56 protein-coding genes and 1 riboswitch (2 of these 57 running past the window's edge) are annotated in these 57135 nt (G+C 54.8%); of the genes, 42 read left to right on the top strand and 14 right to left on the bottom strand.

What is annotated here, in order from left to right; genetic code table 11:
* The 4 genes from MKZ15_RS21640 to MKZ15_RS21625 form a co-directional block, all read left to right on the top strand.
* A protein-coding gene (locus tag MKZ15_RS21640; protein ID WP_213622227.1) for a molybdopterin oxidoreductase family protein crosses the window boundary here: on the top strand, positions 1-195 show its 3' end. 1875 nt of this gene lie to the left of the window's left edge; 195 of the gene's 2070 nt are visible here — the last part of the coding sequence; the start codon falls outside the window, past its left edge; the stop codon is at positions 193-195.
* 119 nt (positions 196-314) lie between these two features.
* Positions 315-1538 (top strand): MFS transporter, encoded by a 1224-nt coding sequence (locus tag MKZ15_RS21635; RefSeq protein WP_155607626.1) that lies wholly within the window; start codon positions 315-317, stop codon positions 1536-1538.
* Positions 1539-1586: 48 nt separating this feature from the next.
* Positions 1587-2078 carry a GNAT family N-acetyltransferase gene (locus tag MKZ15_RS21630; RefSeq protein ID WP_339818059.1) on the top strand — a complete coding sequence of 164 codons (492 nt, stop codon included), beginning with the start codon at positions 1587-1589 and terminating at the stop codon, positions 2076-2078.
* A gap of 97 nt (positions 2079-2175) precedes the next feature.
* Positions 2176-3927 (top strand): glutamine--tRNA ligase/YqeY domain fusion protein, encoded by a 1752-nt coding sequence (locus MKZ15_RS21625; RefSeq protein WP_339818057.1) that lies wholly within the window; start codon positions 2176-2178, stop codon positions 3925-3927.
* Between the two features lie 93 nt (positions 3928-4020).
* Here MKZ15_RS21625 and MKZ15_RS21620 read toward each other — a convergent pair whose 3' ends face one another.
* Complete coding sequence (locus tag MKZ15_RS21620; protein ID WP_339818055.1) at positions 4021-4998, bottom strand: LacI family DNA-binding transcriptional regulator; 978 nt, start codon at positions 4996-4998, stop codon at positions 4021-4023.
* Between the two features lie 187 nt (positions 4999-5185).
* Positions 5186-6403 carry an MFS transporter gene (locus MKZ15_RS21615; RefSeq protein ID WP_213622224.1) on the bottom strand — a complete coding sequence of 406 codons (1218 nt, stop codon included), beginning with the start codon at positions 6401-6403 and terminating at the stop codon, positions 5186-5188.
* 132 nt (positions 6404-6535) lie between these two features.
* Here MKZ15_RS21615 and MKZ15_RS21610 point away from each other — a divergent pair, with 132 nt between their 5' ends.
* Entirely contained in the window at positions 6536-7207 is a 672-nt protein-coding gene (locus MKZ15_RS21610; RefSeq protein ID WP_339818050.1) for a molybdenum cofactor guanylyltransferase, read from the top strand.
* Here the strand turns inward: MKZ15_RS21610 and moaA are convergent.
* Entirely contained in the window at positions 7204-8211 is a 1008-nt protein-coding gene (gene moaA, locus MKZ15_RS21605; RefSeq protein WP_339818049.1) for a GTP 3',8-cyclase MoaA, read from the bottom strand. The genes MKZ15_RS21610 and moaA overlap by 4 nt on opposite strands.
* Positions 8212-8717: 506 nt before the next feature.
* Here moaA and MKZ15_RS21600 point away from each other — a divergent pair.
* Positions 8718-9413, top strand: a complete 696-nt coding sequence (locus tag MKZ15_RS21600; protein WP_339818047.1) for a molecular chaperone TorD family protein — start codon at positions 8718-8720, stop codon at positions 9411-9413.
* A gap of 273 nt (positions 9414-9686) precedes the next feature.
* On the opposite strand, the gene MKZ15_RS21595 is transcribed toward MKZ15_RS21600, so the two are convergent.
* Both MKZ15_RS21595 and MKZ15_RS21590 read right to left on the bottom strand, forming a co-directional pair.
* Complete coding sequence (locus MKZ15_RS21595; RefSeq protein ID WP_193417096.1) at positions 9687-12902, bottom strand: efflux RND transporter permease subunit; 3216 nt, start codon at positions 12900-12902, stop codon at positions 9687-9689.
* A gap of 42 nt (positions 12903-12944) precedes the next feature.
* Positions 12945-13853 (bottom strand): TetR/AcrR family transcriptional regulator, encoded by a 909-nt coding sequence (locus tag MKZ15_RS21590; protein WP_155607634.1) that lies wholly within the window; start codon positions 13851-13853, stop codon positions 12945-12947.
* Positions 13854-14044: 191 nt separating this feature from the next.
* Here MKZ15_RS21590 and cls point away from each other — a divergent pair, with 191 nt between their 5' ends.
* The 9 genes from cls to MKZ15_RS21545 all read left to right on the top strand — a co-directional run bounded on the left by cls (position 14045) and on the right by MKZ15_RS21545 (position 22982).
* Positions 14045-15553 carry a cardiolipin synthase gene (cls, locus tag MKZ15_RS21585; RefSeq protein ID WP_193417097.1) on the top strand — a complete coding sequence of 503 codons (1509 nt, stop codon included), beginning with the start codon at positions 14045-14047 and terminating at the stop codon, positions 15551-15553.
* 74 nt (positions 15554-15627) lie between these two features.
* A complete protein-coding gene (gene fni / locus MKZ15_RS21580) occupies positions 15628-16656 on the top strand; it encodes a type 2 isopentenyl-diphosphate Delta-isomerase (RefSeq protein WP_339818044.1) in 1029 nt (342 codons plus the stop codon).
* A 396-nt stretch (positions 16657-17052) separates the two neighbouring features.
* Positions 17053-17613 (top strand): ECF-type riboflavin transporter substrate-binding protein, encoded by a 561-nt coding sequence (locus MKZ15_RS21575; protein WP_155607637.1) that lies wholly within the window; start codon positions 17053-17055, stop codon positions 17611-17613.
* Between the two features lie 15 nt (positions 17614-17628).
* On the top strand, positions 17629-19377 hold the full coding sequence (locus MKZ15_RS21570; RefSeq protein ID WP_339818042.1) for a DUF3744 domain-containing protein: 1749 nt from the start codon (positions 17629-17631) through the stop codon (positions 19375-19377).
* Positions 19374-20204 (top strand): energy-coupling factor transporter transmembrane component T, encoded by an 831-nt coding sequence (locus MKZ15_RS21565; protein ID WP_339818040.1) that lies wholly within the window; start codon positions 19374-19376, stop codon positions 20202-20204. The genes MKZ15_RS21570 and MKZ15_RS21565 overlap by 4 nt, the downstream gene beginning before the upstream one ends.
* Positions 20205-20255: 51 nt before the next feature.
* Positions 20256-20738 (top strand): GNAT family N-acetyltransferase, encoded by a 483-nt coding sequence (locus tag MKZ15_RS21560; RefSeq protein ID WP_339818038.1) that lies wholly within the window; start codon positions 20256-20258, stop codon positions 20736-20738.
* Positions 20739-20848: 110 nt separating this feature from the next.
* Complete coding sequence (gene ychF / locus MKZ15_RS21555; protein ID WP_155607641.1) at positions 20849-21949, top strand: redox-regulated ATPase YchF; 1101 nt, start codon at positions 20849-20851, stop codon at positions 21947-21949.
* A gap of 245 nt (positions 21950-22194) precedes the next feature.
* Positions 22195-22545 (top strand): TM2 domain-containing protein, encoded by a 351-nt coding sequence (locus tag MKZ15_RS21550; protein ID WP_155607642.1) that lies wholly within the window; start codon positions 22195-22197, stop codon positions 22543-22545.
* Between the two features lie 2 nt (positions 22546-22547).
* Complete coding sequence (locus MKZ15_RS21545) at positions 22548-22982, top strand: TM2 domain-containing protein (protein WP_193417102.1); 435 nt, start codon at positions 22548-22550, stop codon at positions 22980-22982.
* Positions 22983-23017: 35 nt separating this feature from the next.
* Here the strand turns inward: MKZ15_RS21545 and MKZ15_RS21540 are convergent, their stop codons facing one another.
* From MKZ15_RS21540 to MKZ15_RS21515, 6 genes are all read right to left on the bottom strand, one after another.
* Positions 23018-24325, bottom strand: a complete 1308-nt coding sequence (locus tag MKZ15_RS21540; protein ID WP_339818033.1) for an MFS transporter — start codon at positions 24323-24325, stop codon at positions 23018-23020.
* A gap of 110 nt (positions 24326-24435) precedes the next feature.
* The gene (locus MKZ15_RS21535) at positions 24436-25176 is read right to left on the bottom strand and encodes an isochorismatase family protein (RefSeq protein WP_155607645.1); all 741 of its coding nucleotides are present in this window, start codon (positions 25174-25176) and stop codon (positions 24436-24438) included.
* Between the two features lie 28 nt (positions 25177-25204).
* On the bottom strand, positions 25205-26266 hold the full coding sequence (locus MKZ15_RS21530; protein WP_339818030.1) for an ABC transporter substrate-binding protein: 1062 nt from the start codon (positions 26264-26266) through the stop codon (positions 25205-25207).
* A gap of 51 nt (positions 26267-26317) precedes the next feature.
* Positions 26318-27181, bottom strand: a complete 864-nt coding sequence (locus tag MKZ15_RS21525) for an ABC transporter permease (protein ID WP_193417104.1) — start codon at positions 27179-27181, stop codon at positions 26318-26320.
* Between the two features lie 31 nt (positions 27182-27212).
* The gene (locus tag MKZ15_RS21520) at positions 27213-28010 is read right to left on the bottom strand and encodes an ABC transporter ATP-binding protein (RefSeq protein ID WP_213622215.1); all 798 of its coding nucleotides are present in this window, start codon (positions 28008-28010) and stop codon (positions 27213-27215) included.
* Positions 28011-28142: 132 nt separating this feature from the next.
* Positions 28143-29063: a LysR family transcriptional regulator gene (locus MKZ15_RS21515; RefSeq protein WP_193417106.1), complete on the bottom strand. Its 921-nt coding sequence runs from the start codon at positions 29061-29063 to the stop codon at positions 28143-28145.
* Positions 29064-29267: 204 nt separating this feature from the next.
* On the opposite strand from MKZ15_RS21515, the gene prfA reads away from it, so the two are divergent.
* The 11 genes from prfA to glyA all read left to right on the top strand — a co-directional run bounded on the left by prfA (position 29268) and on the right by glyA (position 40430).
* A complete protein-coding gene (gene prfA / locus MKZ15_RS21510) occupies positions 29268-30335 on the top strand; it encodes a peptide chain release factor 1 (protein WP_155607650.1) in 1068 nt (355 codons plus the stop codon).
* Positions 30336-30360: 25 nt separating this feature from the next.
* Complete coding sequence (gene prmC, locus MKZ15_RS21505; RefSeq protein WP_339822545.1) at positions 30361-31230, top strand: peptide chain release factor N(5)-glutamine methyltransferase; 870 nt, start codon at positions 30361-30363, stop codon at positions 31228-31230.
* Positions 31231-31347: 117 nt separating this feature from the next.
* The gene (locus MKZ15_RS21500; protein ID WP_155607651.1) at positions 31348-31623 is read left to right on the top strand and encodes a hypothetical protein; all 276 of its coding nucleotides are present in this window, start codon (positions 31348-31350) and stop codon (positions 31621-31623) included.
* Between the two features lie 243 nt (positions 31624-31866).
* Positions 31867-33087 (top strand): FtsW/RodA/SpoVE family cell cycle protein, encoded by a 1221-nt coding sequence (locus MKZ15_RS21495; RefSeq protein WP_339818024.1) that lies wholly within the window; start codon positions 31867-31869, stop codon positions 33085-33087.
* A 369-nt stretch (positions 33088-33456) separates the two neighbouring features.
* Positions 33457-34143 (top strand): stage II sporulation protein R, encoded by a 687-nt coding sequence (gene spoIIR, locus MKZ15_RS21490; RefSeq protein WP_339818022.1) that lies wholly within the window; start codon positions 33457-33459, stop codon positions 34141-34143.
* Positions 34144-34279: 136 nt separating this feature from the next.
* The gene (locus MKZ15_RS21485) at positions 34280-35518 is read left to right on the top strand and encodes an L-threonylcarbamoyladenylate synthase (RefSeq protein ID WP_339818020.1); all 1239 of its coding nucleotides are present in this window, start codon (positions 34280-34282) and stop codon (positions 35516-35518) included.
* Positions 35519-35537: 19 nt separating this feature from the next.
* Positions 35538-36404: a DUF72 domain-containing protein gene (locus MKZ15_RS21480; RefSeq protein ID WP_339818019.1), complete on the top strand. Its 867-nt coding sequence runs from the start codon at positions 35538-35540 to the stop codon at positions 36402-36404.
* Between the two features lie 655 nt (positions 36405-37059).
* Positions 37060-37620, top strand: a complete 561-nt coding sequence (locus tag MKZ15_RS21475) for a manganese efflux pump MntP family protein (RefSeq protein WP_155607655.1) — start codon at positions 37060-37062, stop codon at positions 37618-37620.
* 73 nt (positions 37621-37693) lie between these two features.
* Positions 37694-38278 carry a low molecular weight protein arginine phosphatase gene (locus MKZ15_RS21470; protein ID WP_339818016.1) on the top strand — a complete coding sequence of 195 codons (585 nt, stop codon included), beginning with the start codon at positions 37694-37696 and terminating at the stop codon, positions 38276-38278.
* A 49-nt stretch (positions 38279-38327) separates the two neighbouring features.
* Positions 38328-38410, top strand: a riboswitch (ZMP/ZTP riboswitch).
* Positions 38411-38563: 153 nt separating this feature from the next.
* Complete coding sequence (locus tag MKZ15_RS21465) at positions 38564-39148, top strand: TIGR01440 family protein (protein ID WP_155607657.1); 585 nt, start codon at positions 38564-38566, stop codon at positions 39146-39148.
* 34 nt (positions 39149-39182) lie between these two features.
* Entirely contained in the window at positions 39183-40430 is a 1248-nt protein-coding gene (gene glyA, locus MKZ15_RS21460) for a serine hydroxymethyltransferase (RefSeq protein WP_155607658.1), read from the top strand.
* 62 nt (positions 40431-40492) lie between these two features.
* On the opposite strand, the gene MKZ15_RS21455 is transcribed toward glyA, so the two are convergent.
* From MKZ15_RS21455 to MKZ15_RS21445, 3 genes are read right to left on the bottom strand one after another with little or no spacing between them, the layout of a single operon-like run.
* On the bottom strand, positions 40493-41266 hold the full coding sequence (locus MKZ15_RS21455; protein ID WP_339818012.1) for a methyltransferase domain-containing protein: 774 nt from the start codon (positions 41264-41266) through the stop codon (positions 40493-40495).
* Positions 41263-42180 carry an NAD(P)/FAD-dependent oxidoreductase gene (locus MKZ15_RS21450; protein ID WP_193417112.1) on the bottom strand — a complete coding sequence of 306 codons (918 nt, stop codon included), beginning with the start codon at positions 42178-42180 and terminating at the stop codon, positions 41263-41265. Before MKZ15_RS21450 ends, MKZ15_RS21455 begins: the two co-directional genes overlap by 4 nt.
* A 58-nt stretch (positions 42181-42238) precedes the next feature.
* Complete coding sequence (locus tag MKZ15_RS21445; protein WP_339818009.1) at positions 42239-42730, bottom strand: Rrf2 family transcriptional regulator; 492 nt, start codon at positions 42728-42730, stop codon at positions 42239-42241.
* A 276-nt stretch (positions 42731-43006) separates the two neighbouring features.
* Here MKZ15_RS21445 and upp point away from each other — a divergent pair, with 276 nt between their 5' ends.
* The 16 genes from upp to spoIID form a co-directional block, all read left to right on the top strand.
* Entirely contained in the window at positions 43007-43636 is a 630-nt protein-coding gene (gene upp, locus MKZ15_RS21440) for a uracil phosphoribosyltransferase (RefSeq protein WP_155607662.1), read from the top strand.
* A gap of 502 nt (positions 43637-44138) precedes the next feature.
* Positions 44139-45293 carry a UDP-N-acetylglucosamine 2-epimerase (non-hydrolyzing) gene (gene wecB, locus MKZ15_RS21435; protein ID WP_280516399.1) on the top strand — a complete coding sequence of 385 codons (1155 nt, stop codon included), beginning with the start codon at positions 44139-44141 and terminating at the stop codon, positions 45291-45293.
* 181 nt (positions 45294-45474) lie between these two features.
* The gene (locus MKZ15_RS21430) at positions 45475-45720 is read left to right on the top strand and encodes an AtpZ/AtpI family protein (RefSeq protein ID WP_155607695.1); all 246 of its coding nucleotides are present in this window, start codon (positions 45475-45477) and stop codon (positions 45718-45720) included.
* Positions 45713-46093 (top strand): ATP synthase subunit I, encoded by a 381-nt coding sequence (locus MKZ15_RS21425; RefSeq protein ID WP_339818002.1) that lies wholly within the window; start codon positions 45713-45715, stop codon positions 46091-46093. Before MKZ15_RS21430 ends, MKZ15_RS21425 begins: the two co-directional genes overlap by 8 nt.
* Before the next feature lie 31 nt (positions 46094-46124).
* Entirely contained in the window at positions 46125-46946 is an 822-nt protein-coding gene (gene atpB, locus MKZ15_RS21420; protein WP_155607664.1) for a F0F1 ATP synthase subunit A, read from the top strand.
* Positions 46947-47067: 121 nt separating this feature from the next.
* Positions 47068-47292, top strand: a complete 225-nt coding sequence (gene atpE, locus MKZ15_RS21415; RefSeq protein ID WP_009223739.1) for a F0F1 ATP synthase subunit C — start codon at positions 47068-47070, stop codon at positions 47290-47292.
* 113 nt (positions 47293-47405) lie between these two features.
* Positions 47406-47894 (top strand): F0F1 ATP synthase subunit B, encoded by a 489-nt coding sequence (atpF, locus tag MKZ15_RS21410; RefSeq protein ID WP_155607665.1) that lies wholly within the window; start codon positions 47406-47408, stop codon positions 47892-47894.
* Entirely contained in the window at positions 47891-48439 is a 549-nt protein-coding gene (locus MKZ15_RS21405) for a F0F1 ATP synthase subunit delta (protein ID WP_155607666.1), read from the top strand. The genes atpF and MKZ15_RS21405 overlap by 4 nt, the downstream gene beginning before the upstream one ends.
* Before the next feature lie 15 nt (positions 48440-48454).
* A complete protein-coding gene (gene atpA / locus MKZ15_RS21400; protein ID WP_155607667.1) occupies positions 48455-49969 on the top strand; it encodes a F0F1 ATP synthase subunit alpha in 1515 nt (504 codons plus the stop codon).
* A 307-nt stretch (positions 49970-50276) separates the two neighbouring features.
* Positions 50277-51140 carry an ATP synthase F1 subunit gamma gene (gene atpG, locus MKZ15_RS21395; RefSeq protein ID WP_155607668.1) on the top strand — a complete coding sequence of 288 codons (864 nt, stop codon included), beginning with the start codon at positions 50277-50279 and terminating at the stop codon, positions 51138-51140.
* Between the two features lie 34 nt (positions 51141-51174).
* Positions 51175-52566, top strand: a complete 1392-nt coding sequence (atpD, locus tag MKZ15_RS21390) for a F0F1 ATP synthase subunit beta (protein WP_155607669.1) — start codon at positions 51175-51177, stop codon at positions 52564-52566.
* A 59-nt stretch (positions 52567-52625) separates the two neighbouring features.
* Entirely contained in the window at positions 52626-53045 is a 420-nt protein-coding gene (locus MKZ15_RS21385) for a F0F1 ATP synthase subunit epsilon (protein WP_193417117.1), read from the top strand.
* A 277-nt stretch (positions 53046-53322) separates the two neighbouring features.
* On the top strand, positions 53323-53574 hold the full coding sequence (locus MKZ15_RS21380) for a DUF1146 family protein (protein ID WP_155607671.1): 252 nt from the start codon (positions 53323-53325) through the stop codon (positions 53572-53574).
* A gap of 244 nt (positions 53575-53818) precedes the next feature.
* A complete protein-coding gene (gene murA, locus MKZ15_RS21375; RefSeq protein ID WP_193417118.1) occupies positions 53819-55162 on the top strand; it encodes a UDP-N-acetylglucosamine 1-carboxyvinyltransferase in 1344 nt (447 codons plus the stop codon).
* Between the two features lie 162 nt (positions 55163-55324).
* Complete coding sequence (locus MKZ15_RS21370; RefSeq protein ID WP_155607673.1) at positions 55325-55699, top strand: helix-turn-helix domain-containing protein; 375 nt, start codon at positions 55325-55327, stop codon at positions 55697-55699.
* 862 nt (positions 55700-56561) lie between these two features.
* A protein-coding gene (gene spoIID / locus MKZ15_RS21365) for a stage II sporulation protein D (protein WP_339817991.1) crosses the window boundary here: on the top strand, positions 56562-57135 show its 5' portion. 596 nt of this gene lie beyond the right edge of the window; the window shows 574 of its 1170 coding nt (coding positions 1-574); its start codon is at positions 56562-56564; its stop codon lies off the right edge, out of view.

Genomic DNA, 57135 nt, shown 5'->3' with positions numbered 1-57135 from the left:
GACCGTGGCAGCTACGACGTCAAGGCGTCCGTGACCGACAAAATGCTGCCGGGTACGGTCGTCAGCCAAGGGCTATGGTGGCAGCGGGAGGGGGGTGCGCGCACACGCGCTAATGCCTTAACTCCGGGCCGTTTGGCCGATATGGGCGGCGGGGCGGTATTTTTTTCCACCGTTGTTGATGTAAAGCGGCGATAGATGTACTTGCCTGGCCTACACTTTTAGGCGATACTATTGTAATCTGGTAGCAGGAGAGCCCTGTCGGCTCTCCTTTTTTGTACATACGCTGATGTCTTGCAGCAAAGGGGGAGAAAACAATGAGATGGCTGCAGTCCTATCCGCGGGAAGTAAAGGTGTTTCTGGTCGCTAGCTTGATTAGCTCGGCCGGCGGTTCGTTGATGTGGCCTTTGGTCACGATGTTTGTGTTCAAGGTGCTAGGTCGGACCGTGACGGATGCCGGTCTGGTCATTCTGGTTATGTCGGTTGGCGGGATCGCCGGTCAGTTGCTAGGCGGGGCCCTGTATCACCGACTAGGCGTGAAGCGACTCATCGTGGGTGGACTAGCTATGAACGCCTTGTTCCTGCTGCTGCTGCCTTACGGGAGCGGTAACTGGCATTTGTTCATGCTGCTGATGCTGCTCGTTGGTTTCTTCAACGCGACATCGATGCCGGCAATCCAGGCGTTTATTGGCTTTCGTTTCGCGGAGCGACGTGGAGAGCTGTTTAATGTCATCTATGTGGCAAATAATATTGGCGTGGCGTTGGGGACGGCGATCAGCGGGTTTTTGGCGCAGATTTCGTATGACCTCAGCTTTATTTTGAATGGAGTGACTTCGGCTGCATTTGCGTTGTTTTTCTGGTTTTATTTGAACAAGGTTCAAAAAAGCCAAGGCGAGCTGCACGTGCAGAAACGCAAGAAATCGGTGGATGGGCAAAGCGTCTGGTCGCTGCTGCGTATCTACCCCGTCTACCTGTTTATGGGCGTCGGATCGTTCTTTCTCTGGCTCGGGAATTGTATCTGGAATAACGGCGTATCGCCGTTTACGATCTCTCAAGGGATGCCGGAATGGAATTATAGCATTCTTTGGACTTTGAATGGATTGTTGATTTTTGTGGGGCAACCGTTTATTTTGTGGGTGAAACGCACGTTCGCCGGCTCTCCGCAAGCACAAATGACGGCCAGCGCGTTATTCTACATGCTCGGCTACGCAACGATATTGGGCTTCCATACGTATCCGAGCATGGTGGCTGCGATGGTGCTGACCACCTTCGGGGAGATGCTGATCTCGCCGGCCATTCCGTCGTTTATCTCCGATCGGACAGGGAAAGCAGCCCCCTTCTACCTCGGTTTGGTCGGCGGGATGGGTGCGGCGGGCCGGGTTGTCGGCCCTTATGCGATGGGCTTGCTGTTCGACTGGAACGGATTGGTTCCGGTTGCTTGGTTGGCGGTAGGCATTGCGGTGCTGTCGGTCGTCTCGTTCCTGGTACATGCCGCCATGAACCGGGATGACCGTCCGGAGCCATCCGGACTGACGACCTGACAACTAGCTAGAGCTTACGATCTTAATTATGACGAAGGGATGGATACCATGAATCCTCGTGACATCCAGACGCGTCTCTCCGAAATGCGCGACGCGGCAGCTTTGATGGAAATCGACAACTTGGTTTGGGATCGCCAAAATACCCCCGCGGAAAAAATGGAGTGGGAGTCGCGGGAGAAATACCTGCAAAGCAGCCCGCCGGGTAACCAGATCGTGGCCGTTATCGGCGAAGAGATTGGCGGCTACATCGGCTTCAAGCCGCCGACTCCGCTGCCGAGCAACGCCCATGTACTCGAGCTGAACATCGCCATTCACCCGGCGTACCAGCGGAAGGGCATCGGACGCGTGTTGATGGACGCCCTGGTGCAACTGGCGGCAGAACGGGGCGTTCGCAAGCTGTCGTTGCGCGTACTGGCGAGCAACCCCGGCGCCGTCGCCTTCTATGAAAGCTGCGGATTCGTGGAGCAGGGACGGTTGGTCGAAGAATTTTGGCTGGATGGCCAATATGTCGACGATATTTTCATGTGGCGAAAGGTTTAGCGGATGAAGTTCTAAGGCATTGAACTATTCGAAAGATATCGGTATATTTAGAAGAAGAAAAATCGGGGAAGAACTCGAATGGAAAGGTTGATTACCCGTGGAGAACAACTTTACCCCTCCCAATTTCATTAAAAACATCATTTCGGAAGATTTAAAATCCGGCAAGGTAAATACCGTCATCACGCGGTTCCCTCCGGAACCGAACGGCTATCTACATATCGGGCATGCCAAAGCGATCTGGATCAACTTCGCGCTGGCGGACGAGTTTGGCGGACGCACCAACCTGCGATTCGACGACACCAACCCGGTGAAAGAAGACGTAGAGTATGTCAATTCGATCAAGGAAGACGTCAAATGGCTGGGCTTCGATTGGGAAGAACTGCATTTTGCGTCGGATTATTTTGAGGAGATGTACAAACGCGCGGTGCTGCTGATCAAAAAGGGCAAAGCCTACGTGGATGATCTCAGCGCCGACCAAATCCGCGAGCTGCGCGGGACGCTGACCGAGCCGGGTAAAAACAGCCCATACCGCGACCGCTCTATCGAGGAGAACCTCGACCTGTTCGAACGGATGCGCGCCGGCGAATTCAAGGACGGGGAGAAGGTGCTGCGCGCCAAAATCGACATGGCCTCGCCGAACATCAATCTGCGAGACCCTGTCATCTACCGCATCGTGCATGCGTCTCATCATAACACCGGCGATAAATGGTGCATTTATCCGATGTACACATTTGCCCATCCACTGGAAGACGCCATCGAGGGCGTGACCCACTCCTTGTGCTCCACTGAGTTCGAGGATCAACGCCCGTTCTACGACTGGACGATTGCGGAAACCGAAATGCCGAACGTTTCCCATCAATACGAATTCGGACGGCTGAATTTAACGCAGACGGTGACCAGTAAGCGGAAGCTGAAAAAGCTCGTTGACGAAGGCATCGTTGACGGTTGGGACGACCCTCGCATGCCGACGATTTCCGGGCTGCGCCGCCGCGGGTATACGCCGGAAGCGATCAAGGCGTTCATTTTTGAAACGGGGATTTCCAAGAACTTCGGTAACATCGATCCGAAAATGCTGGAGCATTTCATTCGCGAGGACTTGAAGATGAAAGCTCCACGCACGATGGCCGTGCTGGACCCGCTGAAGGTGGTCATCACCAATTATCCGGAAGGGCAAGTCGAATGGCTTGAGGCGGAAAATAACAGCGAAAACCCGGACATGGGCAGCCGCCAAATTCCGTTCTCACGTGAAATTTACATCGAGCGTGATGATTTTATGGAAAATCCGCCAAGTAAGTATTTCCGCTTGTTCCCGGGGAACGAAGTCCGTCTTAAAAATGCCTACTTCGTGAAATGCAATGAGGTGATCAAGGATTCGGACGGCAACGTGGTGGAGATCCACTGCACGTATGATCCGGAAACGAAGAGCGGCACCGGCTTTACCGGCCGTAAGGTCAAGGGCACGATCCATTGGGTGGAAGTGACTCAGGCGGTACCTGCCGAATTCCGGTTGTACGAGCCGCTGATTCTGGAAGAGGAAGCAGAGGAAACGGCAAACGTGGCGCTGGAAGAAACGGTTGAGGGTCTGGTAGACGATGCCCCTACGGAAGCAGGGGACGCAGTTGTTGAGACCGCTGAGGAGAAAACGTTCCTCGATCTCATCAATCCGAACTCGCTGACGATTGCTCACGGCTTCGTGGAGCCGAACATGAAGGATGCGAAGCCGCAGGATAAATTCCAATTTTTCCGGCATGGGTATTTTAACGTTGATACGAAATACGCTAAGCCCGGACACCCGGTGTTTAACTTGATCGTTTCGTTGAAAAGCTCGTTCCAGCTGCCGAAAGCGTAAGTCGGCATTGACAGCCCTAACGGCAGTGCCCGCGTGCGTGCCTGTGTAACCTAAAAGGAGCCTTGCAGCTATCTGCAGGCTCCTTTCTTTGATTTATACCGAGCTGCGCTCAATAAACCGGAAGCCAAGCTCTTCGGAGACGGGCTTGCCCCCGCCGGAGGTGATTTGCGTATGAACGATGGAAAAAGCACGCTCCCCGATCTCCGACAACCGATTATCGATCGTCGTAATCTCGAGCAAGCCGGAGATTGGTTGGTTATCAAAACCGATGACGGCGAAATCGTCTGGCACTTCCAGCCCGCGCAGGCGTGCGGTGAGGATGAAGCCGGCGGCAACCTGGTCGCCGGTAATGAGCAGGGCGTCCGGACGCTCCTCCATCGCGAGCAGCCGGTCCACCAAGGCGGCGCCGTCTTCCCAATCGATGCAGCCGTCCAGCACCCAGTCCTCCCGGGCCTGACCGCCCAAGGCCGTGAGCGTGTCGGTATAGGCCTGCAGGCGGCTGCGGCTGCTAGGGCTGTTGCGGCGGCTGATCGTAAACGCGATGCGGCGCCGCCCCTGCTCCCACAAATAGCGGATCGCGGTTTGAAAGCTAGCGTAATGATCGATATACACCGAGGAGAGGTTGCGGCCGCTCACACGCTCGCATAACGCGATCGGACCGTAGTTGGCATACGTCTCGATCTCGCTGAGCGAAAGCGCCCGTGAACAGATGATCAACCCGTCCATCTGCTTGTTGCGCAGCATCTCCAGTACCTTGCGTTCCTCATTCGGACGGTAGTCGGTCTGGCAAAGCATCAGCTGATAGTTGCATTTCAGGGCTTGTTGGGCCATCCCCTCCATGATCCGGGCAAAGTAGTAATGGTTGATGTTCGGCAGGATCACGCCGATGGTTTGCGTGATGCCTTTGATCAAATGTACAGCATTCATATTCCGTGAATAGTTAAGCCGGCGAACGGCATCCTCGACCGCCGCCCGTTTGTCCGCGCTGACGTAGGGATGTCCGTTCATAACGCGGGATACGGTGGTGACCGATACACCGGCGGCTTCAGCGATCTGTTTGATGTTCGGCAAGGCAAACCGCTCCTTCCCCGAGAGAGGTGAAAAAATATCTTGCTATGGAATGCATTTCATATTTTACACTGGAGATGCAGCAAAGAAAACAATGCCCTCAACCGGCGTTACCTCGTAAGCGAACGAGGGCGTTACGGTATCAGGCATTGTTTTCTTTCGTTTTACGGAGCGGAGAAGCCGTCCCTCCTTAATGCTCATCGCGTCCGATCTTCGGCGAATATCCGTGATGTCGGACTTGGTACCAGATCGCGGCGAATCCAAGCGCTCCGATCAGCGTTAATGCGACGCCAGAGCGGTACATGACGACCGAACCGAAATTCTGAAACAGCCAGCCGCCCCAGAACCCCGCAATCACGCCGGCAAGGCCGCTGGCGGCAAATGCATACACCGCTTGTCCTGCCGATCGCAGCGGGCGTGGCAGCAAAAGGGTGATCAACTTGGTGCCGACGTAGAAGAATCCGCCAAACGTCACGGAGTGCAGCAGTTGAATCAACAGGATTTGGATCGGATGCGTCGCCTCGGACATCAGATCCCAGCGGACGGCGAACAGCAAGCTGACGATGGTGATACAAGCGAGCAAATAAGACAATTTGCGCTTCAAGAAACGATCCAGCAGGATAAACGCCAACAATTCAAAAACCGTCGACAAGAACACGGCGCCGCCGACCGCAAGCTTCGACCCGCCGAGATCCGTCATGAATAGCGGCATGAAAATACTGTTCATCGCGTTCGGAATCGCCACCAGCATGCTGAACACGACAAAAGCGAGCAGGTACTTGTTCTGCAGCGCCCGCCGAATTTCTTGGCCACTAAGCCAAGGTGTCTGAGACGTTTGCCGAATGGAGGGAAGCAGCAGCGTAGCGCCGATCGCCAGCATCAAGGTGACACTAAACAGCAGGGAGATCCCGTGATGGCCAATAGAGTCGATGATCGGTCCGGCGGCCAGCGCGATAAAGGTCCACCCGAGCGAGCCCCAAATGCGATAGATTCCGAATTGGTTTTCGGTCCCCGCGGTATATCCGAGGATCAGGGTATTGCTTTGAGAGAGCAGCGGGCTTAGGAAGAAATATAATAGAATCATCGTTAAATACAGCATCGTAAAAGTGTTGACCTTAAACATCAGGTGGCCCATGATGAGCAAGCCCAGCATCATGGTCAACAGAACAGCGCGAGGATTCTGCCTCTGATCGCCCAGATACCTCCAGAACGGGTGAGCCAGCAGCGAGATTAACGGTCCGATTGCCATGAGGCTTCCGATTTCGAGCTTGTCCATGCCGATGTCCTGCAAATATAATTGAAAAAAGGCAGCAAAAATGACCATGGTTCCGTAAATGAAAAAGTTAAGCAGCCCTAGCGGCAACAACGAAAAGGACGAATGTCGTCTTTTGTCCTGCAAACGCGCCATTCCTTTCTGTCCGGGTCCAAGTGGTCACAACAGGAAGCTTGTGACTATGCTCCCAATGTAACACACAGGTGAAAGGGGATACAAACCAAGTTTTTTTGGATTTACCATAATTTATGCATCGGGGGAAAATGGATGAACACGACTGCGATCATTTTAGCCGGAGGACGATCAAGCCGCATGGGCAGCGATAAGGCGCTTATTGAACTTGGCGGGTTGACGGTGCTGGAACGTCTGATCCGAGAGCTGGAGCCGGTAGCTTCGCGAATCGTGATTGCGGCAGGCAACGAGGCGGCCTATGGTCGGTTCGGCAAAGAAGTCGTGACCGACGATTATCCGGGGGCCGGGCCACTGGCCGGGCTGCATGCGGGGCTGGAGAGCTCAGCCTCACTCTGGAACCTCGCGGTGGCTTGTGATACGCCGTTTGCGAACCGCGGCTTGTTCCGCGCCTTGCTGGAACGCGCGGAGGCGGCGGAGGCCCTGGCTAGTGGCCGGGCAGGTTCATCGGAGGCCGCCTCGGCAAGCCTTGCTGCGACGGAGGCAATCCTCGCCCGCACGGAGGGGCGGGCGCATCCGCTGCTGGCGGCCTACCGGCGTAGCGTGCTTCCGGGTCTGGAAGCACGGCTTCGCGCAGGCCGCCTCAAAATGACGGCTTGGACGGAAACGCTGCACACCGAATACATCGAAGGGGAGGCCCTCGCGTCAGCGACGGGCCGCCCCCTGGAGTGGTGCGCGTTTAATATGAACAAGCCAGAAGATTACGAGCAGGCCCGTATCCGGCTGGAAACGGGCCTGCTGCCGGACTAACCGCCGATCTGTGACATCCGGCGGGTCGTCGGGGTGTGGCTCTGCTGTTTATGCTCCAGCGCCAACGCCATTTCATGGTTTTTCGGCTTAGCGCCCAGCGCCTTCAGGAACAAGGAGCGGATGCCATCGCGGTCGCCAGCCGTCGCAAATGGGCGAACGTGGAGCTCATCCGACCAATACAAGCAGGCTTTGATATGTCCGTCGGCAGTCAAGCGCAGCCGGTTACAGTTGTCGCAGAAATGCTCGCTGACCGGATGAATTAACCCGAACGTACCGGCCGCACCAGCGATCCGGCGGCTTTCCGCCGGCCCGTTGCCGCGAGGGCCTTCGACCGCCTCCACCTCCCATCCCGATTCCTGGCACACGTCTTCCACGGCCGTCAGGGGCAAGTAGGTTTGGCGCCAGGTCTCGCTGGCACTGCCGATCGGCATGTATTCGATAAAGCGCACATGCAGCGGTCGGTCAATGGTTAGCGCGAGAAAATCGCGGATCTCGTCCTCATTGACTCCTTTCATTAGGACCACGTTCAGCTTGATTGGCTCGAAGCCAACCTCGACGGCGGCCTGGATTCCTTCCAGCACCTTCTCCACCTCACCGCCGCGAGTAATCATGGCAAAACGGTCCTGTCGCAGCGAATCCAAGCTGATGTTCACCCGCTTCAATCCCGCTTGCTTCAGCAACTCCGCTTTTTTGGCCAGGAACATCCCGTTCGTAGTCAATGCAATATCTTCAATGCCCGGAATGGCCGAGAGCATAGCGACAAGTTGTTCCAAATCCTTACGCACCAGCGGTTCTCCGCCGGTTAGCCGAATCTTACGGAGGCCCATCGGAGCAAGAGCCGATACCGTCTCGGCAATTTCTTCGTAGCTCATGATTTCTTCATGCGGTTGAAAAACCATTCCCTCGGCAGGCATGCAGTAGACGCAGCGCAAATTACAACGGTCGGTGACCGAAATGCGCAGGTAATCGTGCTTTCGCCCAAAAGGGTCAAGCAGTTGCTCCATGTGTACGCCTCCTTTCTTTCCTAAGTGCTTCAAATTTTATATATATTCAACCAGGTAGTCAATGCGTTGACACACACTGTTCAAGTATATTCTGTGGCGGACGATGATACAATGGAAGTAGAGTAAAGTGTAAAAAAGATCACATAAAAGCGCTTACATTGTAAGGTATAATTCATGTAAGCGATACGTGATCCCCCTTAATCATGTGTCGGTATATGCATTCGAGATGATTTCCGACAACTTTTAAGGAAGTCATCTTTTTTTTGGTCTATAGGATCGGAAGCTGACTTTTGAACAACCACTTTAATTAAGGTTCGAAAAGTCAGGTTATGAGCACCGAGAAGGTTGGATGAAGCTAGGGAGTGAGTAGCGGAGCGTAGCTGGAGGTTACGTGAGCAACGGAAGGACCGGCTGAATTCAAGATTCGACGTCGATTCTACTTCTTCGTAATAACCTCGTGATCGGAAGCTGACTTTTGAACAACCTATACAGGGAGATGAATTCAGATGGCTATGCTGTTCAAACCTTTGGTCTACACACAGGAGCAGGTTCAGTGGCTTGAAACTCGGGGGATGGTTTATCAGTTGTTGATGGACTTTCTGAGTCGTCCGCCGCGGATGTCTTTGATTGCTCAGTGGCGTCGCAAGGTGGAACAGAACCCGAAGGCGGCAGTTAGCCAGGGCGGACAGAGGCTCAAGGCCTATCTGGAGAGCATCCCCGAAGAGGATTTTCGCAGCGTTTGCCATCAAGAAGCGAGGGAATTCGAGCGCTTGTTTACGGGCCGTGAGGCGGTGATCCCATCATGCGAGAGCTTGTTTCGCAGTCGCCTAGAAGGGTCAAGTGCTTTGGCTTGCAGCGCCGAAGTCCGCAAGGTGTACATGGAGAACGCGGTTGTATTCAATAAATTGAACGGGGAACGCGACGATCATATCGCGCTGGAGCTGGAATTTATGGCGGTGCTGGCCGAAGGAATGCTGGCCAAAGCCAATCTGCAGCAAAGCTGCCTGGCGCTGGCGGACGCACAAATCCACTTCCTGGAAATGCATTTGCTGAAGTGGGCACAGCCGTTTGCCAAAGAAGTGCTGAAAGCCACGAATAGCCTGCTCTTTACCGGACTGGCCGAAATGATGGATGAATTCCTGGTTAACGATCTTCAGCAGCTTCGCGCTTGGCGGGAAAGCCAGTCGCCGGCCATGGGATAGATGGAATAAGGCAACGCAAAAGGACCTCAACTTCCGCAGCAATGCGGGGTTGAGGTCCTTTTTTGATAGCCGGTATGATCTCTAACGCGGACCACGGGGCTTATTTGAGCCAATCTCCCCGTGTTGCGATTCTAACGCTTGGGACAGAGCTTATTATCCAATTTAGCGGCCGAATTCCGCTGTTTTGACCAGAATAGAGTTGCGTCGTTACAATCGGGGCGGTTTGAAAAGACGGCGCAGGATATACTACCCTGCGCCGTCTTTTTGCTGTTATTACTCCGCTTCTTTGGCCGACAAATCGCGACGGCGGAATTTCATCAAGAATTCGTACACGATCGGCACGATGACCAGCGTGAGCAGCGTCGAGCTGATCAGGCCGCCGATGACGGTGATGCCGAGCCCGCGCGAGATGATCCCTGCGCTGTGCTCCCAGCCGAAGACCAGCGGCAGCAGTGCGCCGATCGTTGCCAAGGCGGTCATCAGAATCGGACGAAGCCGCGTCGTTCCCGCTTCCAGCAATGCTTCGCGGGTCGATAAACCTTCGCGCTCCTTATGGATAACGCGGTCGATCAGCACGATCGCGTTGGTGACGACGATACCGATCAACATGAGCACGCCCATCAAGGCCGAGACGTTTAGCGTCTCTCCGCCGATCAGGAGACCTACCATGGCTCCGATGACAATGAACGGCAGGGAGAACAGAATCGTAAACGGAGCCAGACCGCCGCCGAACGTGACGACGAGGACAAAGTAAACGATGGCGATGGCTGCCAGCATGGCGATGCCCAGTTGGCCAAACGTATCGTTAATCTGTTCGGTTACGCCGCCGAATTTCACGGTTACGCCGTCCGGCAGATCCAGCTTATCGATTTTCTCCTGCAGGCTGGACGAGGCTTTTTGCACGTCGGTGGACGTGATTTTTGCACTGACTTCAACGACCATCTTCCCGTCGATCCGCATGATGGAATCCGGGGAAGTGCCCTTTTCAACCTTTGCAACGTCCTTGATTGGGACTTGAATGCCCAGCGGCGAAGCCAAGGTTTCGTTCTCAATATCGGTGATGCTGTTATAAGTTTGGCTGTCCGTTTCGATATACACGTTGTATTTCTTGCCGTCGATCGCAACCTCTGTCAGGACCGGACGCTCGCGAACCGGGCTCAGCTTCATGGCCAATTGGCCCGGCGTCAAGCCCAGGGAGCTCAGCTTCTCTTGGTCCGCAACCAAGGTGTACTGCTCATAGGTTTTCGAGAGGCTGGTATCGCCTTTTTCGAAGTTCTTCGTATCTTCTTTGATCAAAGCAAGGATTTGGTCCGATACCGGCTTGATTTGCTCCAGCTCATCTCCAAATACGTTGACACTAAGCGAACCGCCGCCCAAACCACCGGTCATGAGTTCGGACATATCGCTCCATTCACCTTTCGGAAGCTCGGTTCGCAGACCTTCGATCAACTGTTCCTTCACATCACTGAAATGATCGGTATCCGGATCATAGGCGATGTAGAACAAGGCCGAATTGGAGGAGCCCATTCCCAGTGGATTGTCGCCGCCAACGGAATACTGCATCTTGTCGACGCCAGGTTGATCCAAAATGTATTTCTCAACAATCAGCATATCCTTCTCCACATCTTCCAGTTGGGTTCCCGGTTCTGGGGAGTAGGTCGCCATTACATATTTATCCTCTTGCTCAGGCAGGAAGCTGACGCCAACCAGCGGATACAGGAACAAGCTGCCAACCAGTAAGACGACCGCAAGCCCGAAGGTAATCAGCTTATGCGACAGCGACCATTCCAGAATACGTCGATAACCGCGGGCAATGCCTCTTGGCTTCTCGTCATGGTGGTGTGACTTACCGAGACCCTTGCGGAACAGCGTATGCGCCAGCGCAGGCACGAGGGTGATAGCAACCAGCAACGAGGCCAGCAGCGAGAAGACCATCGTATAGGCAAACGGCTTGAACAATTCCCCGACCATCCCGCTGACAAAAGCGAGCGGCAGGAACACGGCAATCGTGACGATTGTCGAAGACATAATCGGGACGAACATCTCCCGCGTTGCTTCAATGACCAGCTTGCTGCCCTTCAGCTTCTCGCCGGTCAAGGACAAACGGCGGTAAATGTTCTCGATCACGACGATCGAGTCGTCGACGACGCGGCCGATGGCAACGGTCATAGCGCCTAACGTCATCATGTTCAGCGTAATATCCATCTGCTTCAGGGCCAGAATGGCAATAAGCAGGGACAATGGAATCGAGATAATAGAAATAATGGTGGAACGGATGTTACGAAGGAAGATCAGGATGATCAACACCGCAAATAAGGCGCCAAACAGCGCTTTGGACAACATCGTGTTCACCGAGTCGGTGATCGGCTGACCTTGGTCGAGCAGGACCGTAAAGTTGATATGCTCGTATTGTTTGCCTAGATCTTTAGCTGCATCCTTGACCTGGTTGACAACGTCAACGGTATTGGCATCGTTGGACTTGACGATCTGAATGCCAATCGATTCCTCCCCATTGGTCCGGGAGATCGATTCGGCTTTGCCGATCGTTTCGATGTCGGCGATATCGCCAAGTTTGACGGTCGGGATGCCGGCCGGAACAGCGCCCATGGTTCCGCTAGCGTCAGCACCGGCAGCAGCGCCAGTAGAAGCGCCAGCAGCACCCGCTGCAGCACCTGTGCTGCCTGCAGGCATACCTGCCCCAGCTGCAGCTCCTCCAGCGGCCCCAGCTGTACCTGCTGAACTTGGGATGACCGGAATGGCCAAGTTTTCCAAGTCTTCTACGGTCGTGATGTTGCCGTCAACGACAACGGCTTTCTGGGATTGCTCCAGGCTGAACAATCCAAGCGGAACGCGGAGCGCGGAGCCCTGTACGATCCCCTTCACGGTATCTTCCGTCAGGCCCAGCTCTTTCAGCTTGGCCTGGTCGAACTTCAGGCTGACTTCACGAACGAATTGGCCGGCGATTTGTACTGAAGCGACGCCGTCCAGATCCTCAAGTGCAGGTTTGATGTCGTTCTCCGTAATCCGGGTCAAATCCTCGAGACTGCCGGATTCTTTATCCGATAAACTGAGGGAAACGACCGGCATGGAACTCAAACTGAACCGGGTAATTTGCGGCTTCTGCGCGCCTTCGGGAAGCTGCACATCGTTCAGCGCTTCGCGAACGGCTGCGGTGGCATTGTCTAGGTTCATGCCATATTCGAATTCAATGATCAGCGAGGCGGCGTTCTCCATCGAAGTGGAGGTGACTGTCTTTACGCCGTCGACATTATGCAGCCGCGTCTCCAGCGGCTTGGTGATCTCCTCAACCACGCCCTCCGGTGCGGCCCCAGGATATACGGCTGTTACACTAAGGTAAGGCACGTCGATGTTCGGAATGGTTTCCTGCTTCATGGTCAGACCGCTGTACAAACCCACGGCGGTAACGATCACCGTGAGCAGCCAGATCGCGAACTTATTGCGCAAGGAAAATTGAATGATACTCTTCATAAGCGGGTTTCTGCTCCTCTCTTTCTATGGGTGAACAATGATTTACGAGTACTGGATATAAACCTGATGCAGCTGCTCCAGTTCTGCCGAACGAGGGGCTAGCTCTGGGATCGCAGCCAAATTGGCCAGCATTCCTTTGATGATGGCGCGGCGCGGGCGAAGCTCCAAGACTTCATGCTCGAGAATCTGCAGGGCTTCCAGCGCTTCCTGCTGCCTGTCCGGGTCGGCGATGGCGTCGCCAATCGCATCGCGGATTGCCTTGATCGTAACCAAAGGATGCTGCTGCAAATCCAAACTGCCCGGAGCGCCTTCGGACATGAGCCGCAGCGTCTCTTCGGAGATTAGCGGGACCGGGCGATTGTTCAACTGATGCTGCGCCGAGAGGTCGAGCAACTCCATGAGGTGCTCGGCCATCCGTTCCGGTGAAGCGGAAACATGGGGCTCGAACAGCAAACGGACATAAATGCCGACCATGCCATAAGCGATCGTTAACAGATCGCCCGTGTACGGCTCGATCTTCGGCCCGTAGACCGCTTCCAGCTTGTTCTTGCCGTGCCGTAACAGCTTGGCGTTGTGGGCTTGGACTGCCGCCGGCTCCTTGTACGGTGTGCCGTTCTTATGCCAGTCCTGGAATTGCATGATCAGGAATTCACGCAACTCAAGCACCAGTTCGAGCATCACGACCAGTTGGCGCCGGAGTTTCTCTCTTGGCGTCAACCCTTGCTGCATCTCTACTTGTGTCAGATGGTCGAGCAGCAGCTGGTAGCAGTAGTCGAACAAGCTCTGCTCCAGTTCCTCCTTCGATTTGAAGTGAAGGTACAGGCTACCCTTGGACATCCCGCAGGCTTCGGCGATCTCCTGCATCGATGTGGCGGACGAGCCCTTGGCCGCAAACAGCTGCATGGCAGCTCGTAATATCAGCTTCTTCTTGTCGATGGATGGTTGAGACAAAAAGTGCCGAACCCCCTTTCTCTGACTCGTGGGTTCTCGTTTTGACTTATTGGTCAATTTTGATTATAGTACAAAGCCCAAGCGGATACAAATCGGCGCACGAGTAGATTTTTCCCTTTCACCAGTAGGAAGAATTCGAACGTTCATGTAGAATATAATCAAGCATCATTAGAAAAAGAAGGAGTACAACGATGAGACGGGGACTTCAAATCATTTTCATCGCCGCGATTTTATTTGCTTTCTATTATTTCGGATTTGGCGTCTTCGGTAAATTCGGCGGTACGCTCGTTAGTATTTTTCAAACCTTGACCGTCATCACGATTGGTCTCGCCATATTTATGGAGAACCGCAATCCGTCCAGCACTGTGGCTTGGATTATCGTGCTTGCTCTGCTGCCGGTTGTTGGGCTCTTGCTCTATTTTTTGCTGGGACAAAACTATTTCAAACGGCGCAAATTCGATAAAAAAGCGGAACAGGACCGCCTCAGCTACGAGCGGATCGACCGCAGCGGTCACCCGTTGCCCCGCGACTTATCGCAGTTCAGCCCCGGCCAGCAGCGTTTATTGCATCTATCTCAGCGTTTGGCTCGCACGCCTTATTCGATGGCGACCCGCACGCAGGTGCTGACAAACGGGGAAGAGACGTTCACCAATCTGCTGCGCGAGCTCAAAAAAGCCGAGCATCATATCCACATGGAATATTACATATATCGTGCCGACGACATCGGGCGGGAAATCCAGAAGACGTTGATGGAGAAGGCACGAGCCGGTGTCGAGGTGCGTTTTATGTTTGACGCCGTCGGCAGCATCGGTTTGCCTAAATCATTTATCGCGGAGCTGCGGGAGGCCGGAGTTAAGGTGGGCATTTACGGACAAATGCGTTTTCTGGCCCTGTCGAGCCGGGTCAATTACCGTAACCACCGCAAGATCGTCGTTATCGACGGTAATACTGGATTTATCGGCGGACTTAACGTTGGCGACGAATATTTGAGCCGCAGCAAAACCTATGGCTTCTGGCGCGACACGCACATGCTGGTCAAAGGGGAGGCGGTTCGGTCGCTGCAGATCATTTTCCTGCAGGACTGGCAGTACGTCACCGGGGAGAAAATTATGGATCTAGCCTACCTGTCCCCGGAGCTTGAGCAGGGGTGCAGCGGCGCGGTACAAATCGTGCCAAGCGGCCCGGACAACGAAAGCCGGACGCTCAAGAACATCTTCTTCGCGATGATCTCGTCGGCGAAAAAGTCGGTGTGGCTGGCGACGCCGTATTTTATCCCGGATGAAGATATCTTGACCGCGCTGCGTGTGGCCGGCTTATCGGGGATCGATGTGCGCATCCTGTTCCCGGCTAAACCGGATAAATGGCTGCCGTTTCTGGCGTCTCATTCCTATTTCCCTTCGTTGCTGGAGGTTGGAGTGAAAATTTTCGAATACGAAAAGGGTTTTCTGCATTCCAAACTGCTGATCGTGGACGGGGAAGTGGCTACGGTCGGCACGGCCAATATGGATATGCGCAGCTTTCATTTGAATTTCGAGGTCAATGCGCTCTTGGTGCAAAGCGACAGCGTCGCCAAGGTCGTGAACAATTTCGAGCGTGACCTGCTGTCTGCAAAACTGATCGACAAGCATGATTTCATGAATAAGAGAATTCTGGTGCGCCTTGCGGAATCCGCGGCCCGTCTGTTGTCTCCGCTGCTGTAACACGGGGCGGGCGAGGGTTGGCAATAGTTGATCGGCGTATTTTTAGGGTGAGGTAAAGAAGGAGGGTCTTCGGCATGGAACCAACATCGGAACGTAAAACGGAGCATATCCGCCTCTGTCTAGAGGAGCAAGTGAACGCAGAGGGGATTCGCAACGGGTTCGAGAAATTTCGCTTTCGCCATAACGCGCTGCCTGAGCTGAATTTCACGGAAATCAATCTGAAAACAATGTTTCTTGGCGCTTCGTTGCGTACGCCGCTGCTGATCAGCTCGATGACCGGCGGGAGCCGACTGGCCGGCGAGATCAACACACGCCTCGCCGAAGCGGCGGAACGGCGGGGCTGGTCCATGGGCGTCGGCTCGGTCCGGGCCGCCGTGGAACGGGACGAGCTTGCGCCTACGTTCGCCATTCGGCGGTTTGCGCCGACCATCCCGATCATCGCCAACCTAGGCGCAGTGCAGCTCAATTACGGCTATGGGTCGGAGAATTGCAAGCGTGCGGTGGAGATCGCCGGAGCGGACATGCTCGTGCTGCATCTGAACAGCTTACAGGAGGTGTTCCAGCCGGAAGGGGATACGAACTTCGGCGGGTTGCTGGAGCGGATCGAAGAGGTATGTCGCGAGCTGCCGATCCCGGTTGGCGTAAAGGAAGTCGGCTGGGGCATCGACGGCGCTACGGCGAAACGGCTGCGCGAGGCAGGCGTTGCCTTCATCGATGTAGCAGGCGCCGGCGGAACCTCGTGGAGCCAGGTCGAGAAGTTCCGCGGCAGCGACCCTGTGCGCCGCGCGGCAGCGGAAGCATTCGCGGATTGGGGCATCCCCACCGCCGAATGCATCCGCGAAGTGCGGGCGGCGCTGCCGGATGCCGCCCTAATTGGCAGCGGGGGCCTGAATACCGGCGTGGACGCTGCCAAAGCGCTGGCGCTTGGCGCGGACCTGGCCGGGTTCGGCCGGGCGCTGCTCGAACCGGCGGTGCATTCGGAGGAGCGACTGGACGCGCTTCTGGAGCGCGTTGAGCTGGAGCTCCGCACCGCCATGTTCGGCATTGGCGCCGGCAGCATTCCGGCGCTGCGGGGGACGCCGCGGCTCGTGCGCCGCGAGTAGCGCAGGGAGACCGGCCGTGGCCAGATAGAGCAGGGTGTGGGTCCGCTCGGGGGAGCTTGGCCGGCTCTTTGCACGATTATCCCCTTTATTCAGGAAGCGGATGGGGTTGGACAGGGTGGGACGGGGTTGGACGGGATGGGATGAAATCGGGTGAAAGCCGATGGGTGTGGGCTTTTCCATGACCTGATTAATAGGGATAATGGTCAAAAGGGCTGGACAAGAGAATAGGGCCTCTGTTTAAATCCAACTAAACCAGTAAGAATTTCGTTGCAATTCAATAGATTAGCCCTTATATTGAAGGTAAATAACGGTTCGCTAGGACAGCAGCCGGTTCATACTTATTCGACGGCAGAGCCCATACTGAGGTTGGGTATTGATGCAGAGGGGGATGTGGAAATGAAACCTTCATTGTGGAAATGGAACACGAGGACAGTGGTGACCATCGGGATTGGGGCTGCACTGTACGGAGCGACGAGCTGGATTGGCATCCCGATTGCACCGGATACGCAGCTGCGCCCGGCTATTGCCTTGCTGGCGATTTTCGGCGCGCTGTTTGGGCCGATCGTTGGCTTTATCGCCGGATTTATCGGGCATGTCATTAACGATTTAATTACAAGCGGCACTGTCTGGTGGGGCTGGGCATTGGGCTCGGGGATCACCGCAGCGTTTATGGGACTGATTTATTTAGCGAAGGATTTCAACGCTCAGGAAGGGCAGATGAAGAAAAATCACGTTGCCTGGTTTGTCGTGTACGGGATCGTGGGGATCTTCGTTTCGCTGGCGTTTTCCGGGTACTTCGACATCCTCGTGATGGGCGAGCCTAATGACAAAATTGCGGTACAGGTCATCTCTGCGGGTCTGGCGAATCTTGCCGTGTTCCTCATTCTGGGACTGCCGGCGGTGCTGGCTTACGTGAAGCGTAACCGTAACAACTCGAACTTAAGCGTGGACAGATAGGAGCTTACTGAAAAGATGCAAGCAGTCATAACTTTCCGACAGTTCAGTTTCCGCTACAAAAACCAAAGCGAACCTACACTAAAGAATATTCATTTGGAGATCGCACGCGGGGAGAAAATATGGATCGCCGGCCCGAGCGGTTCCGGCAAATCGACATTAGCCCATTGTATCAATGGGCTAATTCCCTTTTCGTACGGCGGTGAGATGTCCGGGCAGCTGCTGCTGGACGGTCAAGACGCCTCGGGAATGACGATCTTCGAACGCAGCCGCCGGATCGGGACGATCCTGCAAAATCCGGATGCCCAATTTGTCGGTCAGACGGTCGGTGAGGACGTGGCTTTCCAATTGGAAAATGAAGCAGCCCCGTATGACGTGATGAAGACGGCCGTCTCTTCTGCACTGGAACTCGTTGGGATGCAAGCCTATGAGGCGCAAGGACCGCATGAGCTGTCCGGCGGGCAAAAGCAGCAGGTGGCGCTGGCCGGTGTATTGTCCACGCAAGCGGATATTTTGCTGTTTGACGAACCGCTCGCGAATTTGGACCCGGCCAGCGGTGCCAAAGCGATGCGGCTGATTGACGAAATTCACCGTAACCAAGGGAAAACGGTGATCTTGATCGAGCATCGGGTCGAAGACGTCCTGCTGGAGCATATCGACCGCGTCGTGGTCATGAACGAGGGGGAAATCGCGGCGATTGGTACGCCGGACGAACTTCTGGCCGCGGGCATCCTCCCCCGTTATGGTTTGCGCCAGCCGCTGTACCTGGAGGCGCTGAGTCATGCGGGACTGCCGCTGTCCGGTTTTACCGGTTTGTCCCATCCGGAGAGCCTCAAGCCGACCGAGGATGGCTCCGAGCCGCAGGGACCACCAAGACTCAGCGAATCGCAACTGCGGGATCGGCTGGAGGCTTGGTCGACCTCCGTCCTTCCGGCTGCGCGGGGCAGCCTCGGCGAGCCGTTACTTGAGCTCCGGGGCGTTTCCTTCGCCTACGAGCCGGGCATGAACGCGGTAGCGGACGTCACCCTGACTGTCCGTTCAGGTGAAACGGTTGCCTTGCTCGGCAGTAACGGGGCCGGCAAATCGACGCTGTCGGGTTTGATCACCGGCTTGCATAAGCCCGGTTCGGGCGAGATTTGCCTCCGCGGCGAGGTGATCAATGGCTGGTCGATCCGCCGCCGCGGTGAAGAGATCGGCTATGTGATGCAGCATCCCCATCAGATGCTGACGCAGCATATGGTTCGGGACGAGATTCGCATCGGCTTGGTCGCGCGCGGCGTACCTGAACCCGAACGAGAGCAGCGTACGGAAGAAGCGCTGCAGATTTGCGGCCTGTATCCGTATCGGAACTGGCCGGTCTCCGCGCTCAGCTTCGGGCAGAAGAAGCGACTCAGCATCGCGGCTATCCTGGCGCTGCAGCCGAAGCTGATGATCTTGGATGAGCCGACGGCAGGACAGGATTACCGGCATTATACCGAATTCATGGAATTCATTAACCGGCTTTCCGGGGAAGGCATGGCCTTCTTGTTTATCACGCACGACATGCATTTGGCGCTGGAGTATGCGGATCGGGCGGCGGTGATGTCGGAAGGACGGGTGATTGCAGAGGATGCGGTAGCCCGGATTCTAGCCGACGGGGAAATCACCTCCCGGGCTAACCTCCGGGAGACGAGTCTGGCGCGATTCGCCCGGGCTCAGGGGCTGGTCTCGCCTTCGCGATTCGTCGAAGCTTTTATCGCCGCAGAGAAGAAGGTGAAACGAGCATGAGTCAAACGAGTGGGTTGTACGTTGCGGGAGACTCTTATTTTCATCGGATGGACGGCGCGGTCAAGCTGATTTTGCTGCTGACCTGGACGGTCGTCACCTTCCTGTTCATGGATTTGCGCGTATTCGCTGTGATGCTGGCTGGCGGAGTCTCGATGCTGCTTCTAACCCGGGTTCCGTTCCGAAAAATGGCGCTGCTGTTCTGGGCGCTCACGGTCTTTACCGTTGTCAACAGCGTCTTTATTCTTCTGATCACGCCCCGCTTCGGCACGACGTTGACCAGAAGCAATACGCCGCTGATTCCGCTCGGATACGATACCGTCAATACGGAAACGTTGTTCTACGTACTGACTTTGTCGCTTAAATACCTGACTCTGCTGCCGATTACGCTGTTGTTCATATTCACGACGCATCCCAGCCGTTTTGCCGCCAGCCTACATAAGCTGGGCGTACCCTACAAGCTGGCTTATGCTGTCAGTATCGCCTTTCGCTACATTCCCGATCTGACCAAGGAGTTCCGTACGATCCTCAACGCGCTGCAGATGCGCGGTCTGGGGATCTCCCGCGGCGACGGTACGCTGGTTCAGCGGGCGCGGAATCTGACGCAGGCCATCGTTCCGTTGCTGCAGTCCTCGTTGCAGCATATCGAATCGGTCTCCGATGCCATGGATTTGCGAGGGTTCGGTACGAAGCAGCAGAGGACCTGGTATATGGGCACGGTCATGACGGGGTTCGACAAGCTGATTGCGTTGTTGTGCGTTGTTCTGCTGGTTTCCGGAATCTGGCTGAAACGCAGCTTGTTTCAGGGATTTTGGTATCCGTTTGGTTAAATGAAATCTCACTAAGGTCCTTTATGGATCGGCAAAGAGAGGGGTACATTTATGGTGCAATTGGTTCCAATGTCGAAGTCGGAGTACCAGGCATTTCGCAGCCGCTCGGTCCGCGAATTTGCGGAAGAAAAAGTCGCTGCCGGTGCCTGGAAGGCCGACGATGCTCCGGCGCTTTCCGAAGCGGCGTTCCGGCGGTTTCTTCCGGACGATCAGGAGACGGAAGGCGCTTATCTGTTCAACATTAAGGAGGACGATCAGCTCACTTCTGTCGGCCATCTTTGGTTTAATGTGATGGAGCAGGAGAAAGGCTCAGTTGCGTTTATCCTGGATATCCTGATCTATGAAGAATTCCAGGGCAAGGGCTATGGCCAAGCGACAATGACCGCGCTGGAAGAGAAGGTGCGTGAATTGGGATTGAATACGATCGGTCTTCATGTGTTTGGACATAACCAGCGGGCTTATCAGCTGTATCAAAAGATGGGCTACATCGTCACCGACATCCAGATGAGTAAAACCTTGGAGGATCGCGGCTAAAGCGGGACCCGGGAGCGCCGGGACATCGTTATCCTTGAAATATTTCCTTCGTATCGTTACTATGGTTGAAGGAAGATGAGCAATTACATGAATGAGGAGTTGTCAATGATATGGCTTTAAAAGCAGGCATTGTGGGTTTGCCGAACGTGGGGAAATCCACACTGTTTAACGCGATAACCCAGGCGGGGGCCGAATCCGCCAACTATCCGTTTTGTACGATTGATCCAAACGTCGGCGTGGTTGAGGTGCCGGACGAGCGACTCGACAAGCTGACCGAACTGGTCGTTCCGAACCGCACGGTTCCGACGGCATTTGAATTTGTCGATATCGCCGGATTGGTGCGCGGTGCGAGCAAGGGCGAGGGTCTTGGCAACAAGTTCCTGGCGCACATCCGCGAGGTGGATGCCATCGTTCATGTGGTCCGCTGCTTCGAGGACGAGAATATTACGCACGTGGACGGCAAAATCAATCCGATCAGCGACATCCAAACGATTAACCTGGAGTTGATCTTGGCTGACGTGGAGAGCGTGGAGAAACGGATCGAACGCTCCAAGAAAAATATGAAGGGCGGCAATAAGCAATACGCGCAGGAAGTCGAGGTCCTGGAACGGATCAAGGAGGCGCTCTATAACGATCAGCCAGCACGCAGCGTCGAGCTGAGCGAAGAGGAGAAGCTGATCGTCCGCGATCTGCACCTGCTGACCCTGAAGCCGGTCCTGTATGCGGCCAATGTCAGTGAGGACGGCGTGACCGAGGCTGACAGCAATCCTTTTGTGCAGCAGGTCAAAGAATTTGCGGCAGCCGAAGGGGCTGAAGTTGTACCGATCAGCGCCAAGGTAGAGGCGGAGATTGCGGAGCTGGAAGGCGAGGACAAGGCGATGTTCCTGGAGGAACTCGGTCTGAGCGCTTCCGGGTTAGACCGTTTGATTCAAGCGGCTTACCGGCTGCTTGGCTTGTATACGTACTTCACGGCAGGGGTGCAGGAAGTTCGCGCCTGGACCATTCGCAAAGGGATGAAGGCGCCCCAAGCGGCTGGCGTCATCCACTCCGACTTTGAACGCGGCTTTATCCGCGCCGAAGTGGTCTCTTACAATGACCTTGTCGCAGCCGGTTCGATGAACGCAGCGCGCGAACGCGGCCAACTGCGTCTGGAAGGCAAAGATTACGTCGTTCAAGATGGCGATGTCATGCATTTCCGCTTTAACGTATAATTCAACTTCATACGGCGATGAACCGCTGCCCCAAGAATCGCAAGTGCATGCGAAGCTTGGGGCAGTTTTTTGGTAATTTGCACTATTTTCTCATTCGAAATGGGTTGAATAATGCAGGTGAGTCGGGCATAACTTTGATAAAGAAAGATATACACTTGGGAAAAATTTGCATTGTTTTCATAGTATCGAGTTTGTATACTTAATTCAAGTTTGATTCATTCTTACATCTAGGGGGAGTTTTTTTTATGAGTATGGATTACGCCTTGCACCGCAAGTCCCAATTGGATACCCGGGAACTGCTGTTGCTGGAATCCGAGGTGAAGAGCCAGGGGAAAAACATGATTGTAGCTTACATTCTATGGTATTTCCTCGGCGTTGTTGGGGGCCATCGCTTCTACATGGGGAAAATTGGAACGGCTGTGACTCAGCTGATCTTGTCATTGACGGTCGTTGGGCTGATCGTCACCGGGATCTGGTGGATCGTGGACGCTTTTCTGGTGCACACATGGGTGAAACAGCATAACGCTGAAGTAGAGAACCGGGTCATTGACCGGATCTTCTATGATCGCGGCAGATCTCCGGAGTATCCTATCTAATCATGTTGACCAAAAGCGATCTGACCACGAGCGAACTGTTGCTCCTGAACTCGGAAATGAATAAGCGCGAAAAATCGTTGGGCCTGGCTTACCTGATGCTGCTAGCCGGTCACTTGGGTGTGCATCGCTTCTATCTGAAGCGGATTGCCAGCGGGGTCGTGCAGCTATGCTTATTTATCCTGGCGTTCGTCCTTTATTTTGTGTTTGCCATTGCAGCCGGGATCGAAAGCGTGGATTCACCCGAAACGGCCTATTCGCTGCTATTGCTCATACCGGTCATCCTATTTGGATTGGCACTGACTATCTGGGTTATTGTCGATGCTTGCTTGCTGCCGGGCTTGGTCCGCGACTGGAATGCCAAGCTGGAACAGTCGCTGATCGAACAAATCGCTGCCATACGCCAGCCTGCAAGCGCTGCAGCCCAAGATCATCATTGATGCAACCGTTTCGTCTCATCACAAAGCCGCGAATTTCAACGATGTTGTTGAAATTCGCGGCTTTTGTTTAGATTTGGCCCTCGCAGCGGCCGATCCTTCTCTGCCGATAGATAGAGTTGAAGAGCAAAGGCGCAGCAAGCAAGGAGCAGGAGTCCTATGAGGACGAATGACGTTTGCAAGCTGGCGAAAGTGGTGAAGCAGCCAAACAAAAGCGGGTCCATGAACTGGGCAGCCCGGTTGGACATCAGGCGCAGCCCGACTCCGAGTCCTCGTTCCTCCGGCACTGTGGAGACGGCAATCATGGACAGCGTCATGGGTTGGTTAATGCCGAGCGCCAGACCGGTCACGAAGACCAACGCTGCTATCGCATAAAAATTCGTCAGGAACGGTGCGGCGAAGAGCAGCAGGAGGGAGACGGCGAAGGTCAGGAATAAGGTCTTGCCGAAGCCAAGCTTCGCCATAAGCCGCGGATAGATCGGGCGGACGAACAGGGCCGAGAGCGCACCGATGGAGACGAGCAGTCCGACGCGGGTATTGGAGATCCCTAGCGACTCCAGATGCAAGGGTAGATAGGCTGTTCGCACGTCTACAATAAACAATGAGATAAAGGTTGCCAGCAGAATGACCGCGAATTTGCGGTTTTTTAGTAGCTTGAGGCATTGCTCAAACCATCTTTTCTCGTTGCCGGTGGTCGGGTTGGCGACGTACGCGGAGGCAGCCTCGAATGCTGCCGTCTCGGCAGGATCTTCCGCAGGACTTGGTTGAGCGCCTTGATCTTCACGGCAACGCCAAGAGGTGAAGATCAGCAGCAGGCTGCTCAGGATGTATCCGGCAAACACCATCTTGTAACTAAAACGATCGGCTAAGAATCCCGAGACGATGGGAGCAGTCATTTGTCCGATCGCCATATATAAGGAGAAGGTAGCGAATCGGGACTCGTTCCCTTGGGCAGGTCCTTCGGTAACCAGTACCTGGACTGCAAGCCAAACCGCCATTTGACCCAGGCCTGCGATTAACTGGGCTATCGCCAGCGTCCAAGGACCGGCAGAGATCCCATACAATAAACCGCTCAATAACATCATGACGGAACCGACGCGCAGAACGGCGGTCCGGCCGAATCGGTCGGCGATGAAACCGCCGGGGATCGCGGCCAACATGGGCAACAAAGCATAGACAGCCAGCACCATGCCGATCGCAGCGCTCTGCAGCCCTAACGAGGAAGCATACAGGGCGATGATCGGCCGAGTTAAGGAAAAGGCGAACCAATACAACCCGCAAGATAGGGATATCCAGATGAAGTTGCGGCGCATGGCGGGTGAGACGGATAATGTCGATTCCGGCATAGCGGTTCCCCCTTGGCGAAATAGCTGCCCGGACAAAAGGAACCGACAGTCCCAGGGGAGCGGGACTGCCGGTTCCCTTCGATTCCTTGGCCGCTGGTAGTGCTATGACATCAGGAGCTTACGGCAGGGAATGCGATCTTGCCGTCGTGCAAGCCTTTTTCGGTTTGATACAGGTAGCTCACCGCTTCTTCTGTGCTGACGACGTCCGCATATTTCGCATTCATGTCGAAGAGGTTGATGGCGTGGGAGGCTTCGCCGCGATCAAACGTACATTCTTCCACGACTCCGACGTAGAAATTATAGGAGAAGGCGTCGATGACTCCGGCACGGACGCAGCCGCCGGTCGTTGTTCCGCAAATCAGCAGGGTGTCGATGCCTAGATCGGTCAAATAGCCGAGTAGAGGCGTGCCGTGGAAAGGCGAAGGCTTCAGCTTCTCGATCACGATATCGCTCGGTTGAGGCCCAATCTCCCGCACGATCTCGTTGCTGCCGTAACCGGATACCCCTTCGATCTCTCCGGAACGCGTATTTTTTCTGCGCCAGCCGCCGGCGTCAAAGCCATCGGGCCGTCGATCGACACCCGTCGTGTAGAAGATGGGAACCCGTTGCTCCCTGCCGGCATGCAGCAACTGCTGGATATAGGGGATGGCATCCCAGGCGGATTCGCCGCAGCTGTTGCGCCATTGCTTGACGGAGTCAAGGATGGGTTCTTTCCGGTGGCCGCTAAAGCCGTAGCTGACGTCGATGACCAGAATTGCCGGGCGTGCTCCGAATCCGGCCTTGGCGTCGTACCCGGCGCTGCCGAATACCTGTTTGTCACGATCGGTTAAAAAACGGTCCCAAATTCTCATCTTAATACTACCTCCTTAAGATCATGGATTATTTTACGAACTGCGTATCAACGATATCATCGTAGCCGATGGTTTCGTCTTTAAGCAGTCCGGCGGAACGAACGACGGCTAATCCGGTGTTTACGGCTTCCTCGCTGATCTGACCTGAAAACTCCCACATGGCGTCTTCGTAAGAACGGTCGATGGTTGCTTTGAGCAGTTCTTGGGCCATGGTTGGGAATTCCAACTTGGCGATCTCCATGCTCTCTTCTTTGTTGTCGCGAATAAACTCCAGGCCCTTATGGATGCCTTCTACGAATTTGCGAACGGTGTCGGGGTCCTCATTAATGTTGTCGAGCTTAATATTGATCGTCGAATAAGCGTAGGGTCCAAGCTCCTGGGGGACATTGTAGAACGGCTCTCCCCAAATGCCTTCCTCGATGCCTTGCGTCAGCATCGGTTCGGTCACGACGGCGATATCTCCTTGATTTTGCTGCAGGACCGCGGGGATCGCTCCGGTATCGACTTCTTTCAGCTTCAGGTCCTTGTCGAGCTCTAATCCCCACTCGCCGGCCAAATAACGGATGATCGAGTTCGGCGTACCTCCGTACTGGGATACCGCGACCGTCTTGCCCTTCATAAAGGCGGCGATATCCGTGCCGGGGTCGAGGTCGGAACGGGCAACCAGATAAACATTACCCCGATTCACGATGTTGACGATAGCGCGAAGTTCCGCTCCTTTTGCCTTGGCGAAGGCGTTGTGCTCGGGACCCCCGATAAAGCCGAAAGCCTGATCGGTTAGTACGGCATTGGTGTGGGCGCTTCCGCCCGAAAGGGTCACGGTTTTGACGGTCAGCCCGTCGAAGAAACCTTTGCGGATGGCGATATACAGCGGCAGGTAGCCGGTGCCGTGGACCGGTTCCGCGATCGTGAGCTCTTTGGTTGAACCCGTCTTCGAGTTGTCTGAGGCATTTGCTTCGCTGGAGCTGGCGGGCGTTTCAACTCCGGATTTCTGTGCAGCATTGCCGCCGCATCCAGCGACCAGCGCGGTGATAAGTAATACGGCAACCATGTACAACAGGTGGCGTGAGGCAAACGTAGCCTTGGTCATCTTAGATCCCCCTCCGATATCCCTGGTTCTCTTTGTTTTCTTGCAGTTCTCTTATTTGTGGGTGAAGCCCTTGAGCAAAACCTTCTCCAATTTACCGACCAAGAGGTATAGCAGCATGGATAGGATCGACAAATTAAAGATGTTGGCCCAAATCAGACTGATTTCATACGTTTGCCCGGCGTAGAAGATCATACGTCCCAGTCCTTGTTCGGAACCGATATATTCGCCGACGATTGCCCCTGTAAGGGCCAGGCCGATATTAATTCGCAGCGCGGAAATCATCGCCGGAATCGCCGTGGGGACGATGACTTTTCCAAAGACCTGCCGCCTGGAGGCACCCAGCGAATAGACCATTCGGACGAGATCGCGGTCGACGCTGCGCACGCCGTTGTACGTGGTTAATGTGGTGATGACGACGGTGATGGCAAAACCCATGGCGATCTTCGATCCGATGCCGATGCCAAATACTAGAACGATGATGGGGGCAAGAGCCAGCTTGGGCATGGCCTCGAACATGATGATGAACGGCTCGAAAATGCGAGCATAATATTTGGACCACCAGAAGGATAGACCTAACAGCGTGCCCCCGGCAGTTCCAAGCAAGAAGCCCAGAACGGTGGAGCGGAACGTATAGATCGTATCCTGCCAGACGGAGCCGGTCTGCACGCCGATCCACCAGGTCTGGGCGATATCCGACGGCTGGCTCCAGAAGAAGGCGTTGATCAACCCTGTACGGGCACCGACTTCCCATAGCAATAAAACTACGAGGAAGACGGCGAATCGTCCGGTGTTCACCAGCCACGTCTTTGGCGTGGCCATCTCGTACTTCAGGGCGTTGGCTCGGGTCCGGGGTGTGCCAGACCTGAGGCTAGCCAAGGGACCGCTGCTTTTTACGACATCCGCTTCGCTTGACATTGCGCATCTCTCCTTTCTTTGAGGGTGGGTCTTAAACGGCTGCTTCCTGTTGGTAGGCTTTTAACGTTTCTTCGGATAACGTTCGCAGCGCTTCTTCTTTTAATTGGGTAAATTCCGGGGTCGTGATAATTTGCGGTTTACGGGGCCGCGGCAGGTTAATCGTCATATGGCGCTTGATGGTGCCCGGGCGGGAGGTCATAATGTATACCTCGTCGGATAGATAAATCGCCTCTTCCATGTCATGGGTGACAAACAGGATCGTCTTCTGAAAATCGTCCCAAAGATCGAGCAGCCATTCCTGCATCATGGCGCGGGTCTGGGCGTCCAGTGCACCAAACGGTTCATCCAAGAGGATGATGTCACGGTCATACATGATCGTTCTCAGGAGCGCTGCCCGTTGCCGCATCCCTCCGGAGAGCTGGGCGGGGTAATGATGCTCGAAGCCCTTCAAACCGTATTTGTGGAGCAACGGCAGTGCCTTGGCCTTGGCTTCCCGTTTGGGAGTCCCCTGAATTTCAAGACCCAGGATGACATTGTCCAATATGGTGCGCCAGGGAAGCAGCAAATCCTTTTGAAGCATGTAGCCGGTAATGCCGGTCAGTCCGTCCACGCGGTTGCCGTTCACAAAGATGGCCCCCTCCGAGTTCTGAAGCAGCCCGGAAATGATGTTGAACAAGGTTGATTTTCCGCAGCCGCTGGGACCCACGATGCTAACGAAACGGTGATTAGGGATCTGCATGTTGACCGGGCCAAGCGCCTTAACGGGGGAACCGTCGGCCGCTTGATAGGTCTTGCTGACGTTCTCAAGCTCCATTTTGTACGAGTTCATGGTTTGCCACCTCCTTCGTGTTATATTTATAGTAATATACATCACACGATGGAGGTAATAAGAAGTGCTTATGTAAGAATATATAACACGGAAATAACATTAGAGAGGGTCGTGCGAGGAATAGGCAGGAGATTAGGGGGTCCCGCCATTGCGGAAGCGGATGACTTGCGCGTTGATGCCGGCATGCAAATTTGGAAGCAAATCAAGAATATTGTCGGGCGCGGATTGATGATAAACGCAATAGAAGCTTTGCCGCAAACGAATTTCAGGAAGAAGGATTCGCTCGATTTCGGCATCGCTGCCGGCCGCCCATAGGGAAGAAACGGGCAAAAAGGAGCAGCCTGTGCCTTGCTCGACCATTTGACGGATCAAATGGGACGTATCCACCTCGATGAGTTGCCGGGGGGACATCCGCAGCGGACGAAAGAGCTCGTGTTCCAGTAATTCCCTCAACGGCATGTGGCGCTTGAGCAAGATGAAGGGCACTTCCTCCAGATAAGTTACGAGGCTTTGATAGCGAGGGAAACCAGCCTGCTTCGGGCCGATAAAGACGAGTGGCTCTTCGAATAATTTCACGGTACCCAGTTGGGGGAGCGGGGAATAGGTTTGGTTGATAAAGGAGATATCAAGCTCTCCGGAAGCCGTTCGTAAAGCCAGATCCAGCGACTGCCCGGTGTTGATTTTCCATTGGATCACCGACGTCTGCTCTTTCATCGACTGAATAATGGCCGGCAGCATGACATGGGTTAACGAATCTACGATACCGATTCGGAGCTTCTCCTCCAAGGGAGGTTCGGACAGCATGCGGATCGAGTCTTGTCCAGCTTCCAAAGCGCTAAGGGCATATTGAGCGTAGAAGTAGAATTTGCGGCCTGCCTCCGTCAGGAACGCGCCTGATCGTGTCCGATGAAACAAAGGGGCACCGAGCTCCGCCTCCAGGCCGGCGATCCGGAAACTAACGGCGGGTTGGGTTAAAGCAACCTTCTGGGCGGCTTTGCTCATGCTTTCGCTTTCGGCTACGGCAATAAACACTTTGAGATCGAGCATGTCCATGGGCGAGGCCTCCTTTGTAAGGAATCTGGCGTATAAGTGAGATTATTTTACATGAAAAATCGTGCTCCTGGAAGGGGGCGGGCAGGCTAGTCGGTTTGCGCATTTTGTGATATAATAAAAAGTCGTTTATCCCTGTAAGGTAATGGCTGCGGATGAGCGGCTTTTTATAAGATAAAGTGATTGAATGAAGAGAGGTGACATCCCTTGTTGGACCGACTACAATCCCTAGCCGACCGTTACGAGAAGCTGAGTGAGCTGCTTTGCGATCCGGATGTGGCGAACGACGCCAAACGACTGCGGGATTACTCCAAAGAACAATCGGATTTACAGCCGGCTTATGAGGCGTACACCGAATATAAGAATGTCGTCGAAGAGCTGGAAGCCGCTAAAGTCATGCAGGCCGAGAAGCTGGATGATGAAATGCGCGAAATGGTGAAGATGGAGATCGAGGAACTCAGCACACGTCAGCAGGAGCTGGAAGAGAAGATTCGCGTATTGCTGCTGCCGAAGGATCCGAACGACGATAAGAACGTCATCGTGGAAATTCGCGGTGCGGCCGGAGGGGACGAAGCGGCTTTGTTTGCCGCCGATTTGTACCGGATGTATACGCGGTATGCCGATTCTCAAGGCTGGCGCATCGATATTATGGACATGAATGAAAGCGACCTGGGCGGTTTTAAAGAGGTTATCTTTATGATTAACGGCCGAGGCGCATATAGTAAGCTGAAGTACGAGAGTGGTGCGCATCGCGTGCAGCGGATTCCTTCGACGGAATCCGGCGGTCGGATTCACACGTCAACTTCGACGGTAGCCGTTCTGCCGGAAGTTGAAGACGTGGATATTGAAATTCTCGATAAGGATATCCGCGTCGATACGTTCTGCTCCAGCGGGGCGGGCGGCCAATCGGTCAACACGACGAAATCCGCCGTGCGGGTGACGCATATCCCGACCGGCATCGTGGCGACTTGCCAAGATGGTAAATCGCAGAACTCGAACAAAGAAAAGGCGCTGCAGGTGTTGCGTGCCCGGATCTTCGATATGAAGCGACAGGAAGAGGAAGCGAAATACGCCGGCGAGCGGAAGAGTAAAGTCGGCACCGGGGATCGCAGTGAGCGGATCCGGACCTACAACTTCCCGCAAAGCCGGGTAACCGACCACCGCATCGGCCTGACCTTGCATAAGCTGGATCAGGTGATGAACGGCGAGATCGGTGAGATCGTATCGGCGTTGACGATTGCCGAACAAGCCGAACTGATGGATAAAGGAGAATAACGTTTTGCACAGCGAAGGATACCGGATGTCCGGTGCAATGACGATTTGGGAAGCCCGTAAAGAGGCTTCTTCTTTTTTAGCGGCGGCGGGCGTGAGGGAGCCGGAGTCGAACGCGGAGCTGCTGCTCCGCCATGTGCTGGGCCTTGCGGGCGCGGCGTATTTGGCCGCGCTTCGTGACCCGTTCCCGGCGGACAAGCAGGACGCCTGGGAAAAGGTGGTCCGCCGCAAAGCGGCGGGCGAGCCGGCGCAGTACATTATCGGGGAGCAGGAATTCTACGGGTTGACCTTCCAGGTCAACCCGGCGGTGCTGATCCCCCGACCGGAAACGGAGCTGCTCGTGGAGCGCATCGCGTTGGAAGGCGATGCGCTGTGGCCCGGCGGCGCGCCGTACGCCGCCGACATCGGCACCGGCAGCGGCGCGATTGCCGCGGCCCTGGCTCATCTGCGCCCAGCCTGGCGCGTTGCGGCGAGCGATATCTCGCCGGACGCTTTAGCGGTGGCGCAGGACAATGTCCGGCGGCTCGGCCTTGCCGTGGCGTTCAAGCAGGGGGACCTGCTTGAACCGTTCGCCGGCGAGCCGCTGGACATCGTGGTGTCGAATCCGCCGTATATCCCGGCGGAGGACATCCCGCACCTGCAGCCGGAGGTGCGGGACTTCGAGCCGCGCGGCGCGCTGGACGGCGGTCCGGACGGGCTCATGCCCTACCGCGCCATGATGGCGCAGCTCGCGCTGCTGCCGCGGCCGCCTCGCCTGATCGGCTTCGAGCTCGGCCAGGGCCAGGCCGCCGACGTTGCGGAGCTGCTCCGCGCCGCCGGCCATTGGGACGAGATCGTGATGGTTCCCGATCTCGCCGGCATCGACCGTCACGTGCTGGGCATCGCGCGGGGGCGTTAGTCCTCGCTTACACGCGACTCTATGAAAATAGGTGAAGCTCCTCAACCAAAAGCCGCTCACTTTGAGAGGGTAGTTTCATAGAATGTGGTATCTCAAGCCGAAAGGAGGAGATTCCACATGGCATTCACATTGACGTATCCGTATGCCCAAGCCGCCGGCGTCGGCCAAGGTTATTTCGTGGCTGCCGATCCGCTTGGCCCAACCGGGATCGTGACGGTAGCGGCTACACTCGGTAACGTCGAGCTTCGCATTACCCGGTATAATGCACCGGTTTTTATTCAGACCGTGACCCAAGGCAGCACGTTTACCGTTGAACTCGGCAACATTCAAACCATCGGTATTTTCGCGCTGACCGCCGCCACGGGGACCTTGACTCTCATCACTCCCGTTTAACTTGCGTTCCCCCATTTTCCCCTTCTTATCCCGACCCCCATTTCGGGCGCCGACGCTTGCGTCGGCGTTCTTTTTTTGCGCCGTTTAAGAGAGAAAACCCGTCTCCGGGCAAAAATAACCTTAAAAGGGGAAACCTTTTGCTGGTTTCACCCGTTATTTGGGTCGAAGGGCTCATTTGTAGTTGAGCGGGGTTTCTTTTAAAGTAAAGATACGGGGTTTCTAGATAAAGAAAAGAGGATGTTCATGCTGAGCAAACTGAAAAAAATCGATTACTCCATCGTCTTGATCTTGCTGTTGCTCATGGTCATCAGTATCGCGGTGCTGTACAGCGCCACGTCGCATACCCAGTATCACGGCTACCACCTTCGCATGCTGGCGTATTATGCGCTGGGGTTTGTCGTATTTTTTGGCGTCTCCATTCTCGACTATCGGCTGCTCGTCAAATATGCACCTTATCTCTATCTGTTCGGCTTCGGGCTGCTGGTCGTCGTTATGTTCATCGGGAATACGTATTACAACGCCAAGGGATGGCTGACGATTCCGGTCATTAACCAAAGCTTTCAACCGGCGGAATTCTTTAAGCTGTTGCTGGTCATCTTCCTCGGGTTTATGTTGCTTCGCAAACGCAAACCCCGGCTTTCGTTCTGGCGCGACGTCGTGCCGATCTGCCTGTTGACCTTTGTCCCGTTTGTCGCCGTGATGGCGCAGAACGATTTGGGAAATGCGCTTAGCTATGTCATCATTTTGGCGGGCATGCTGTGGATCGGGAACATTAAATACTGGCACGCCCTGATCGCCCTCGTGATTTTCGCGGGTTCGGTGATCGGCGGAATTACCGCCTATAAGACCTATCACGACCAAGTGTACAATTTCTTCGTCGAGATCGGTCGGGAGCATTGGATCAGCAGAATCGATCCCTGGCTGATCCCCGAGAAAGCGTCGGAGGACGCTTCCTATCACACCCGGAACGCCAAGCTGGCGATCGCCTCTGGGGGGATGACCGGGGAAGGGTACATGAAAGGGGAGACGGTTCAATCGGAGCGCGTGCCGCTTACGTATTCGGACTCGATCTTTGTGGTGATTGCCGAGGAATTTGGCTTTATCGGAAGCTCGGCACTATTGTTGCTGTATTTCGTGCTGATCCATAGGCTCATCTTGATATCCCTCGAGAGTCGCGAGGCGAGCGGGCCGTTCCTCATCGTGGGGATCGTCGCGATGCTGCTGTATCAGATCTTCGAAAATATCGGCATGTTCATCGGCCTTATGCCGCTGACGGGCATCACGTTGCCCTTCATCAGCTATGGCGGGACCTCGCTGCTGATTAATATGGCAAGCATCGGCGTAGCGATGAGCATCCGGATTTACGGCCAAGAGAAGGAAGAGGACAACCCGGTGCCGGCGCCGTCATCGTCTTCGCGTTACGCCTTGCTGAGAACTAAGCGACGGCCGGAGAAGCAGGGATGAGCGAGGGGCGCGTGAGGTCATTTTGAGTTAGTGTGAGGTCGTTTTTGACCGGGACGGGATGTGCAATTTAGAATAGAGTTACTTGATCACCTTATTTTTGCGCGGTGCAAGGATATCGCCGAAATAAGGTGATTTTTTATTGCTTATTTCCGGATGCGGTGGCTATAATAGCGGATTTGAAGGGGGATAAGGTGAAAGTTTCATCTTATTTGGCTCGAAAAGGGGAGATCAGCGGAAATAGGGTGATATCTTCACTCTATTTTTCGCGGGCAAAAATTTACTAGATTCCTAGGTTTAGAAGTCTCTTAACCGGACATACTGATAGACATCAGCTGCTGAAATACCGGTTTTGGTTAGGAGCAAGAAATCATGAGCCAACGTACACCTTCCCGTAAGAAAATTGCCCTATTCTTCTTTTCTATTGTGATGTTGTTGATGTCCTGGGAGGGACAGATGGTTGATACCGCCGCTGCGGCAGGCACGCAAGGGGTCATTCCGCAGGAATCCATTCGGCTGCGCATTCTGGCGAATTCGGACGGAACCGGCGATCAGCTCGTCAAACGCCGCGTCCGCGATGCTGTGGTTGAGCAGATGAATGGCTGGGTTGCCGAGTTGGAAAATCCGCAAAGCTTGGAGGAGGCCCGCCGGGTGATCCGCGATCATCTGCCTGCCATCGAGGAGCAAGTCGGTCAGACGCTCAAGCAATATGGGAAAAGCTACGATTATCAAGTCGAGCTCGGTACGGTTCCCTTTCCGACGAAAATGTACGGCGGTGCGGTGTACCCGGCCGGCAATTATGAAGCGCTGCGCGTGACGCTCGGCGAAGGGAAAGGGAAGAACTGGTGGTGCGTGCTGTTTCCGCCGCTATGCTTCATCGACGCCGGTAGCGGAGATGCACTGGCAAAGGATGCAGGGACGGCCACGATCGCGAAGGCTTCGGCTGAAGGGATCTCGAGGGATGTTGTTCAAGTCGAGCCAGAACAAACAGAGGTGCGGTTCTTTCTGTGGGACATGCTGGTGAATTTCTGGAACTGGATTACAGGTTTATTTGATTAATGGTTCATAGGATGAGATACCGTTCGGAGGAATCCGGGCGGTTTTTTTGTGGGCTTCGCCGGGACGGGCTATGCGCATGGACGGGTTCGGGTATAATAGTAGAATATCGATATTGAACAGTTTGGGATGAGCGAGAATGAACCGAAATGAATCTATTGAAAATAAAGCCCGCGGCGCAGTGGATTTGCCCGCGCTGGGAGAGGTGGCTGCAAAGTCGACGCGTTCGTGGAGGGTAGAGCCTGGAACGGGGTTCGCGACCTCTGGGGGACAAGTTGCTGATGCCGGCGTGTCGGAAGTTCCGGCGGCGGGGGAGGAGGCGGCGGCCCTGAAGGAAGCCGCCTCGGTGTTGGCCTCCGGCGGGACGGTGGCGTTTCCGACGGAGACGGTGTACGGGCTTGGCGCGGATGCGCGGAATACGGCGGCGGTAGAGGCGATTTTTGCCGCCAAGGGCCGCCCCTCCGATAATCCGCTGATCGTGCACATCGCCGACATGAGCCAGCTGAACGGACTCGTCACGGAAGTGAACGAGACGGCACGGCGGCTCATGGAGGCGTTCTGGCCCGGGCCGCTGACGCTGGTGCTGCCCGTGGCCGAAGGCGCCGTCTCGCCGCGCGTGACGGCGGGGTTGTCCACTGTGGGCGTGCGCATGCCCGCCCACGACGTGGCGCTGCGGCTGATCGCCGCAGCGGGGTGCCCGGTGGCAGCGCCCAGCGCCAACCGGTCGGGGCGACCGAGCCCCACGCTGGCGAGCCACGTGGGCGAGGACCTGTCCGGCCGCATTGACGGTATCGTCGACGGCGGGCCCACCGGGGTGGGCCTGGAGTCGACGGTCGTGGAAGCCGGCCGGGACGGGGTTGTCACCGTGCTCCGCCCAGGTGGGATCACGGTAGAGCAGCTCGCCCGCGTCGCGGGCGCGGGCGTGCGGCTGGACGCCGCCCTGCAGCCGGAGGCGGAAGCGGGCGGCGGAGCGGCCCCGGGCCCGGCGGCTGCGCCGCGCGCGCCGGGCATGAAGTACACGCACTATGCGCCGCAGGGCGTGCTGCGCATTGTGCGCGGGTCCGCCGACCGGGTGGCGGACCGCATACGGGCCGAGCTCGCGGCGGCCGCGGCGCGCGGAGAGAAGACGGGCGTGCTCGCCTTCGACGAGCGCCTCCCGTCTTACCGCGCCGACTGCGCGCTATCGCTCGGCCGCGAGGCCGAGCTGGAGACGGCGGCGCACCGTCTCTACGCTGCGCTCCGCCGCTTCGACGAATGCGGCGTCACTTACATCCTCGCCGAAGCCTGCCCCGAGGAGGGGCTTGGCTCGGCGGTGATGAACCGGCTGCTGAAAGCCGCCGGTCACCGGGTGATCGAGGCCGGCGGAGATTTGGATTAGGGCAGGGGGTGAGACGGACATGATCCGTATCGGCCTGGCCGGCTGGGGGGATCATGACGATTTATATCCTGCCCGGACGCCGACCAAAGACAAGCTCGCTTGGTACGCGAAGTATTTTGATGTGGTGGAGGTCGACAGCTCTTTTTACGCTGTGCTGGGAGAAGAAGTGTATCGCCGTTGGTTGGCTGAGACACCGCCAGATTTCACGTTTATTATCAAGGCTTATCAGGGGATGACCGGCCATAGTCGGGGCAAATCGCCGTTTGGCGGGCCGGGCGATATGTTCCAGGCTTATCTGAACTCGATCCGCCCGGTGGTGGAAGCCGGTCGGCTTAAGGCCGTGATGTTCCAATTCCCGCCCTGGTTCGACTGTACGCCGGAGCATGTCCGGCAGTTACGGGCCATCCGCAAATGGATGGGGAACTTGCCGGTGGCACTGGAATTTCGCCATCAAAGCTGGTTCGCGGGGGACAACCAGGAGCGCACGCTGGATTTCATGCGCCAAGAGGGTTGGATTCATATCGTTTGCGATGAACCTCAGGCGGGGCAAGGTTCAGTCCCTACAGTGCTGGAACCGACGGATGCCGAATTGACGATCGTCCGTATGCACGGCCGAAATGCCGTGGGCTGGAGCCAAGCGGGCGCATCCAATTGGCGGGAGATCCGCACGTTATACCGCTACTCTCGAGAGGAGCTTCTAGAGTGGACCGAGATGCTAATCCAGTTACTCGGGAAAGGGACGAACGAGATCTGCATGCTCTTCAACAACAACTCTGGCGGGGATGCAGCTGTTAACGCCCTGGAGATGATGGATTTGCTGGGTCAATCGCCACGCGAGCTTCCGCCGCGTCAAATGGATCTGTTTGACGGCTGGGAGGATGAATGAGCAGATTCCTTAACCAGATGAATCGTTGAATGGGATATTCGTCCACATCGTTCGTTTGCGGCTCGTTCGGCGCTGGATTGCGAAAATAGCGGTATAAAGTGGCGTTATTTATAGAGAGGGAGCCTCGTATTGGGGAAATAGCGGTATTTTAGGACGTTATTTCTATGGATATCGGGGTGCCAGCCTCCTAAGGAGGGGAATAGCGCCACGAATTACCGCTATTTCTATGAAAACCTCGGATTTCGAGAAAATAACGCCACGAATTACCGCTATTTCACAGACAGGCGGGGCGAGCGGGGGGATTGTAACGCCAAGGGGGTACCCTCACGGCTTGCCCTCGAGTGGACAGCTCCGCGGCTCGCTCATACTCGAGTGGATAGCCTCACGGCTTCGCTCATACTCGCGCGGACAGCCTCGTGGTTCCGCCCTCCCCGCCGCCCCATCCCCCTATCCTGCCACTCAAGCCCCCACGCCTTACACTCCCGGTCCGCTCACTCGATCCGCCCATCTCCTCCTCACAAGTTTTGATAGAACTCCAGCAAGGCCGCTAACCGTCTTCCGCCATAATCTCCCAATCCCGCTCTCCCGCCAAGTCATGAACCGGGAACTGTCCGCATATGGTTGTACAAAAGACTGGACAAAAGGGGATTCGGTTATGACGGAGGCTTATGAGCGGCTGGGAGAGCTGTTGACGATCCTGCTGATGGCGGCTGCGCTAGGAATGGACGCGTTATCGCTAGGCGTCGGCATCGGCATGAAGGGGGTCCGCCGCAAGGACGCGCTCCGCATCGGAACGATGGTCGCTCTCTTTCACGTACTTATGCCTCTGCTTGGTATTGCGGCGGGGCAATATGTCGGCGCGCTGCTGGGAAGCCTGGCGCGGTATGCCGCGGGAGGGCTGCTGTTCCTGCTCGGAGCCCATATGATCCTCAGTTCGATTAAAGGCAGCGGGATGCAGTCGATTAACCACCGAACCTGGTTTGGCGTGCTGCTGTTTTCGCTTAGCGTCAGCATCGATTCCTTTTCCGTGGGCGTGTCACTTGGGATGTTCCATGGAGATTGGCTGCTGACCGTCCTGGCCTTCGGTTTTTTTGGCGGCGTCATGTCTTTGGTGGGGCTTGCGATGGGACGAGGCGTGGGGCGTTCGCTTGGCGATTACGGCGAGGCGGCAGGCGGGGCGATTTTGCTAGCTTTTGGATTGCTGTTCATCTTTTGAAACTACGGCTTTTCGTGTTAAAATAAAGGTCCAAACGCGGGATTGCTCCCGCTTAACCTGGAGGTGAAAGGGCATGCGCATCTTATTTGTTTGTACCGGGAATACCTGCCGCAGCCCGATGGCCGAAGGCATGCTGCGTAAGCTGGCGCGAGACCGGGGGCTGGATGTGCAGGTTCGTTCGGCCGGCGTGGCCGCCATGAAAGGCAACACCATTTCCCATCATGCGGGAGCCGTTTTGCGGGATCGGGGGATCACGGATGCCTTTGAATCCACCCCTTTATATGCCGAATTGGCGGATTGGGCCGATCTGATCCTGACGCTGACGCAAGGGCATAAACGACAGGTTGTTCATTCTTTTCCGGAGACAGCCGATAAAATATTCACGTTAAAAGAGTACGTCGAGGACGACGTCTCCATTATAGCCAATCTGGAGGAGTTCCGGCGGTTGGCGGCGGACCGGGAGTTGGCCCGGGCGCTGGGCAGCGAGTGGTCTGCGGCGCAGCAACGACGGCTCGATGAGCTGCAGCAACGGTTGCCGGCCTACGACATTTCCGATCCGTTTGGCGGTTCGCGGGTGGATTACGACCGGGCGGCAGCCGAGATTGGGGCCGCACTGGAGAAGCTGATCGCCAAACTGGAGCACGGCGAGGGGCATTAAACCTGTTGCATTTGCCTCGTCGATGCTTTATTCTAAGAGCAGAAGATTTTAGTTCCGATGTAACTGGCGACAAGAGTGGATCAAACCACGATGGAGCATCGGATTATACGGCCGGTCGCCTGGGCAAAGAGCACGACGCGCGTGAGCTGCGTTATGCTCTTTTTTTGTTGGGTGGTCATGTGTTGTGGGGGAACATCCTCCGTTTGCGGCAAGCCTTTCTCTGTTATAATAAGGACAGACTATGTTTACATGTTCTTGGTTGGTGGAGAAAGGAGCGGGCATCAAATGGAGCAGGAAGAGCTCGGAACGATTCGGACGCAAGTGGCAGCGGTCGCGGAGGAAGTTGCCGCCGCAGCTAACCTGGGTCCGGGAAAACTGCTGGTCGTTGGAGCCAGCACCAGCGAAGTGGCGGGCAAACGAATCGGCACGGGCGGAGCTGAAGATATCGCGTCCGAGTTATGGGCCGGGATCGAGCAGGTCCGGGCTAAATATGGCTTCGACGTTGCGTTTCAATGCTGCGAGCATTTGAACCGTGCGCTGGTGGTTGAACGCACGGTGCTGGAGCGGCTTTCGTTGACGGAGGTAGCTGCGGTGCCTGTACCGAAGGCGGGCGGATCGATGGCCGCGGCGGCCTATCGGCGTTTGTCGGCTCCGTGCCTGGCGGAGATGCTCGAAGCCCATGCCGGGATCGATATCGGCGAGACGTTAATCGGCATGCATTTGCGACGAGTGGCGGTGCCGTTTCGTCCTTCGTTGCGCAAGATTGGGCAGGCGCGCGTTACGGCAGCCACAACTCGTCCGAAGCTAATCGGCGGGGAACGGGCCGTTTACGCGCTTCCGCTGGATTCGGATTCCACGCTTTGCGAGTAAGATGGGATATTCATTATAAGGGGGATAACGGAAGATGGAAAATTTGAGAAATCAAGATCCAGCGGTGCTGGAGGCCATGAATTTGGAGCTGAAGCGTCAGCGTAACAATATTGAGCTGATCGCTTCCGAGAACATCGTCAGCGAGGCGGTGATGGAAGCGATGGGTTCCGTGCTCACGAACAAATACGCCGAGGGATATCCGGGCAAGCGCTATTACGGCGGTTGCGAACGTGTCGATATCGTGGAAAATATCGCTCGCGACCGGGCCAAAGAATTGTTTGGCGCCGAGCATGCGAACGTGCAGCCGCATTCCGGTGCGCAAGCGAACCTGGCGGTTTACCTTGCCGCGATCAACACCGGCGACACCGTGTTGGGGATGAACCTCGCGCACGGCGGTCACTTGACCCACGGCAGCCCGGTTAATGCGTCCGGCTTGTTCTATAATTTCGTGGCGTACGGCGTTCAGGAAGATTCGTTCTTGATCGATTACGACGAAGTGCGCAAAGCGGCGTTTAAGCATCGCCCGCGCCTCATCGTGGCTGGAGCGAGTGCGTATCCGCGGATTATCGATTTCGAAAAACTAGCTTCCATCGCAAACGACGTGGGCGCTCTTTTCATGGTCGATATGGCGCATATCGCCGGACTCGTAGCTGCAGGACTGCATCCGAACCCGGTGCCGCATGCTCATTTTGTGACGACAACAACACATAAGACGTTGCGCGGTCCGCGCGGCGGGATGATTCTGTGCAAACAGCCATGGGCTGCTGCGGTTGATAAAGCGGTATTCCCGGGGACGCAAGGCGGGCCTCTGATGCACGTGATCGCTTCCAAAGCGGTTGCGTTGGGCGAAGCACTTCAGCCTTCTTTTAAAACCTATGCGGAAAACGTTGTGAAGAACGCCAAGGTTCTGGCGGAAACGCTGATGGCCGAAGGCTTGAACATTGTCTCCGGCGGAACGGATAACCACCTGATGCTGGTGGATACACGCAACCTGAACATCACGGGCAAAGACGCCGAGCATGTGCTCGACTCGATCGGGATCACCGTGAATAAAAACGCGATTCCATTCGACCCAACCAGTCCGTTCGTCACTAGTGGGATCCGGATCGGTACGCCGGCTGCTACATCGCGTGGCATGGATGAGGAAGCGATGAAGGAGATCGGCCGGATTATCGCGGTCGTGCTGAAATCGCCGAAGGACGAAGCACTGCTGGACAAAACTCGCAAACAAGTGTCCGAGTTGACCGACCGTTACCCGTTGTACCCGAACCTGAAATATTAAGAATTCGCCATAACAAAGCCAGGAGCTAACTGCTCCCGGCTTTTTTGTGTTTAAGATGGAGGTTATTCCCTTTCTTTGATCGCCATGACGCGAAGTCGACTGGTATCTAGCATCCACTGACCTTCCTTATATAAAGCGGGTTTTGCGAGGGAGACTATGGCATCGTACAGGGGAGCTCTCTCAGAAGATGGGATTCCGGTGAAAAAATAGTCAGCAAAGCTGTCGAGCCACTTTCTTATGGCCTCTTCCCCTTTCAGTGGTGTGGGAAGGTCGAGATGCCGGGCGAACGTAACGCGGAAGCCGCTTCGTTCCACCAGGCTAGCGTACTCCCCGATGCTGGGGTGATACCAAGGATTTCGCCCCTCCCAAGGATATCCATGTGTTTTCAACACCTGCTCGATAGCTCGGGTCAATGCGGCGACATTGCCTTTTCCCGCGAATTCGACCGCCAACCGGCCGCCTTTCCGTAGGGCGAGGCGGATCGTTTCGGTAACGGCAGGCGCATCCTGGATCCAATGCAAAGCGGCATGGGAAAATACGGCGTCATAGTGTCTGTCGCTCCGGTAATGCCGAGCATCTCCGACTTGAAGGTCCAGCTCGGGATACCTCTGTTTCGCGCGATGGATCATTTCTTCGGATGCATCAATTCCGGTAGGGATGGCTCCTGCGGCAGCTAAAGCTGCCGTGAGATCCCCATTCCCGCAGCCAAGGTCGAGAATATTTTCGCCCGGCAGCGGATGCAGCCAGGTTAACAGCTCGACGCCCAGTCTGGAGGTTGCATGCCGATGATCGTGAGAATTGGGTTTGCTTGTTGAGCGGTTAGGGGGTTCGTTCATCCGTTCCTCCTCCATGCCTCCAGATTCAGTTCATTATTCAGTGCCGCGGCGGCCATTGCTCCAGAGGAGGCTGCCGCGATGGCCTGGTGTCGCATCGTTACGGCGTCACCGGCGCTAAATACTCCCGGTACGGTCGTTCTCCCCAATTCGTCAACGATGATCGTTCCCGTTTCGGTGACCTGGCAACCCAAGGATTGGGGGAGGTTAGAGCCGATCGCCAGGTCGGGACGGAAAAAGATTCCCCTGCACGATATCGCTGTGCCATCCTCGAGTACAACTTGCCGCACAATCCCGTCTTCTGATTCGATGGAACGAATCTTTGCGTCGTGGAGAGGGACGCCGTGCTGCCGTAAATCCTCGCGATCCGCGTCCGTCAGCCCGTCAGGGCCGTTCGTGCATAACGTGAAGCGGTCCGTCCAACCGGAGATCAACGGGATGAAGTGCATGGCGTCTGCCCCTCTCGAAATGATAACCAGCGGCTCATCGCGTAATTCCCAACCGTCACAGTAGGGGCAAACGAAGGCGCTCCGACCATAAACCTCAGTGAGACCCGGGATATTCAGCGGTTGATCCTTCATGCCAACGGTGAACAGCAGCTTCTTGCTGCGGAGGGTGATTCCCTTGGCGGTTGTGATCTGGAAATGACCGTCCGCCCCGGCGGCGGATTGAACAGCTTCTTCAATAAATGTGATGCCGGGATAGCGGACGATTTGCTCCTTTGCAAGCCGTCGCAACTCACCCGGGGGAATTCCGTCGCGAGTAAGAAATCCGTGAGCCTCTCGCGTCACGCGGTTGCGGGGTTTTCCTTCATCGATCACTACCGCTTTCTTACGGGCTCTGCCCAACATGAGGGCGGCGTTTAAACCGGCGGGCCCACCTCCAATAATGACGGCATCATACAGAGTTTTATCCATCTTTACTGCACCTCCATGGATCTTTAATATCTATAATTAAACGACAAGAAGTGTCGGATCACTTCTTGTTCGCAAGGGATCTCCGAGCCGTAACGGCTGCATCAACCACCGATTGGATCGTATGCTCTTGCAAATACCGATTCAGTTGTTGCTCAGCGCCATCCATGACCTGCTTTACCAGGCATACGCATCGTGCTGGATCATGATCGGCTTGGCAACGGTCGTCGCGTTCTTCGTCAGCCAGCAAACGATGTTGATTCGATTCCATATTCGAACATTCGAATAAATGCTGCCGACCTTCGATGACTTGGATTACCTCAAGAAAGGTGATCTGATCCGCAGGCCGAGCTAACTCGTAACCGCCGTTCACCCCCGGTACCGCGCGGACGATGCCGTCCTGCCGCAGTTTGGACATGATTTTGGAGAGATAACTTTCCGACACGCCAAGCATTTCAGACAATGACTTGATACCGACGTTCTGGTGCCGTTCCGCATTCGCTAAGTGAATGAGGGCGTGCAGCGCATAATCGGTGCTTTTGGAATATTGCATGGACGGTCCCTTCCTTTGAATGATTATGGACTTAGTGTATCCATAATATCGGATGGGTATCCCGACTGTCAAGGGCTCTCGGATGAATGAGGCTGATTGCAAGTGGGTTGCTTCATATATAAGCGGTTTCTTTTTGACGGCTTTGCAACATGTTGTAGCGAGGGTGAAAATGCCAACTTGGAGTGATATAATAGACAAGATTTGTGGAGCGTTCGAAGAATGGGAACGAGATGGCAAGTAAAGACTTAGCTATAAAAGCGGAGGGACGAACGAAATATGCGAAAATTGGTGGTATGCGATCACCCCTTGATTCAACACAAACTGACTTTTATCCGTGACATGCGGACTAACACGAAGGATTTTCGTGAACTGGTGGATGAAGTAGCTACCTTGATGGCGTACGAAATTACGCGGGAGATCCCGCTGGAGTCGATTAAAGTGCAAACGCCGGTGGCGGAGGCGGAGTCGAAGGTCATTTCCGGACGGATGCTGGGGCTCATTCCGATTCTCCGGGCTGGACTGGGTATGCTGGACGGGGTATTGAAATTGCTCCCTGCGGCAAAAGTCGGTCATGTCGGGTTGTTCCGGGATCCGGAAACGCTGCAACCGGTGGAATACTACATCAAGCTGCCTACGGACGTACAGGAGCGTGAACTGATCGTGATCGATCCGATGCTGGCTACCGGGGGATCCGCCATTGCGGCAATTACCGCTTTGAAGAATCGCGGCTGTACCCAAATCAAGATGATGAACCTGATCGCTGCGCCGGAAGGTGTTAAGGCAGTCCATGATGTGCACCCTGACGTAGATATCTACGTGGCGGCTTTGGACAGCCACCTCAACGAACATGGCTATATCATTCCGGGCTTAGGCGATGCCGGCGACCGGTTGTACGGCACGAAGTAAACTAGTTTGGGTTGGAGACCGCTCTAACGGAACCCAAAGCCCTTATTTCGACCATTTCTCGTGTTTTATGATGCTAACGGAACCCAGGGCCCTTATTTGTCCTTTGGGCAACAATTTCGGGTCGTTTTCAGGTAAATAAGGTCTCCTAGTTCCGTTAGAATCGAAAACCTAGTGTTTTAGGTCAAATAAGGTCATTTGGTTCCGTAACAACGGAGTGCCGGCTGAATTCAAGATTCGACGTCGAGCTCGCACCTCTGAATCGGCATCGTGATGGAAAGACGATTTTAAAACAACCTCATTAAATAAGATTCAAAAAGTTGGGTTTTTAGCGCCGAGAAGGTTGGATGAAGTCAGGGGTTGAGCAGCGGAGCGTAGGTAAGCCTACGTGAGCAGCGGAAAACCCGGGCTGATTTTAAGATTCGACGTCGATTTGGCTCCTAGAGAGGCATCGCGATCAAGACACAACTTTTTGATTACCTCTATAAGGAAGGAATTGAGTAGGGTGGGTAAGATTAAGGTAATGACCATCTTCGGCGTCAGACCCGAAGCGATTAAGATGGCGCCGTTGATTCTTGAGCTCCAGAAGCATCCCGAGCAGATCGAGTCGATCGTTTGCGTGACGGCCCAGCATCGCGAAATGCTGGACCAGGTATTGGACGTCTTCAAGATCGTCCCGGATTATGATCTGGATGTCATGAAGCCGAATCAGACACTGAACGAAATTACGATTCGCGTGCTTCAAGGGTTGGAAGGCGTCCTCAAAGAGGCCAAGCCGGATATCGTGCTGGTGCACGGGGATACATTGACCACATTCCTGGCGAGTTATGCCGCCTTCCTGCAGCAAATTAAGGTGGGGCATGTCGAAGCCGGCCTGCGTACTTGGAACAAGTTGTCGCCTTATCCGGAAGAAATGAACCGTCAGTTGACCGGCGTTTTGGCCGATCTGCACTTTGCTCCGACGGATTGGTCGGCAAGTAATTTGCGCAAGGAAAATAAGCCGGAGTCAGCTATATATGTCACAGGCAACACGGTTACGGATGTGTTTCAATATACAGTACAGCCGAATTACACGAACTCTGTGCTGGACTGGGCCGCCGGAAAGCGGCTTATTTTGATGACGGCGCACCGTCGCGAATCGCAAGGCGAACCGCACCTGAACATTTTCCGTGCCGTGAAGCGAATTGCCGATGAGTTCGAGGATGTAGCCATCGTGTATCCGGTCCACCCAAGCCCTGCGGTGAGGGAGCCGGCTTACGAAACTTTGGGGAATCACCCTCGTATTAAACTTATCGATCCTTTGGATGTAGTGGATTTGCACAACTTCTATCCTCATACGCATTTGATACTTACGGATTCGGGCGGTTTGCAGGAAGAAGCGCCTTCTTTTGGCGTTCCGGTGCTTGTGCTTCGCGATACGACGGAACGTCCCGAAGGGATCGAAGCGGGAACGCTGGAATTGGTCGGCACAAATGAGGAGATGGTTTATGAGCGGACAAAGGCGTTGCTCAGCGATCAGAACTTGTATGAATCGATGAGCCGGGCAGCAAATCCGTACGGCGATGGAAAGGCATCGCAAAGAATTGTCAATGCGATATGTCACCATTTCGGATTTTCGGATCAGCGTCCGGAGGAATTTCACAGAAAGTTCACAAACTAACGAAAATTTGTTTTGATCGCGAGCCTAAAAAAGTATACAGTATTACTGTACGCTGTATGCGTTTTATTCAGGATGGCAAGGGCAAATTTAGCATTTCAAGGCTTTAAATCACTAAAAAACCTCAATTGACAAGATCTCTTCACAATTAGTAAAATAAATTGGGATTATTAGGGTGATTGAAATGGAAGACCCGACAAAACCTGGTAAAAACAACAACAGCGTTGGAAAGGCTGTCGCTGTGGTAACCGCTTTAGGAATGAACTTTGCCGTATGCGCTGTAGGAGGTTACTTCCTTGGCACCTGGATGGATAAGCTGTGGTTCAAGAACGGCCTGGGCATTGGTTTGGGCGTTTTGATCGGTATTGCAGCGGGCATCCTTGGCATCGTCGCTCTGATTAAGTCGGTTGTGGGGGGAAATAATGGATGAGCTGTCGAAATACAGCCGTGCTTTGACAGCCGGAACCCTAGGTTTCTTGGCCCTGTGTTTTCTCGGAGGCGCTTTATTGCCGAAAGTTCAGAGCATTATGCTTGGCATTGCGCTCGGCTCAGTAGTAAGCTGGATTAATGCGGTTTACCTCAGCCGTAAGGTCCGGCAGGTACTGGATGCCGCGGTAAACGGCGGTTCGAAGCGGTTGAACATGGGGTTTCTGACCCGTACGGCACTGGCGGTTCTGGCGGTATTTGCCGCTATGAAATTTCCGCAGCATCTCAATGTGTATGCGGTTGCCGGCAGTCTGGTTTTTGCGCAATTTTTGCTTCTTTTTATAGGCATTCGTTTTTCTCGTAAGCCTGAGGCTTGAAACATTCAACTTGGAATGGGGGTGAGAAAACATGCATGAAGCTCCGGTCATAGAATTGGGCGGCCTACATATAGACCTGTCCGTTATTTTGATGCTGGTAGTGACTTGCACGATCGTGTTTGTTGTTGCCCGCCTGGCGACGCGGAACTTATCCGTAGAGAATCCTGGAAAGTTGCAAAATTTCTTGGAATGGGCGGTCGAATTCGTTCAGAACATGATTTCTAGCACCATGGATCTAAAGAAAGGGAAACCATTCCTCTCCTTGGCCATGACGATGATTATGTTTATTTTTGTCGCAAATATGCTCGGACTACCGTTTGGTGTCGTCACGGAGTATGATAATCCGGCAAAAGCAACCATCTTCGGTCAAGAAATTACCTCGGTGACCACAGTGCTTGCGGAAGAACACGCGAAGCATCCGGGTGAGGAAGCACATGCCGAGGTAGCCTGGTGGAAATCTCCTACGGCCGATCTCAGCGTGACGATGGCGCTTGCGTTACTGGTATTCGTCATATCTCACGGTCTTGGGATGATCAAGAATACCAAAAATTATTTCAAGCATTACGTACAGCCGTATCCGTTTTTCCTACCGATTAACATCATTGAGCAGTTGTCGAAGCTGCTGACGCATGGCGTTCGTCTATACGCGAACATCTTTGCGGGCGAGGTGCTGATCTCCACGATCATGACTTTGGCCAAAGCAAGCGTGATCGGCGCAATCTTCTCCGTTCCGTTGCTGATGGTTTGGGACGGATTCAGTATTTTCGTCGGTGCGATTCAAGCTTTTGTCTTTGTCATCTTGATGATGGTGTACATCTCGCAAAACCTCGAAAGCCACGAGGAAGAGCATTAATCGGGGAGTTTGGATTCCCGCGCTTCAAAGATAAGCTAAGTTTCAAGTTACGGATTGGAGAACGACTTCAACCTGACTGAACTATAAAAATTTGATTTTACTTTTAAGGAGGATATACAAAATGGGAGCAATGGCATTATTGGCAGCAGCTATCGTAGCAGGTTTGGGCGCGTTTGGCGCAGCGCTGGGTAACGGTATGGTTATCAGCAAAACGGTGGAAGGGATCGCGCGTCAACCTGAAGCGAAATCCACTCTGCAAACGACGATGTTTATCGGCGTTGGTTTGATCGAGGTACTTCCGATCATCGGCGTGGTCCTGGCGTTCATGTTCTTTGGTCAGGCTTAATCGAATTTTCAAAAAGAAATGGCGGGGAAGGCCACAGCCGTCCACGCCTTCTTTTTAGCCCGGGCAGGGCGATACGCGAATGCGGATAGGCTTCGGAAAGGAGTGACTTAAGTTTGGAAATCGTATGGGAAAACACCGTCATCGCGTTGATCGCGATCGGGATTTTATACTTCTTATTGAACAAATACGCTTTCGGTCCGTTGTTGTCCGTGATGGAGAAACGTCGCGAACTCGTGCAACAACAGCTAAGCGAAGCGGCGCAAACTCGCGAGCAGGCAACTGCCTTTGTGGAGGAGCAAAAAGCGGCCCTTCAGCAAGCGCGCAAAGAGGCGTATGACATTATCGAGCAATCCAAGCAAACGAGCAGCAAGCAAGCCGCTCAAATGCTGGATCAAGCTAAGGACGAAGCAACCCGCTTGAAAGAAGAAGCGGTACGCGACATTCAGAACGAGAAGAACCGTGCTGTGGAACAGCTTCGCAGCGAAGTCGGCGCCGTGTCGGTGAAGATCGCATCCAAGTTGATCGAGAAAGAGGTCAGCGAAGAAGGCGTTCAAGGCGAACTGGTCGACAAGTACCTTAAAGAGGTCGGTGGCCGCTCATGAGCCGCGAGACCGTAGCCGCAAAACGGTATGCCAAAGCGTTATATGAAATCGCCGCGGCGGAAGGCCGAACGCTAGAAGTCGAAGAAGAATTGAAGGCGCTGGCGGCTGCTTTTCAGGCTGGGGATGACATCGAGCATTTCATCGCCTCGCCGAAAATTACGGAAACCGCCAAATGGGAAGCCATTTCCCGCGCGATTGAAGGCAAACTGTCCAAACCCGTAGTTTCTACGGTGAAGCTTCTGGTGGAACGCGGAAGAATCGGACTCCTGCCAGAGCTGGTGGACGCTTACGTGAGCATTTCCGGCGAAGCGCTGGGACTTGCTAACGCAGTGGTTACGACCACGTACCCGTTAAACGAGGATGAGAAGCAGCAAGTTGCTGCGGAGTTCGGCGCACTCGTGAAGAAGAAGATTCGGGTCGAGAATGTGATCGATCCATCGCTGCTTGGCGGGATGAAAGTGCGAATCGGCGATACGTTGTACGATGGAAGCTTGGCCGGGAAACTGGAACGGCTCGAAAAGTCTTTTCGAAGACAAGCACTGTAGATAGGGGTGAAACACTTGAGTATCAGACCTGAAGAGATCAGTACTCTGATTAAAAGTCAGATCGAACAATATAAATCGGAAATCGAAGTGGCCGAAGTCGGCACCGTTATTCAAGTTGGTGACGGTATCGCCCGTGTCCACGGACTAGAGAACGCCATGGCGAACGAGCTGCTCGAGTTTGAGAACGGCGTTTTTGGTCTTGCCCTTAACCTGGAAGAAAGCAATGTCGGTGTCGTTATCCTCGGCCCTTACAGCGAAATCCGTGAAGGCGACCAAGTGAAACGGACCGGACAAATCATGCAGGTTCCGGTAGGCGAGGCGATGTTAGGCCGCGTCGTGAACCCGCTCGGTCAGCCGATTGACGGCAAAGGACCGATCGAAACAACAGAATTCCGTCCTGTTGAGAATAACGCTCCAGGCGTTATCGACCGGAAATCGGTTCATGAACCGATGCAAACCGGGATCAAAGCGATTGACTCAATGGTTCCAATCGGTCGCGGACAACGGGAACTGATCATCGGTGACCGTCAAACCGGTAAAACGGCGATCGCCATCGATACGATCATCAACCAAAAAGGGAACGGCGTGAAATGTATTTATGTCGCCATCGGCCAGAAGCAATCCACCGTCGTTAACGTAGTGGAAACCCTTCGCCGCCACGGCGCGTTGGATTACACGATCGTCGTGTCGGCTTCCGCATCGGAACCGTCACCACTCCTCTACATCGCTCCTTATGCCGGTGTAGCCATGGCCGAGTACTTCATGTACAAAGGCGAGCATGTCCTGATCATCTATGACGACTTGTCGAAGCAAGCTGCGGCTTACCGCGAATTGTCCTTGCTGCTTCGCCGTCCACCGGGCCGCGAGGCGTTCCCGGGTGACGTCTTCTACTTGCACTCCCGTTTGCTGGAACGTGCAGCTAAACTGAGCGACGAGCTTGGCGGCGGGTCGATCACGGCGCTTCCGTTTATCGAAACGCAAGCTTCCGACGTATCGGCGTACATTCCGACGAACGTCATTTCGATTACCGACGGCCAAATCTTCCTGGAGTCCGACCTGTTCTACTCCGGTCAACGTCCGGCGGTTAACGTTGGTATCTCCGTATCCCGGGTAGGCGGCTCCGCGCAAATTAAGGCAATGAAGAAGGTTGCCGGTACCCTGCGTCTGGACCTTGCCCAATATCGCGAGCTTCAAGCATTCTCCCAGTTCGGTTCCGATCTGGACAAATCGACGCAAGCCCGGTTGACCCGTGGTTCGCGGATGATGGAAATCCTGAAGCAAGGCGTAAACCAACCGCTGGCTGTCGAATTCCAAGTTGTCAGCTTGTACACAGCGGTTAAAGGTTTCCTGGACGATATTCCATTGGCCGACGTTCGCCGGTTCGAATCGGAATTCCTGTCCTTTGTCCAAAATCAGCATGGCGACGTGTTGCAATCGATCCGCGATACGAAGGATCTGACGGCAGACAACGAAACGAAGCTGAAAGAAGTTATCGAGCAATTCAAACGCGGTTTCGCGACTACGGCATAAATGTTCTTGCGGCACAAACCGGCCTTGGCTAAGCGCAACGCCGGTTTACGCCTGTGTGTAAAAAATACTTTGGGGATGCCAATTGTTAGAGTGAAACCTAATGGGTCTTTCGGCAAGGGGATGTAAATGATTCTGGAGAAGCGAAGCGTTCGCCTTTGTGAGCGGATTTCTACTATATTTGAATTGATCAATTCAAGAAATCCGCGAACAACAGCGATCGTAAGAACATTTCATTCTCGCCGCCCCAATAGACCCAAAAGGGTTTGCACCCAAGCTTGGCCACGCCAAAGTTTAAGGTGGTGAAATCATGGCAAAAGGGATGCGCGAAATCAAGCGTCAGATCAAAAGCGTTCAGAACACCCGGCAAATCACCAAAGCGATGGAAATGGTAGCTTCGGCGAAGCTGCGCAAAGCGCAGGAGAGAGCACAAGCCTCCCGTCCTTATGCGGAGAAGCTGAAAGAGGTCGTTTCCAGCATTGCTGCCGCCTCCCAAGGCGTCAGCCATCCGATGCTCGTGACGCGTCCGGTGAAGCGGACCGCTTACATCGTGATTACGTCCGACGGCGGTTTGGTCGGCGGATATAACGCGAATATTTTGCGGAAAGTGACGGATATGGTTCGTACCCGCCACGCTTCATCCTCGGAATACGAACTTTTCGTGATCGGCCGTAAAGGCAGAGATTATTTGAAGCGCCGTAACTATCCGGTGTCCCACGAAGTAACCGAACTCTCGGATACGCCGAGATTCGCCGACATCAAGTCTTTGACTTATGCGGCGGTGCAGGGCTTCGAAACCGAGCAATTCGACGAAATCTACGTTTGCTATAACCGATTCGTTAATGCGATTACCCAACTGCCGACCGTGGAGCGTTTGCTTCCGTTTGACTCTGTTGAGCATGAGGGTCTGGCCAGCAGCTATGAGTATGAACCTTCGCCTGAAGGGGTATTGGAAGTGCTGCTTCCGAAATATGCCGAAACATTGATCTTTGGTGCGCTTCTTGACGGTAAGGCGAGTGAGCTTGGCGCGAAGATGACTGCCATGGGCAGTGCGACCAAAAACGCGTCGAAGATGATCAATGAACTAACCCTGACGTACAACCGCGCTCGCCAAGCGGCGATTACGCAAGAAATCACGGAGATCGTTGCCGGAGCAAACGCAGCCCAAGGCTAATCGATCCGGAAGCAATTTTAGGAGGGAAACGAAGATGAACAAAGGACGCGTTGTCAGCGTAATGGGTCCGGTTGTTGACATCGAATTTCAGCGCGGTCAACTGCCGGAAATCTTCAACGCTATAAAAATTGAGAAGCAGGACAGCCAGTCTGCGCTGGTTCTGGAAGCTTCCAATCATCTGGGCGACAACCTCGTTCGTTGTATCGCCATGGCCTCGACGGACGGCCTTGTGCGCGGTACGGAAGCGATCGACTTAGGAGCGCCGATTTCGGTTCCGGTCGGAGAAGCAACGCTCAGCCGCGTGTTTAACGTGCTCGGCGAACCGATCGACAAGAAAGGCGCAGCCGCTACCGAACTGAAATATCCGATTCACCGCGAACCGCCGAAGTTCGATGAACTGTCGACGCAAGCGGAAATGCTGGAAACCGGGATCAAGGTCATCGACCTGCTGGCTCCTTATGCGAAGGGCGGTAAAATCGGCCTGTTCGGCGGCGCCGGCGTAGGTAAGACCGTAACGATCCAGGAATTGATCCGTAACATCGCGCACGAACACGGCGGGATTTCCGTATTTGCCGGCGTAGGGGAACGTACCCGTGAGGGGAACGACCTTTACATGGAAATGACGGAATCCGGCGTTATCGAGAAAACCGCGATGGTATTCGGACAAATGAACGAGCCGCCGGGTGCGCGTTTGCGCGTAGCCTTGACGGGCCTCACGATGGCTGAATATTTCCGCGACCAAGAAGGCCGCGACGTATTGCTCTTCATCGACAACATCTTCCGGTTTACGCAAGCGGGTTCCGAGGTATCGGCCTTGCTTGGACGGATGCCTTCCGCGGTAGGTTACCAACCGACGCTGGCAACCGAAATGGGCCAACTGCAAGAACGGATCACTTCCACCAAGAAAGGTTCCGTTACTTCGATCCAAGCGATTTACGTCCCTGCGGATGACTATACTGACCCGGCTCCGGCTACGACGTTTGCTCACTTGGACGCAACGACGAACTTGGAACGGAAAATTTCCGAAAAAGGGATTTTCCCGGCCGTGGACCCGCTGGCTTCCAGCTCGCGGATTTTGACGCCGGAAATCGTGGGCGAAGAGCACTATGCCGTAGCCCAAGGCGTGAAACAACTTTTGGCTCGTTATAAAGAATTGCAGGATATCATCGCGATCCTGGGTATGGATGAATTGTCCGACGACGATAAAACATTGGTGGCACGTGCCCGGAAGATCGAACGTTTCCTGTCGCAGCCATTTAACGTGGCTGAGCAGTTTACGGGGATCGCCGGTAAGTACGTGCCGATCGCGGAAACCGTACGCAGCTTCAAGGAGATTCTGGACGGCAAGCACGACGACCTTCCGGAAGCGGCGTTCCTGTTTGTAGGAACGATCGAAGAAGCCGTCGAAAAGGCGAAAACGCTGTAAATCCAAGCCGAATCCGGATGCTTCAGAAATGAACTGTCCCACGAACAGGAGGGATAAACTTGAGCAGCTTTTTATTGGAAATCGTTACGCCGGAGCATGTGGTGTACTCGAAAGAGGTGGACAGCCTGACGGTCCGCGGACTCGAAGGGGAGCTTGGCATCTTGCGAGGCCATATTCCACTCGTCACACCGCTGCAAGTTGCTCCAGTGGTTGCGAAAACCGGCAAGGAAACGACAACGATCGCGGTACACGGTGGTTTCATCGAAGTGCAAAGCGATAAAGTCATCGTGCTTGCCGAGAGTGCGGAGCTGCCGGAAGAAATCGACCTGGAGCGGGCCATTGCGGCCCGGGAGCGTGCGGAACGCCGATTGGCGGCTCGCAGCAACCAGGACCGAGTCGATCATCGCCGCGCAGAGCTGGCGCTGCAACGGGCGGTTACGCGGATCAACGTATCCAGCGACAACCGTCATAAGCAATAAATCTGCGGAATAACGGGCACCTTTGGGTGCCTGTTTTTTCTTGCAGAATGACATGACGATGACATTTAGGTGATAGATGAATTTGGAAACCTTTGCAAGGTGAAGAAAAGCTGGATTATTGCTGCGATGGCAAGTATGATATATAAGGTCTATATTTTTACAAGTTCATAACCGATATATATTACAAGGTTGTGAATCTTGGAGCAATGCGTTACAGATCAGGATTAACCGTTTAGGTACTTGCAGCATAAATATAAATGTGATGGGGGATTTAGTCATGAATCCAATCGACCAGGTAACGGCTTCGGTCGGTGTGGGCGGCTTGACAGCCATCCTCGTCTCCTTGGCATGCATTGCGTTGTCATGGTGGGCGCTGCAAAACTTGAAGCTGGATCTATTCATTCGTCACCCTAAGGGACCGCAAGGAAAGCTGCTGCAGCTGTTGCTCGCGGTGGTATTGGGGCGTTTTGTAGCCGCTTTTGTGATGGAGTATTGGGGATATACCCAAATGTTGAAGTACATGTTTTGATCAAAGCAATTTGTCGAATAACATCATTTCATTGTGTCAACAATGGTGAGTAAGGACTACGACTCGAGAGCATGTCCATAAACGGGGCAAGAGGCGATTTCTGCGCCAAAACACGCTTTTTCGACAGGATTAGAGCCTTGTGTGCCTTAAATGACCGGTGATATGATGAAATTTAGGGAATGAACAGGTTAATCTTTTTCCAAATCGGGAAAAAAGTGAAAATGAACGCGCGGAGGGAACCATGATGAGCAAATTTATCGTCCGCGGTGGCAATGTTTTGGCCGGGAACGTAAAAGTCAGCGGTGCTAAAAATTCAGTGCTACCGATCATTGCAGCGTCTTTATTGGGTGAAGAAGGGGTTAGCGTTATTCGAGATGCACCACCTCTAGACGATGTGATGACCATTAATAAAGTGTTAGAGTCGCTGGGAGCGGCCGTTACCTATGATCGGGAAGTCATTACGGTCGATGCGCGGCAAATCGCTTCATGCGAAGCGCCTTATGAGTGGGTGCGAAAGATGCGGGCGTCTTTTCTTGTCATGGGTCCGTTGTTGACACGGATGGGTTTCACCCGGATTTCCCTGCCGGGAGGCTGCGCGATCGGGACTAGACCGATTGACCAGCATTTGAAAGGCTTCGAAGCGATGGGCGCAGAGATCACCCTCGGTCACGGATTTATCGAAGCCAAAGCGAACGGCCGCCTCCGCGGCGCTAAAATTTATTTGGACGTTGCCAGCGTAGGTGCGACGGAGAATATCATGATGGCAGCAACCTTGGCAGAAGGCACGACCATCATTGAAAATGCGGCGAAGGAACCGGAAATCGTCGATTTGGCCAATTACCTGAACAGCATGGGCGCCGTTGTCCGTGGAGCGGGAACCGGCATGATCCGGATTGAAGGCGTCGAACGGTTGCACGGATGCGAACATACGGTGATTCCGGATCGGATCGAAGCCGGAACTTTTATGGTCGCTGCGGCGATTACCGGCGGGAATATTTTTGTTGAAGGGGCTATTGCGGATCACCTTGGACCGGTCATTTCTAAGCTCGAGGAGATGGGCGTAACGGTAGAAGCGCAAGAGAACGGAGTGCGAGTTATCGCCGACAAGCCGCTGAAAGCCGTTGACGTCAAGACGTTACCGTATCCTGGCTTCCCAACCGATATGCAGTCGCAAATGATGGCCTTGCTGTTGGTGTCCGAAGGAGCAAGCGTCATTACCGAGACGGTCTTCGAAAACCGCTTCATGCACGTGGATCAGTTCCGTTTAATGAGTGCCGACATTAAGGTGGAAGGACGCAGCGCGATCGTCTCCGGGGGCAGCAAGCTCAGCGGGGCCAAGGTTTGCGCCACCGACCTTCGTGCCGGAGCAGCTCTGATCCTGGCAGGATTGACGGCGGAAGGCACGACGGAAGTCAGCGGGACGCATCACATCGACCGCGGATACGTGGATCTGGCTGAGAAATTGTCCGGCTTAGGCGCTGACATTTGGCGCATTTCTGTCGAGGAGCCGGCTCCGGAAACCGAGAAGGTTTCGGCCAGTGTGAAAGAAGAAATTCCGGTATTGAAAATCCAGCCTTCTTGGGCCTGATGGATAAAGGAATAGGAGTACGGAGAAAACCATGCCGGGGGCGTGGTTTTTTTCATTTCTATAGCTGACTTGTGCACTCCCTCTAGTCGAACTATAATTGTTTGTATACGCAATAATGTAATGTAGATATCATTTGTATACTAACTGTGGAGGGATGCGGAAATGCGCGATCGTAAAAGCGGCTATGGCGTATGCCCCAATGACGAAGGATGTCCCGTCGAGTTCACGCTGGACGTGATCGGCGGTAAATGGAAAGGCGTCCTATTGTATCATTTGATTAATGGACCGATCCGATTCAACGAGTTCCGCCGGATCTGCCCGACGATCACTCAACGAATGCTGACGCTACAGTTGCGCGAACTGGAGGAGGACGGCATCGTGCATCGCGAAGTGTACCATCAGGTGCCGCCGAAGGTAGAGTACTCCTTAACGGAGTTTGGGCAGACCTTGATTCCGATTATTCAAAAGATGAAGGAATGGGGCGAGACCTACAAGAAGACGGCGCCGTTTCTGAATAAAACGGAAGTGCAAGGATAAGCAATTAGCGAAGGACCTGGGAAACCGGGTCTTTTTTTGTTGGGGAGGAACGGGTCTAAACGATCTTGGTCGGGCCAAGTCTAGCTAAATGTCGCCTTTAGTACGACAATCTAGCTGCTCGAGGCGTAAGAAAGCCTAAAATGCTGCAACTCATACAACAATATTGAAAGGCAGAGGCTAATTAATCCTCGAAATGTTGAAAGTAATACAACAATCTAATGCGAAGGAAGTAAAAGTAAGAGCTACCCGAGAGCGCCGTCAGGCGTTTTTTTAGTTTCAACGTAATAGGGGAGAAAACGGGTTCTAGCATTTTGCCAAAACTCATATCTATAAGTATAGCGGGTAAACGATATAAGGAGAGAAAAGCTAGGTTGCTAGCTCGCAGGCGTGATTAGCGTACAGCAGCACGAATAGAGGTGGAGGTAAACGAATCGATGCAGGAACGGTCCCAGGTAGTAAAAATAAATGTGGCGCCTCGCCGAGAGGAAAAGAACGGTAAGGAAGAGAGCAAGAAGTCCATAAACGTAGGAGGCGTGAGATCCGTAACGGAGAGGACTGCAGGACCTGTAAGCATAGTAGGCAGCAGGCCTGTAACGGAGAGGACGGAGAGATCCGTAACGGAGAAGACTGAAGGGGCTGTAAATCTAGGAGGCGGGAAAAACGTTGCGGGCAGAACGGAGAGATCCATAAATGCGGGTCTCGGGAGAACGGCAGCAGGAGGCTTGGGTGAGGCGCGGGCCCGGGTGGTCCCACCGGGCCCAGCCCCACTGGCGGCACCTGGGTCGGTGCCGCCGGAGGGCCGCGTGCGCGTGAGCGTCCGCACGCGACCAGGCCGCCCCATCTCCCGCAAGAGCAGCGGGAGATGGGGCGGCGGCGCAGGCGCCGCCCCCGTGGTGGCGGCGCTGATCGCGCTGGCGCTGCTGCTGCCAGCGCTCATCGCGTGGCGCGCGGCGCAGGCGCCAGCCGCGCGCCACGTGCCGGCGGCCACGGCGCAGACGCCAGCGTCTGCCGCCTTGCCGCCGGCGACGGAGCCGCGCCCGCAGGACGCGGCTCGCGCCGAGGCGCCGCCCGCGCTGCCGGAGGCCGCGGGCGGACGCCGGTGCGCGTCTACCTTACGCGGACCGGCGCGGTCGAGACCGTGCCGCTCGAGCAGTACGTCACCGGCGTCCTTGCCGCCGAGATGCCTGCTGACTTCGAGCTCGCGGCACTGAAAGCGCAGGCCATCGCGGCGCGCACGTTCATCGTCCGGCGGCTGGCGGCCGGAGATACCGCAGGCACCGCGGGCGGCAAAGCCGACGTGAATGACACGGTGGAGCATCAAGTCTACCTCTCCCGCGCAGATCTGGAAGAGTGGCCTAGCCGAGGCAAAGCCGCACAGCTTGAGAAGCTGCGGCAGGCCGTCCGGCAAACGGAAGGGATCGTCATGACCTTTCGCG

The sequence above is a fragment of the Paenibacillus sp. FSL R7-0216 genome (assembly GCF_037969915.1).
In the GTDB taxonomy this organism is placed as follows: domain Bacteria; phylum Bacillota; class Bacilli; order Paenibacillales; family Paenibacillaceae; genus Fontibacillus; species Fontibacillus rhizolycopersici.
This window is presented reverse-complemented; position numbering and strand designations above follow the sequence as displayed.

What these genes read in the sequence shown, in the direction of transcription:
- MKZ15_RS21380 (WP_155607671.1), top strand. Translation starts at nt 53,323, where the DNA reads ATGAATCCAATCGACCAGGTAACGGCTTCGGTCGGTGTGGGCGGCTTG.
- upp (WP_155607662.1), top strand. Translation starts at nt 43,007, where the DNA reads ATGCGAAAATTGGTGGTATGCGATCACCCCTTGATTCAACACAAACTG.
- MKZ15_RS21615 (WP_213622224.1), bottom strand. Translation starts at nt 6,403, where the DNA reads ATGGCGCGTTTGCAGGACAAAAGACGACATTCGTCCTTTTCGTTGTTG.
- MKZ15_RS21600 (WP_339818047.1), top strand. Translation starts at nt 8,718, where the DNA reads ATGGCTATGCTGTTCAAACCTTTGGTCTACACACAGGAGCAGGTTCAG.
- MKZ15_RS21500 (WP_155607651.1), top strand. Translation starts at nt 31,348, where the DNA reads ATGGCATTCACATTGACGTATCCGTATGCCCAAGCCGCCGGCGTCGGC.
- atpB (WP_155607664.1), top strand. Translation starts at nt 46,125, where the DNA reads ATGCATGAAGCTCCGGTCATAGAATTGGGCGGCCTACATATAGACCTG.
- MKZ15_RS21485 (WP_339818020.1), top strand. Translation starts at nt 34,280, where the DNA reads ATGAACCGAAATGAATCTATTGAAAATAAAGCCCGCGGCGCAGTGGAT.
- MKZ15_RS21465 (WP_155607657.1), top strand. Translation starts at nt 38,564, where the DNA reads ATGGAGCAGGAAGAGCTCGGAACGATTCGGACGCAAGTGGCAGCGGTC.
- MKZ15_RS21475 (WP_155607655.1), top strand. Translation starts at nt 37,060, where the DNA reads ATGACGGAGGCTTATGAGCGGCTGGGAGAGCTGTTGACGATCCTGCTG.
- MKZ15_RS21595 (WP_193417096.1), bottom strand. Translation starts at nt 12,902, where the DNA reads ATGAAGAGTATCATTCAATTTTCCTTGCGCAATAAGTTCGCGATCTGG.
- MKZ15_RS21575 (WP_155607637.1), top strand. Translation starts at nt 17,053, where the DNA reads ATGAAACCTTCATTGTGGAAATGGAACACGAGGACAGTGGTGACCATC.
- MKZ15_RS21430 (WP_155607695.1), top strand. Translation starts at nt 45,475, where the DNA reads ATGGAAGACCCGACAAAACCTGGTAAAAACAACAACAGCGTTGGAAAG.
- spoIIR (WP_339818022.1), top strand. Translation starts at nt 33,457, where the DNA reads ATGAGCCAACGTACACCTTCCCGTAAGAAAATTGCCCTATTCTTCTTT.
- MKZ15_RS21570 (WP_339818042.1), top strand. Translation starts at nt 17,629, where the DNA reads ATGCAAGCAGTCATAACTTTCCGACAGTTCAGTTTCCGCTACAAAAAC.
- MKZ15_RS21370 (WP_155607673.1), top strand. Translation starts at nt 55,325, where the DNA reads ATGCGCGATCGTAAAAGCGGCTATGGCGTATGCCCCAATGACGAAGGA.
- ychF (WP_155607641.1), top strand. Translation starts at nt 20,849, where the DNA reads ATGGCTTTAAAAGCAGGCATTGTGGGTTTGCCGAACGTGGGGAAATCC.
- cls (WP_193417097.1), top strand. Translation starts at nt 14,045, where the DNA reads ATGAGACGGGGACTTCAAATCATTTTCATCGCCGCGATTTTATTTGCT.
- moaA (WP_339818049.1), bottom strand. Translation starts at nt 8,211, where the DNA reads ATGGAGCAACTGCTTGACCCTTTTGGGCGAAAGCACGATTACCTGCGC.
- MKZ15_RS21495 (WP_339818024.1), top strand. Translation starts at nt 31,867, where the DNA reads ATGCTGAGCAAACTGAAAAAAATCGATTACTCCATCGTCTTGATCTTG.
- prmC (WP_339822545.1), top strand. Translation starts at nt 30,361, where the DNA reads ATGTCCGGTGCAATGACGATTTGGGAAGCCCGTAAAGAGGCTTCTTCT.
- MKZ15_RS21520 (WP_213622215.1), bottom strand. Translation starts at nt 28,010, where the DNA reads ATGAACTCGTACAAAATGGAGCTTGAGAACGTCAGCAAGACCTATCAA.
- murA (WP_193417118.1), top strand. Translation starts at nt 53,819, where the DNA reads ATGAGCAAATTTATCGTCCGCGGTGGCAATGTTTTGGCCGGGAACGTA.
- MKZ15_RS21560 (WP_339818038.1), top strand. Translation starts at nt 20,256, where the DNA reads ATGGTGCAATTGGTTCCAATGTCGAAGTCGGAGTACCAGGCATTTCGC.
- MKZ15_RS21445 (WP_339818009.1), bottom strand. Translation starts at nt 42,730, where the DNA reads ATGCAATATTCCAAAAGCACCGATTATGCGCTGCACGCCCTCATTCAC.
- atpG (WP_155607668.1), top strand. Translation starts at nt 50,277, where the DNA reads ATGGCAAAAGGGATGCGCGAAATCAAGCGTCAGATCAAAAGCGTTCAG.
- MKZ15_RS21630 (WP_339818059.1), top strand. Translation starts at nt 1,587, where the DNA reads ATGAATCCTCGTGACATCCAGACGCGTCTCTCCGAAATGCGCGACGCG.
- MKZ15_RS21610 (WP_339818050.1), top strand. Translation starts at nt 6,536, where the DNA reads ATGAACACGACTGCGATCATTTTAGCCGGAGGACGATCAAGCCGCATG.
- MKZ15_RS21550 (WP_155607642.1), top strand. Translation starts at nt 22,195, where the DNA reads ATGAGTATGGATTACGCCTTGCACCGCAAGTCCCAATTGGATACCCGG.
- fni (WP_339818044.1), top strand. Translation starts at nt 15,628, where the DNA reads ATGGAACCAACATCGGAACGTAAAACGGAGCATATCCGCCTCTGTCTA.
- MKZ15_RS21635 (WP_155607626.1), top strand. Translation starts at nt 315, where the DNA reads ATGAGATGGCTGCAGTCCTATCCGCGGGAAGTAAAGGTGTTTCTGGTC.
- MKZ15_RS21535 (WP_155607645.1), bottom strand. Translation starts at nt 25,176, where the DNA reads ATGAGAATTTGGGACCGTTTTTTAACCGATCGTGACAAACAGGTATTC.
- MKZ15_RS21515 (WP_193417106.1), bottom strand. Translation starts at nt 29,063, where the DNA reads ATGGACATGCTCGATCTCAAAGTGTTTATTGCCGTAGCCGAAAGCGAA.
- MKZ15_RS21470 (WP_339818016.1), top strand. Translation starts at nt 37,694, where the DNA reads ATGCGCATCTTATTTGTTTGTACCGGGAATACCTGCCGCAGCCCGATG.
- MKZ15_RS21525 (WP_193417104.1), bottom strand. Translation starts at nt 27,181, where the DNA reads ATGTCAAGCGAAGCGGATGTCGTAAAAAGCAGCGGTCCCTTGGCTAGC.
- MKZ15_RS21530 (WP_339818030.1), bottom strand. Translation starts at nt 26,266, where the DNA reads ATGACCAAGGCTACGTTTGCCTCACGCCACCTGTTGTACATGGTTGCC.
- glyA (WP_155607658.1), top strand. Translation starts at nt 39,183, where the DNA reads ATGGAAAATTTGAGAAATCAAGATCCAGCGGTGCTGGAGGCCATGAAT.
- MKZ15_RS21425 (WP_339818002.1), top strand. Translation starts at nt 45,713, where the DNA reads ATGGATGAGCTGTCGAAATACAGCCGTGCTTTGACAGCCGGAACCCTA.
- MKZ15_RS21545 (WP_193417102.1), top strand. Translation starts at nt 22,548, where the DNA reads ATGTTGACCAAAAGCGATCTGACCACGAGCGAACTGTTGCTCCTGAAC.
- MKZ15_RS21540 (WP_339818033.1), bottom strand. Translation starts at nt 24,325, where the DNA reads ATGCCGGAATCGACATTATCCGTCTCACCCGCCATGCGCCGCAACTTC.
- MKZ15_RS21405 (WP_155607666.1), top strand. Translation starts at nt 47,891, where the DNA reads ATGAGCCGCGAGACCGTAGCCGCAAAACGGTATGCCAAAGCGTTATAT.
- MKZ15_RS21455 (WP_339818012.1), bottom strand. Translation starts at nt 41,266, where the DNA reads ATGAACGAACCCCCTAACCGCTCAACAAGCAAACCCAATTCTCACGAT.
- MKZ15_RS21480 (WP_339818019.1), top strand. Translation starts at nt 35,538, where the DNA reads ATGATCCGTATCGGCCTGGCCGGCTGGGGGGATCATGACGATTTATAT.
- MKZ15_RS21565 (WP_339818040.1), top strand. Translation starts at nt 19,374, where the DNA reads ATGAGTCAAACGAGTGGGTTGTACGTTGCGGGAGACTCTTATTTTCAT.
- atpE (WP_009223739.1), top strand. Translation starts at nt 47,068, where the DNA reads ATGGGAGCAATGGCATTATTGGCAGCAGCTATCGTAGCAGGTTTGGGC.
- atpD (WP_155607669.1), top strand. Translation starts at nt 51,175, where the DNA reads ATGAACAAAGGACGCGTTGTCAGCGTAATGGGTCCGGTTGTTGACATC.
- MKZ15_RS21450 (WP_193417112.1), bottom strand. Translation starts at nt 42,180, where the DNA reads ATGGATAAAACTCTGTATGATGCCGTCATTATTGGAGGTGGGCCCGCC.